The organism is Chromobacterium haemolyticum DSM 19808 (genome assembly GCF_000711885.1).
GTDB classification, from domain to species: Bacteria; Pseudomonadota; Gammaproteobacteria; order Burkholderiales; family Chromobacteriaceae; genus Chromobacterium; species Chromobacterium haemolyticum.
In genome coordinates, this window is record NZ_JONK01000025.1 from 1 (window position 1) to 57,671 (window position 57,671).

At 63.5% G+C, this 57,671-nt stretch carries 47 protein-coding genes (1 of these 47 running past the window's edge); 14 read left to right on the top strand and 33 right to left on the bottom strand.

Annotated features, from left to right (window positions below; translation table 11 throughout):
* Positions 1–190: 190 nt before the first annotated feature.
* The 6 genes from BR71_RS14125 to BR71_RS14150 form a co-directional block, all read right to left on the bottom strand.
* Complete coding sequence (locus tag BR71_RS14125; RefSeq protein WP_244269637.1) at positions 191–2,788, bottom strand: TonB-dependent receptor plug domain-containing protein; 2,598 nt, start codon at positions 2,786–2,788, stop codon at positions 191–193.
* A gap of 547 nt (positions 2,789–3,335) precedes the next feature.
* Positions 3,336–5,927, bottom strand: a complete 2,592-nt coding sequence (locus BR71_RS14130; protein ID WP_052370580.1) for a TonB-dependent receptor plug domain-containing protein — start codon at positions 5,925–5,927, stop codon at positions 3,336–3,338.
* A 401-nt stretch (positions 5,928–6,328) separates the two neighbouring features.
* Positions 6,329–8,596 (bottom strand): glycoside hydrolase, encoded by a 2,268-nt coding sequence (locus tag BR71_RS14135; protein WP_043638639.1) that lies wholly within the window; start codon positions 8,594–8,596, stop codon positions 6,329–6,331.
* 83 nt (positions 8,597–8,679) lie between these two features.
* Positions 8,680–9,456, bottom strand: coding sequence for a DUF2861 family protein (locus BR71_RS14140; RefSeq protein ID WP_052370582.1), 777 nt, complete (start codon positions 9,454–9,456; stop codon positions 8,680–8,682).
* Complete coding sequence (locus BR71_RS14145; RefSeq protein ID WP_043638643.1) at positions 9,456–10,100, bottom strand: response regulator transcription factor; 645 nt, start codon at positions 10,098–10,100, stop codon at positions 9,456–9,458. Before BR71_RS14145 ends, BR71_RS14140 begins: the two co-directional genes overlap by 1 nt.
* Positions 10,097–11,476 (bottom strand): ATP-binding protein, encoded by a 1,380-nt coding sequence (locus BR71_RS14150; RefSeq protein ID WP_043638818.1) that lies wholly within the window; start codon positions 11,474–11,476, stop codon positions 10,097–10,099. The genes BR71_RS14145 and BR71_RS14150 overlap by 4 nt, the downstream gene beginning before the upstream one ends.
* Before the next feature lie 99 nt (positions 11,477–11,575).
* Between BR71_RS14150 and BR71_RS14155 the strand changes: the two genes are divergently transcribed.
* On the top strand, positions 11,576–12,883 hold the full coding sequence (locus BR71_RS14155) for an MFS transporter (RefSeq protein ID WP_043638646.1): 1,308 nt from the start codon (positions 11,576–11,578) through the stop codon (positions 12,881–12,883).
* Positions 12,884–13,390: 507 nt separating this feature from the next.
* On the opposite strand, the gene BR71_RS14160 is transcribed toward BR71_RS14155, so the two are convergent.
* Both BR71_RS14160 and BR71_RS14165 read right to left on the bottom strand, forming a co-directional pair.
* The gene (locus BR71_RS14160; RefSeq protein ID WP_043638649.1) at positions 13,391–14,782 is read right to left on the bottom strand and encodes a dihydrolipoyl dehydrogenase; all 1,392 of its coding nucleotides are present in this window, start codon (positions 14,780–14,782) and stop codon (positions 13,391–13,393) included.
* A gap of 149 nt (positions 14,783–14,931) precedes the next feature.
* On the bottom strand, positions 14,932–15,663 hold the full coding sequence (locus BR71_RS14165; RefSeq protein ID WP_043593907.1) for a glutathione peroxidase: 732 nt from the start codon (positions 15,661–15,663) through the stop codon (positions 14,932–14,934).
* Between the two features lie 183 nt (positions 15,664–15,846).
* Here BR71_RS14165 and trkA point away from each other — a divergent pair, with 183 nt between their 5' ends.
* From trkA to BR71_RS14200, 7 genes are all read left to right on the top strand, one after another.
* Positions 15,847–17,220, top strand: coding sequence for a Trk system potassium transporter TrkA (gene trkA, locus BR71_RS14170; protein WP_039755462.1), 1,374 nt, complete (start codon positions 15,847–15,849; stop codon positions 17,218–17,220).
* 2 nt (positions 17,221–17,222) lie between these two features.
* Positions 17,223–17,615 carry an SMU1112c/YaeR family gloxylase I-like metalloprotein gene (gene gloA2 / locus BR71_RS14175; RefSeq protein WP_208854879.1) on the top strand — a complete coding sequence of 131 codons (393 nt, stop codon included), beginning with the start codon at positions 17,223–17,225 and terminating at the stop codon, positions 17,613–17,615.
* A 3-nt stretch (positions 17,616–17,618) separates the two neighbouring features.
* Positions 17,619–19,073, top strand: a complete 1,455-nt coding sequence (locus tag BR71_RS14180; protein WP_052370584.1) for a TrkH family potassium uptake protein — start codon at positions 17,619–17,621, stop codon at positions 19,071–19,073.
* An 80-nt stretch (positions 19,074–19,153) separates the two neighbouring features.
* A complete protein-coding gene (locus tag BR71_RS14185; protein WP_244269638.1) occupies positions 19,154–21,049 on the top strand; it encodes a lytic transglycosylase domain-containing protein in 1,896 nt (631 codons plus the stop codon).
* A 204-nt stretch (positions 21,050–21,253) separates the two neighbouring features.
* Positions 21,254–22,201 carry a complex I NDUFA9 subunit family protein gene (locus tag BR71_RS14190; RefSeq protein ID WP_043638659.1) on the top strand — a complete coding sequence of 316 codons (948 nt, stop codon included), beginning with the start codon at positions 21,254–21,256 and terminating at the stop codon, positions 22,199–22,201.
* Positions 22,202–22,214: 13 nt separating this feature from the next.
* On the top strand, positions 22,215–23,438 hold the full coding sequence (locus BR71_RS14195) for a multifunctional CCA addition/repair protein (protein ID WP_043638662.1): 1,224 nt from the start codon (positions 22,215–22,217) through the stop codon (positions 23,436–23,438).
* A gap of 1 nt (position 23,439) precedes the next feature.
* Complete coding sequence (locus tag BR71_RS14200) at positions 23,440–24,558, top strand: 2-methylaconitate cis-trans isomerase PrpF family protein (protein WP_043638665.1); 1,119 nt, start codon at positions 23,440–23,442, stop codon at positions 24,556–24,558.
* Between the two features lie 12 nt (positions 24,559–24,570).
* Here BR71_RS14200 and BR71_RS14205 read toward each other — a convergent pair whose 3' ends face one another.
* The 11 genes from BR71_RS14205 to ald form a co-directional block, all read right to left on the bottom strand.
* A complete protein-coding gene (locus BR71_RS14205) occupies positions 24,571–25,392 on the bottom strand; it encodes a rhomboid family intramembrane serine protease (protein ID WP_052370585.1) in 822 nt (273 codons plus the stop codon).
* A gap of 110 nt (positions 25,393–25,502) precedes the next feature.
* Positions 25,503–26,063: a DUF2867 domain-containing protein gene (locus tag BR71_RS14210; protein WP_043638668.1), complete on the bottom strand. Its 561-nt coding sequence runs from the start codon at positions 26,061–26,063 to the stop codon at positions 25,503–25,505.
* Positions 26,064–26,099: 36 nt separating this feature from the next.
* Positions 26,100–26,900, bottom strand: a complete 801-nt coding sequence (locus BR71_RS14215; RefSeq protein WP_043638672.1) for a TrmH family RNA methyltransferase — start codon at positions 26,898–26,900, stop codon at positions 26,100–26,102.
* 5 nt (positions 26,901–26,905) lie between these two features.
* Positions 26,906–28,231 carry an HDOD domain-containing protein gene (locus BR71_RS14220; protein ID WP_043638683.1) on the bottom strand — a complete coding sequence of 442 codons (1,326 nt, stop codon included), beginning with the start codon at positions 28,229–28,231 and terminating at the stop codon, positions 26,906–26,908.
* Positions 28,218–28,961: a class I SAM-dependent methyltransferase gene (locus BR71_RS14225; RefSeq protein ID WP_231138213.1), complete on the bottom strand. Its 744-nt coding sequence runs from the start codon at positions 28,959–28,961 to the stop codon at positions 28,218–28,220. The genes BR71_RS14220 and BR71_RS14225 overlap by 14 nt, the downstream gene beginning before the upstream one ends.
* A 19-nt stretch (positions 28,962–28,980) precedes the next feature.
* Positions 28,981–29,910 carry a flagellar motor protein MotB gene (gene motB, locus BR71_RS14230; RefSeq protein ID WP_043593929.1) on the bottom strand — a complete coding sequence of 310 codons (930 nt, stop codon included), beginning with the start codon at positions 29,908–29,910 and terminating at the stop codon, positions 28,981–28,983.
* A gap of 14 nt (positions 29,911–29,924) precedes the next feature.
* Positions 29,925–30,782, bottom strand: coding sequence for a flagellar motor stator protein MotA (gene motA, locus BR71_RS14235; protein WP_043638687.1), 858 nt, complete (start codon positions 30,780–30,782; stop codon positions 29,925–29,927).
* 293 nt (positions 30,783–31,075) lie between these two features.
* Complete coding sequence (locus BR71_RS14240) at positions 31,076–32,458, bottom strand: aspartate aminotransferase family protein (protein WP_043638691.1); 1,383 nt, start codon at positions 32,456–32,458, stop codon at positions 31,076–31,078.
* A 138-nt stretch (positions 32,459–32,596) separates the two neighbouring features.
* The gene (locus BR71_RS14245; RefSeq protein ID WP_019104434.1) at positions 32,597–33,931 is read right to left on the bottom strand and encodes a glutamine synthetase family protein; all 1,335 of its coding nucleotides are present in this window, start codon (positions 33,929–33,931) and stop codon (positions 32,597–32,599) included.
* Positions 33,932–33,952: 21 nt separating this feature from the next.
* On the bottom strand, positions 33,953–34,747 hold the full coding sequence (locus BR71_RS14250; protein ID WP_052052263.1) for a gamma-glutamyl-gamma-aminobutyrate hydrolase family protein: 795 nt from the start codon (positions 34,745–34,747) through the stop codon (positions 33,953–33,955).
* A 19-nt stretch (positions 34,748–34,766) separates the two neighbouring features.
* The gene (ald, locus tag BR71_RS14255) at positions 34,767–35,891 is read right to left on the bottom strand and encodes an alanine dehydrogenase (RefSeq protein WP_043638694.1); all 1,125 of its coding nucleotides are present in this window, start codon (positions 35,889–35,891) and stop codon (positions 34,767–34,769) included.
* Between the two features lie 212 nt (positions 35,892–36,103).
* Between ald and BR71_RS14260 the strand changes: the two genes are divergently transcribed.
* From BR71_RS14260 to BR71_RS14280, 5 genes are all read left to right on the top strand, one after another.
* Positions 36,104–36,649 carry a cupin domain-containing protein gene (locus BR71_RS14260; RefSeq protein ID WP_039756808.1) on the top strand — a complete coding sequence of 182 codons (546 nt, stop codon included), beginning with the start codon at positions 36,104–36,106 and terminating at the stop codon, positions 36,647–36,649.
* A gap of 188 nt (positions 36,650–36,837) precedes the next feature.
* A complete protein-coding gene (locus tag BR71_RS14265) occupies positions 36,838–38,325 on the top strand; it encodes an aldehyde dehydrogenase (RefSeq protein WP_043638698.1) in 1,488 nt (495 codons plus the stop codon).
* Positions 38,326–38,404: 79 nt separating this feature from the next.
* A complete protein-coding gene (locus BR71_RS14270) occupies positions 38,405–39,190 on the top strand; it encodes a substrate-binding periplasmic protein (protein ID WP_043638701.1) in 786 nt (261 codons plus the stop codon).
* A gap of 70 nt (positions 39,191–39,260) precedes the next feature.
* Positions 39,261–40,049: a substrate-binding periplasmic protein gene (locus tag BR71_RS14275; protein WP_043638703.1), complete on the top strand. Its 789-nt coding sequence runs from the start codon at positions 39,261–39,263 to the stop codon at positions 40,047–40,049.
* A gap of 71 nt (positions 40,050–40,120) precedes the next feature.
* Entirely contained in the window at positions 40,121–40,741 is a 621-nt protein-coding gene (locus BR71_RS14280; protein ID WP_043638706.1) for a histidine phosphatase family protein, read from the top strand.
* Between the two features lie 279 nt (positions 40,742–41,020).
* On the opposite strand, the gene BR71_RS14285 is transcribed toward BR71_RS14280, so the two are convergent.
* Complete coding sequence (locus BR71_RS14285) at positions 41,021–41,629, bottom strand: FMN-dependent NADH-azoreductase (protein ID WP_019104426.1); 609 nt, start codon at positions 41,627–41,629, stop codon at positions 41,021–41,023.
* A gap of 109 nt (positions 41,630–41,738) precedes the next feature.
* On the opposite strand from BR71_RS14285, the gene BR71_RS14290 reads away from it, so the two are divergent.
* Positions 41,739–42,665 carry a LysR substrate-binding domain-containing protein gene (locus tag BR71_RS14290; protein ID WP_043638708.1) on the top strand — a complete coding sequence of 309 codons (927 nt, stop codon included), beginning with the start codon at positions 41,739–41,741 and terminating at the stop codon, positions 42,663–42,665.
* 350 nt (positions 42,666–43,015) lie between these two features.
* Here the strand turns inward: BR71_RS14290 and BR71_RS14295 are convergent, their stop codons facing one another.
* From BR71_RS14295 to BR71_RS14355, 13 genes are all read right to left on the bottom strand, one after another.
* Positions 43,016–43,225 carry a formate dehydrogenase subunit delta gene (locus tag BR71_RS14295; protein WP_244269639.1) on the bottom strand — a complete coding sequence of 70 codons (210 nt, stop codon included), beginning with the start codon at positions 43,223–43,225 and terminating at the stop codon, positions 43,016–43,018.
* Positions 43,226–43,245: 20 nt separating this feature from the next.
* On the bottom strand, positions 43,246–46,119 hold the full coding sequence (fdhF, locus tag BR71_RS14300; protein ID WP_043638716.1) for a formate dehydrogenase subunit alpha: 2,874 nt from the start codon (positions 46,117–46,119) through the stop codon (positions 43,246–43,248).
* Positions 46,116–47,708 carry an NADH-ubiquinone oxidoreductase-F iron-sulfur binding region domain-containing protein gene (locus BR71_RS14305; RefSeq protein ID WP_043638720.1) on the bottom strand — a complete coding sequence of 531 codons (1,593 nt, stop codon included), beginning with the start codon at positions 47,706–47,708 and terminating at the stop codon, positions 46,116–46,118. Before BR71_RS14305 ends, fdhF begins: the two co-directional genes overlap by 4 nt.
* Positions 47,702–48,187: a formate dehydrogenase subunit gamma gene (locus BR71_RS14310; protein WP_043638723.1), complete on the bottom strand. Its 486-nt coding sequence runs from the start codon at positions 48,185–48,187 to the stop codon at positions 47,702–47,704. The genes BR71_RS14305 and BR71_RS14310 overlap by 7 nt, the downstream gene beginning before the upstream one ends.
* Before the next feature lie 39 nt (positions 48,188–48,226).
* Positions 48,227–48,850 carry a hypothetical protein gene (locus BR71_RS14315; protein WP_043638727.1) on the bottom strand — a complete coding sequence of 208 codons (624 nt, stop codon included), beginning with the start codon at positions 48,848–48,850 and terminating at the stop codon, positions 48,227–48,229.
* A 19-nt stretch (positions 48,851–48,869) separates the two neighbouring features.
* Positions 48,870–50,063 (bottom strand): formaldehyde dehydrogenase, glutathione-independent, encoded by a 1,194-nt coding sequence (fdhA, locus tag BR71_RS14320; RefSeq protein ID WP_043638730.1) that lies wholly within the window; start codon positions 50,061–50,063, stop codon positions 48,870–48,872.
* A 265-nt stretch (positions 50,064–50,328) separates the two neighbouring features.
* Entirely contained in the window at positions 50,329–51,267 is a 939-nt protein-coding gene (locus BR71_RS14325; RefSeq protein ID WP_043638733.1) for a choline ABC transporter substrate-binding protein, read from the bottom strand.
* Between the two features lie 211 nt (positions 51,268–51,478).
* A complete protein-coding gene (locus BR71_RS14330; RefSeq protein ID WP_043638736.1) occupies positions 51,479–52,465 on the bottom strand; it encodes a GlxA family transcriptional regulator in 987 nt (328 codons plus the stop codon).
* Between the two features lie 175 nt (positions 52,466–52,640).
* On the bottom strand, positions 52,641–53,504 hold the full coding sequence (locus BR71_RS14335) for an ABC transporter permease (protein WP_043638739.1): 864 nt from the start codon (positions 53,502–53,504) through the stop codon (positions 52,641–52,643).
* Between the two features lie 79 nt (positions 53,505–53,583).
* A complete protein-coding gene (locus BR71_RS14340; protein WP_043638749.1) occupies positions 53,584–54,630 on the bottom strand; it encodes a quaternary amine ABC transporter ATP-binding protein in 1,047 nt (348 codons plus the stop codon).
* 476 nt (positions 54,631–55,106) lie between these two features.
* Positions 55,107–56,222: an FAD-binding oxidoreductase gene (locus BR71_RS14345; protein ID WP_043638830.1), complete on the bottom strand. Its 1,116-nt coding sequence runs from the start codon at positions 56,220–56,222 to the stop codon at positions 55,107–55,109.
* Complete coding sequence (locus BR71_RS14350) at positions 56,215–57,501, bottom strand: aromatic ring-hydroxylating oxygenase subunit alpha (protein WP_043638757.1); 1,287 nt, start codon at positions 57,499–57,501, stop codon at positions 56,215–56,217. Before BR71_RS14350 ends, BR71_RS14345 begins: the two co-directional genes overlap by 8 nt.
* Before the next feature lie 27 nt (positions 57,502–57,528).
* On the bottom strand, positions 57,529–57,671 hold the final stretch of the coding sequence (locus BR71_RS14355) for a hypothetical protein (protein ID WP_052370589.1). 631 nt of this gene lie beyond the right edge of the window; only the last 143 of its 774 coding nucleotides appear in the window; its start codon lies off the right edge, out of view — the gene reads right to left on this strand; it ends in the stop codon at positions 57,529–57,531.

Genomic DNA, 57,671 nt, shown 5'->3' on the forward strand with positions numbered 1-57,671 from the left:
ACAGTGCATGGAAGACGACCACGCCGACCAAGCCCGCGATGCGGCGCTTGGGCGGGGGACCGCCGATTCCTCTGGCTGTGATGCTCGTCATGTTTATATCCACTGTCTTCTGATTCGCCCGGCGGCGGCGCGCCGCCGGGCCCGAGAACGGAGCGGAAACCAGTTCCGCTCCATCCAGTTTCCCGCCGCCTTAGAGCTTGTAATTAGCCCGGAGGAAGAAGGAACGTCCCATCGGATCGGTAAAGCGCGGATCGTAGTTTTGCTGCGTGGTGCGCGTCATCTGATTGGAGTACGGCGGCTCTTGATCGAACAGGTTCTTGATGCCGGCGGTCACCGTCAGTTGCTTGTTCCAAGCGTAGGTGCCGGACAGATTCCAGGTGGAATACGGTCTGACCTGATGGAACGGCTGCCCCTGCTTCAGATAGGGATTGGAATCGGTGTAGCCGGACTTGTAGTTCTGCGCCAACATCGTACTCCACGGACCATAGGACCAGCCCAGCGTCAGGTTATGCTGCCAGCGGAAGGTAGGGGCACCATCCAGGAAAGTACCCAGATTGCTGTAATACGGGCCGTTCTTCTCGGTCTGATAGGAGTACTTGGACAGATAGGTGCCATCCAACGTTGCCGTGAAGGTACCCACCGAAGTTTTGGGCAAGACCCAGTTCAGCTTGATGTCGACACCCGCGGCGCTCAGATTGCCCAGGTTGTCGTAGTCGTCGATGATATAGGACAGATTGCCGCTGCCATCCCGTACAAAACGATTCGCGTACTTGGCCGGGTCGGCGAAGATGGCGGTTTCGTCCAGGAAGCTGATCTGGCCCTTGATCATGGTCCACCAGAAGTCGGCGCTGGCAGTGAAGTCCTTGACCGGCTCGATCACCATGCCGAAGGACAAGGAGGACGACTTTTCCGGTTCCAACTTCTTGTTGCCGGCGATGCGTTTATTGCGCTGCATCTTGGTGCAAGCGGAACCATCTGCGCCCGGTGCCGGGTTGACGCCGTCCGGACAAGCGCCGTAATCAACATAGCTGCTGCTGGTCAGCTGCAACTGGTTGGGACGGTAGATGTTGTACAGCGACGGCGCGCGGAAGCCGGTGCTGGCGGAGCCGCGGAACATGACTTGCGAGCTGGGCTGGAACTTGAACGCGACCTTCGGATTGATCGAGCTGTCGGTATCGCTGTAATGGTCGTAGCGCGCAGCCAGTTGCACGTCCAGGTTCTTCAATACCGGAATGTCCGCTTCGCCGTAGAAAGCGTAGGCGGAACGGCTGCCGCTGGAGTCTTCGGTCTTGTCCTGGCCAGTGCTCAAGGCATCACGAGTTACCGCTTTGTTGTAGATCGTGCTCAAGGACTCGCGGCGCACTTCCGCGCCCAAAGCGATAGCCATCATCCCCGCCGGAAGCTGCAACACTTCGCGGCTGGCCTTGATGTCCGCCATGTCGATGGTGGACTTGGCTTCCTTGGTTTGACCTGTCATGCCCACCGAACGCCAGGCCGCCAGATTGTTGCCGGACAGATCGAACGGATCCAACGCGCCGCTGTTGACCGCGGACTGCATCTTGCTCTTGCTGACATAGCCGGAAGTCAGGTTTTCCTTGATCAGGTTTTCCGAACGCCCGATGCCGGCGCGGTAATCCCAACCGGCGATCAGGCCTTCCATATTCAACATCAAGCGCTGCGTCACCGAGTTGGCCTCGGTCTCGCGATTGCCCAGCGGGATGGTGCGCACATAGAGCTTGTCGAGCTTGGTCGGGTCCACCGCGTTGACGCGGGTGATGTCGCCAGCCGTGGGCAGCGGCGCGTTCTGCGCAGTGGTGATGGTCTCGGTGCGGGTGTATTGCAACGACAGCTCGTGATTATCGCCTATGCGCTTGGTGGCCTTGACCAGGCCGGAAATCTGCTCCACCTGCGGGATGATGCTGGGGTACAGAGAATAGTACTCCAAGCATCGGTTACCAAGCTTAGAGTCACTAACGTATTGGGAAAACGGCGGACGGCAATTTGGCGCGGACGGAGCCACCCACTTGCCGGTGACGCCATCGATATAGTTGCCCGGCCATGCACTAGAGCTGGTACCAGTGAATTTGTTGACTTGGTGGGCGTAGTCGCGCTGCCCCGCCATCACCATGTCCTGCTTCATGTAGTCAATGGCGCCATAGACGTTGAAACCGTCCTGGCCCAGATCGCCAATACCGTAGGAAGCATTGATGCGCTTTTCATCACCGCCGCCATGCTGCGGATTGGCCAAGCTGCCGCCGATGCTGAAACCCTTCAGGCTTTTCTTGGTGATGAAGTTCATCACGCCGCCGATGGCGTCGGTGCCGTAAATGGCGGAGGCGCCGTCCAGCAATACTTCCACGCGCTCAATGGCGGACAGCGGGATGGCGTTCAGGTCGGCGGACGTGCCGTCGATCGCCTGGTTGGCCATGCGGCGGCCATCCAGCAGTACCAGCGTGTATTGATTGCCCAGGCCGCGCAGGCTGGCGAAGGAACCGCCGCCGGAGGAGGAGCCGACCGAGGAGCTGGCACCTTGCGACGACTGGTTGGCTGCGATGCTGTTGACCACCTGTTCCACGGTGGTCAGGCCTTGCTTGGCCAGATCTTCGGTTTTGAGAATGGTGACGGGCAGCGCCTTTTCCTGCTTGATGCTGCGCTTGATATTGGAACCGGTGACCTCTACCCGATCCAGCTGACCGGAGTTCGCCTCAGCGGCGAATGCGAACGGCGCATGGCTCGCCATGCCGGCCATGGCCAGGGCAAGCACTAGCTGCTTCTTTTGACTTCTCAACTTGATTTCTCCTTAACTGCACACGGAAACCAGCAGCGCTTCTGGCGAACGTTTGCTGGATACTGCAGGTCGTCGACAATCGAACGTCATGACCATGTTTCGAGTGTGTTAAGGATTGTTGCTTCTCGTCAATATTTGTTGAGGGACGATCCACGGTGTCCGGCGGTTTGTTCCAGCGCCCCGTTTGGCGGAGAAATGCGTAAAAATCATGTTAGCGCTTGAAAATCAATAGACTATCCCCCTGATTTTTGCCAGCAGCTTTTACAATCACCTGCTAATTCCATGTCATTTTTTATAGTGAACACCCCTTGCCATTGTTGCTTTTTTGCATTTTTACGACAATTTTGTACAAGAATTTCAGATTAGGCTAATTTTGCAAAAACTTATGCATTCGTTTTTTTAATGGCTGGTATGAAAAATTCTCCCCCTCATAATCAAATCCTCCCTGCCTGCCTCCAGCTCAAATAAGAAAAACAACTCCAAAAGCATAAAGCCCCGCCACACCAGACGGTGCGACGGGGCTTGATCAAACGACTCTTGGCGAGGATTAGAGTTTGTAGTTGGCTTTCAGGAAATAAGCGCGCCCCACCGGATCCGCCACCACTGGATCAAAGCCATACTGGAAGGTTTTGGTCTGGTTGCTGTAAGGCGGCTCCTGATCGAACAGGTTGCGGATGCCGGCGGTAATGGTGAGCTTCTTGTCCCATACATAGCTGCCGGACAGATTCCAGTTGGAGTACGGACGCACGTTATGACCTTCATCATTGGGATTCAGGTCGGTATAGCCGGACGAATAATTCTGCACCAGCACTCCGCTCCACGGTCCCCGCGCCCAGTTGAACGCCAGGCTATGCTTCCAGCGCAAGGTCGGCTGCAGAATATCCTTGTACCAACCGCCCAGCGAGCTCAAATAGGGTCCCTTCGGCTCCAACTGCTGCTGGTACTTGGAAGTGTAGGTGCCATCCAGGTTGACGCTGAAATTGCCCAAAGCATTCTTGGGCAAGCGGAAGGCCAGGCTGATGTCCACGCCGGCCGCGCTCAAGGTACCCAGGTTCTGAGTGGTGGTGATCACATGGTTGAGCGAGCCGTCCGCGTTGCGCACGAACTTGTCGGCGTACTTGCCCGGATCGGCGAAAATCACGCCGGGGTCCAGCGAGTTGATGGTGTCTTTCACCGTAGTCCACCAGAAATCCGCGCTGGCGGTGATTTCCTTGATCGGCTCAATCACGATGCCGAAGGTCAGCGAACTGGCCTTCTCTGGCGACAAATTGTTGTTGCCGCCCTGCAAGGCTTCGAACTGGGTGTTGCAATCGTCCACCTTGTTGCCGCCGTTGGCCGGCGTGCCGCCCGGGCAACGCAAGGGGTCGTTGAACTTGTTGGCGGTGTAGGTCTTGCTGTTGGGCGTGAACACATCGTACAGCGTCGGCGCGCGGAAGCCCTTGCTGGCGGAGGAACGGAACAAGACCTGCGGGATAGGCTGGTACTTGACGGCGACCTTCGGGTTGAAGGAGCTGCCGAAGTCGGTATAGCGGTCGTAGCGCGCAGCCAACTGGGCGTCGAAGTTTTTGAAAATCGGAATATCCGCTTCCACATAGGCCGCGGTCACGCCGCGGCTGCCGCTGGTGGACTTGGAATCGGCGATGCCGGACCCCAGCGCGAACTGGGCGATGTCCTGGATCTGGCTGTCCAGTTTCTCGCGCCGGGTTTCCACGCCGAAAGCCGTCGCCATCATGCCGGCCGGCAGCTGCAACACCTCCTTGCTGACCTTGAAGTCCGCCATCACCGTCTGGTATTTGGCGATCCAGCCGTCGCCCTTCAGTTCAGTGCTCTGCCAAGCGCCGGGCGCAGAATCTCCAAAGGGATTGATGGTGCCGTCCTGGAAAGCGGCGGCGATCTTGTCGCCGTGCACATAGCCGGACTTGTAATTGATGGTGGTCTTGTTTTCGGAGTAAGCCACCCCGCCGCGGTAATCCCAGCCCGCCAGCAAGCCTTCGGCGTTGAAAGCCAGCCGCTGCGTGGTGGATAGACTCTCGGTCACGCGCGGCCCCAGCGGCACCGAGCGCGAGTTGATCACCACGGCGCTGCCGTCGGTGGGCGTGCCGTCCGGCAAGTGGGTGGGATAATACTTGTCGCCCGCCTTCAGGGTGGCGATCTTGCTTAGCGGCGCCGGCGAGATATGCGTGGTGCTGACGTTGCGCGCGCCCATGTACTGCAGCGACAGCGTGTGATCCCCAATCTGCTTGGTGCCCTTGACGAAGGCGGTCAGTTGTTCCACCTCCGGCGTCAGATCCATGTAGAGGTTGGCGTTTTCGCCACAGGAGTTGGCGTCTATCGGCTTGGCGTACGGTGGTTTGCAATTGGGCGCAGCCGGGTTGTAGGCGTTGCCCTTGTAAGTGAAGTTGGATGGGAAGACTCGGCCGCTCAGGTTGTCCGCGGTCAGGTATTTGTTGGCGAAGGAACGGTTCAGCGTGGTGATGGCGTCCAGCTTCTGATAGCTCAAGGAGCCGTAAACGTTGTAGCCGTCCTTGTTCAAGTCGCCGATGCCGGCGGTGATGCTGGCGCTGCCGGTATTGCCGCCCTTGTGATCGGTGGACACCAGTTCGCCACCCACCGTCACGCCTTGGTAACTCTTCTTGGTAATGAAGTTGATCACGCCGCCGATGGCGTCGGTGCCGTAGATGGCGGAGGCGCCGTCGCGCAGTACCTCGATGCGCTCAATCGCCGACAAGGGAATGGCGTTCAAATCCGTGGCGTAACCGCCAATCGCCTGGCTGGCGACACGACGGCCATCCAGCAGCACCAGCGTGTACTGCGACCCCAGACCGCGCAGGCTGGCGTAAGAAGCGCCGCCCGACACGGACTGCACCGACGAGGCGCCCACCATGCTGGACTGGTTGCTGGCCAGCGAATTCACCACCTGCTCCACCGTGGTGAAACCCTGCTTGCTCATTTCCTCAGTGCGCACCACCGTCACCGGCAGCGCCTTTTCTTGCTTGATGCTGCGCTTGATGTTGGAACCGGTGACTTCCACCCGATCCAGGGTGCCGCTGCTGGACTCCGCCGCCCAGGCGCTGCCGGCTTGGCCGCCCAGGCCTGCCAGGGCCAAGGCAAGCACCAACTTCTTCTTGCTAGTTCTCATGATTTCTCCAGTCATGTGCCTAACCTGCTTAGCGCGCTTCTCTAGACACGCTTTCAGCAGATCATCCAGCCACAGACTATTTGTCATATGGCCTGACACGATGCTTGAAGCATTTATTACAGACGGTCAATCAGCATCACGATTCGTCACATATGACCTTCCCGCCCATGGAGGCCTCCAAAGCGGAAAACACCATGCCCCAACCTTACGTAAAGACCGCCGGCAAAGGGTTTCATGCCATGAGCAAGCATGAGCCCTCGTTGTGAAAAGCGCAGCGGCGCGTTGCCTTTTTGCCAATAGGCTGCGCCGCGCAACACTTTCATGACATGTGTAAAAATCAGAAAGACGATTAAATCAATGCGTTTAACTCATATCTGTAGAGGACTGCGCCAAACACCGGCTCATGGCGCAAGACCCGGCTTGCAGTCCTCTAAAGAAACCGTGCGCTCCGGCTGTCCGGCCAACTGCGCTCGCATCGCCTGGCCGGCCAACTCGCGCCCTTCAAGCAAGCGCGGCTCCGCGCTGAAATTGACTGTCAGCCGGCTGCCGTCGGCGAAACGGGTCTGTTGAGCTAGGCGATCCGGCGTCAACCAGGCAAAGCCGGTCATGGCCTGAGTCGCCAGTTGTCGGTGCAAGGGCCGAAACACCTGATCCGCGCAACGCATCAGCGGCAGCCGCCTCGTCAGGCTTTCCGCGCTCACATGCCAGAGCGGCGGCGTGTTGTACAACCATTGCGCCAATAGATTGTCGGCATAGGCGTTGCTGAACTTCAGGTTGTCGTACAGCCAGTGATTGGTGGTGACGATGGAGTCGTGGAACACCGCCTGATAGAGCGGCAGCCGGTAGCGCGGCTGGTAGTAAATGTTCAGATAGGGTTGCTTTAAGGGTACCGAGCGGAAAAACACCTCGGGCTGGTCCGCCGGAAACCAGCGGCCCAGGAAGTACGGCGACTTGGGGTTTTTCTGCAAATCGGGATCGCCCCACCCCAGCACCGGCACCTGCATGCCGTGCGCGAAGGCGATTCCTCGCGAGGTGGCCGCGTTGCCGTTCTCAGACCCCACCGGCACGCCGAAACGATCCCTCACCCAGGCCATGCTGCGTTCGTTGCCGGCCGCCACGCCGGCCTGGCTCATGCGCCGGCCCGGCGTGTAATCGTCAAACACCATGCCGGTGGCGTAGGCATCCAGAAACCAGCTGTTGAAGCCCAAAGCCCTATGCAGCGCCTGGCTGCGCTGACGCAACACAGGCCGCACGCATTCCGGATTGGTGTAATAACCGGACTGCTGGAAACCGCTCTTGCGCCGGCCGCTGGCCAAGGTGATGCCGCAATCTCGATACGCGGCGGCGCCCTGCTGCGCCGTCAGCCAGTCCTCGCGCTTCCCTGGCGGCAAGGCGGTTTGGTAGGAGTCGTAGGACGCCATCAGATAGCCAGCGCGCACGCCCTCCGCCATCGCTTGCGGCTGCCACAAGCCCCCTTCCCAATTGTCCACCCCCAGCCATAGCCGCTCCAGTCCGGCCGCGCTCAAAGCCCGGAGCGTGCGGCGCGATAAGCCGCCGCCCCAATCGTCCGGCTGAGCCAAGGCCGCGCCGAACACTGCTCTCACCTCGCGACGCAAGCGGCGGTAAGGCGCGGCCAGCTTGCTCCACTCCGGCGCGGCGCTCAGCCAATCGGCCCGCGCCTCCGCCGCGGCCGCCTGATTGAAAGCCGTCAACAAGACCCGACGCTGGTAAGCATCCGGCTGAGCCGGAGCCGCCCGCAGCGCCGCGGCGGCTTCCGCGTCGAAGCGCCCTCTCAAGCGCCGCGCCAGCGCGCTGTCGCCGCGCAACAGGCTCACCCAGCGTCCCCAGTCGCGCACATCGGCCGCACCCAGCAAATCGTTGCCCCATAGATAGACATGACTGGCGCCCACCAGCTTGGCGGTTTCCGGCTGCGCACGCATCTTGTCCGCCAGGCTTTCGAAACGCCCCGCCTCGATCAACCATTGCCGATAACGTTTGGCTCCGGCCAAGGGGTCCCCGTCCGCCAAGTGCAACAGCAGGGTCATCGGTTCTTGTCGGTTCAAGACGTTGAAATCATGACTCAGCGCCAGCCCCAGACCGGCGCCGTCCCGGCTGACCTTCAAACGATTGTTGAAGGGATTCAGCAGCAGCCAATGCAAACTGCTTGCACCGTAATCCATGCCCCACAGAGGCAGGCTGAGATTTTCCGAGGTGTTGAGCCCGTCACAGGCGAAGCGCGGTAGAAAATCCAGCCACAGCGGATCGCCGGCCGGCGCATAGCTGCCCTCCGCCAAGGGCAGCAGCAAGCCGCGCCCCATCGCCGCCGCCGGCTGCCGCAACAGCGGCATGGTTTCCGCTGCTCCGGTCCCGGCTTGCACCGTCAACGTCAGGTCCGGACCGTCCAGGCGCGCGCTCAAGCGATAACGATCGTGCTCCCAGGACCATGCCGCCCCGGCCGCGTCCGCGCTCAGGTTCGCCACTTCCCGCGCGGGGCCGCCCGTCGACACCTCCAGCGGCGGTTGTCCGGCCGGCGTCGCGGTCACCGCCAGGGTGGCCGGGTCCAGCGCCACCCGCCACTGGGCGTTTTCCAAGCGGATCTGCGCCCAGGCGCTCAAGGGCAGGCTCATTGCCGCCAGCGCAAAAACAAGGGAACGGGGGGATATCGACATCGCGGGCACTCTCCATATTCGAATCAAGATGAAGAGATTAGAAAGGCAAAGGCCGTCGCGATTGTCAGGCGAATGTCAGGATTTCAACGCGGCCCGACCTGGCGGTGCGCCACCCTCAGAACCAATTGACCGCGCGCCTCGACGCGAACCAAGGCCACGCTCTGCCATAGCTCGCCCGGGCTGGACGGCCAGCGCAGCGCCTCGCCCAATTCCCGCCGCCGCCACCAGACAAAACCGTAATCGCTGCGCCTCAGCAGCGATTGCTCCAGCCAGGGCTGCGCGCAAGCCGCGCGCGGCGGCGGCAAGCGCGATACCGCCAGCGGGCTGCGCGACAGCCAGTCCAGATTGGCCACCTCCGGCAACGCCAGCTCGGCCTGCCATTGCCGGCCGGCGGCGCTAAGCTGCAACCGGTAGGCCCCCGCCGCCAGAGGCCGGCTCAAATCCGCGCTTTCCAAGCGGAAATTTTGGCCTTCCTCCCGCTCCAGCAAGCCGCCGCGCAACAGGTCATGCCCGTGCGCGTCCAATAAGCGCGCGTCCTCCAGCGCGCCGTGCCCGCTCAGCACGACCCGGTACGCGCGCGAGAGCGGCATGTCGCGCTGCGCCAGCTCCAGCGTCAAACGCGGCAGCCAGGCCGGCAGCGTCAACGGCGCGTCCTTGCCGCAATGCTCGGCGCTCAGCGCCGCCAAAGCCTGGGTCCAAGCCCGCCGCTGCGCCTGGCTGCGCAGAGCCGGCCAGCTTTCGGACAGCGCGCGCCAGGCGGCGTCATCGTCCGCCCCCAGCAAGGCTCGGTTCAAAACCGCCAGCGGATCGGCGCAGGCCGGCGCGGCCAGCGCCAGCCACAAGCACAATGCGCGCCGCATCAGAGCTTCTCCAGCCGGTAGCCGACGCCGCGCACGGTTTCGATGCCAAGGCCGGGCAGTTTCTGCCTCAGTTGCAGAATATGCGTGTCCACGGTGCGAGTGGATGGGAAATGCTCATAACCCCAGACCTGGTTCAGCAATTCGTCGCGGCTCATCACCCGCCCGGCCATGCGCGCCAACAACGCCAGCAGTTCGAACTCGGTGCGCGTCAAGGCCACTTCCCTTCCCCGCCAGTTCGCCGACTGCCGGGCGGGCTGCAAACTCAAGGCTCCCAGGCTCAGGCTGCCGTCTCCCAAAGGCCGCAGCTGAGCGCGAATCCGCGCCAGCAATTCCGCATGGGCGAAGGGCTTGCTCAGATAGTCCCGCGCCCCCGCCTCCAGCCCGGCCACCCGGTCGCCCACCTCCACCCGCGCCGTCAGCACGATCACCGGCAAGGCTTTCTGCGCCAGCCAGCCGGGCAAATGCCGCAGGCTATCGCCGTCGGGCAAGCTGCGGTCTAGAATGACCAGATCGGCGCGCAGCCACTGCGCGGCGGCCTCTTCCGCCCGCCGCAGCCACAGGCAGCGATAACCGGCATCCTCCAAAAAACGGCTCAGGCCATCGCCCAGCGTTGCGTCGTCTTCAATCAGCAGCAAAGTATTCATAAAGGGGAGTCCTGTTGCGGCGCTCGTTTGGCAGGCAGTTGCAAGCTAAACCGGGTGGGCGGCCCAGACAGGCGCAAGCGTCCGCCCAGCCGCGCCAGCACCCGCCTGACAATGGCCAGGCCCAAGCCCATGCCCTCGCCGCCGCTGCCCCGCCGCGTCAGCCGACGCAGCCGATAATCCGACAAACGGCCGCCGTCGCACACCGTCAGCGTCAGGCTGCGGCCGTCCCAATTCGCCAGCAATCGCCACGGCGGCCGGCCATGCCGACGCGCGTTGACCAGCAAATTGTCCAAGCACAGGCCCAACCAATAAGCAGGCAGCAGCAGCGTCGCGTCCTCGTTCAGGCAAAAAGCGGCCTGATGCCGCTCCGCGATCGCATCCAGCCATTCCGCCAGCCGCACCGCTTGCCGTCGTTCGTCCAACCTGTCGGCGGACAAATAATGACGGCTGGCTTCGGCCAACTGGCGCAGGCGGCTAACGCCGCCGGCCAAATGTCCAAAATGATCTTGAGCGGAATCCGGCAAGCGATCGAAGTCCCGTCGCAGCCCCTCCACCACGCCGGCCAGGCCGGCGATAGGCGTGCGCAGCTCATGGGTCAGCATCTGCAGGGCGAAACGCCGCTCCCGCTCCAGACGCCGCCGCTGCCAAGCCAGCCAGCCGCCGCCGGCCAGCGCCAGCCCGGCCAGCCCCGCCCATAGAGCCCGCCAAGACCAGGCCGACGCCGGCGCGGGGTTCAAACACAAGCCGTCCAAACGCTCCACGCAGGCGCCCGCGTCCGCAGACACCCTCACCCCAACCGCTTCCGCTCGCTCCCGCCAGGCCGCGGCCGGGTAAACCCGCCAGTAGCCGTCGCGCAGCCGCCACAACGCGCCGTCCTGCCACAACCAGTGCGCGCCGGCCAGCAAAGCGTCCAGATTGTCGTCGGACAAGGCGCCCAACAGTCCCAGCTCGTCGTCGCGCTCGCGCACATGCAGCCAGTCCGTCGCCTCCGCCTTAGGCCGCCCTTGCCGCCAATGCGCGGCGCTGCTGCCGCCCAGGGGGTGGACCGGATGCCGGCGCAGCCAATCATCCGGCAAACGCCCGTCCGCACAGCGTCTGCGTTCAAAATCACGCCATAGCGCCGGCACGGACGACACCTCGCCCTCGCAACCGCGCTCGTGCGCCGCCAATTGCCGCAAGGCGCGCAGACCGTAGCGGGACCAGGCCGGCTGCAAGGAGGCCGGATCAATCAAGCCCTCGTCCAGCGACTGAATCCGAGCCAGCGCCAAAGACCGCGCCGGTGCGGATTCCGCCAAGACGGCGTCCAGCCTCGACGACAGCTCCCCGGCCCAGGCCGCATGACAGATCAGCAAGCAACAACACAGACGTAGCATCATGCGCCGCATTATACGGAAAACCCTCCACCGCTCGGCTGACAGCCCGTCGCGAATCCGCTAGCATGCGTTTCCGGCTCATGACACAAGATCGGCATCCACGTGAAAGCAGGCTTTTCCTTCTTCGCCACCCGGCGCTTCTTTCCGCTGTTCGGCACCCAGTTCCTGGGCGCGTTCAACGATAACCTGCTGAAAACCGCCATCGTGGTGCTGATCAGCTTTCACGGCCTCAGCCTGGCCGGCCTGCCGCCGGAACAGCTGGTCAACTTGGCCGCCGGCGTGTTCATCCTGCCCTTCTTCCTGTTTTCCGCCACCGCCGGCAAGTTGTCCGAACGCTACGACAAAGCCGTCATCGCCCGCTGGATCAAGCTGGCCGAAATCGCCATCATGCTGTTGGCCGGCGCCGGCTTCTTCCTTCACTCCGCCGGCCTGTTGCTCGGCGCGCTGTTCCTGATGGGCGCTCACTCCGCGTTTTTCGGTCCGCTCAAGTATTCTGTACTGCCGCAATATCTGAAGGAACACGAATTGGTGGGCGGCAACGGTCTGATCGAAATGGGCACCTTTCTCGCCATCCTGATCGGCCAGATCGGCGGCAGCATGCTCACCACCGGCGGCCCCTACCTGATCACCGCCACCTTGCTGGCCACCGCCCTGCTCGGTTACGGCGCCAGCCGCGCAATGCCGCCGGCCCAGCCCGGCGCGCCAAAGCTTAAGCTGTCCTTCAATTTCCTCAAGGATTCCGTGCTGCTGATGCGCGACGCTTGGCGCATCCGCGACGTGCGCTGCGCCATCCTCGGCATTTCCTGGTTCTGGTTGATGGGCGCGGTTTACACCACCCAGTTGCCCACCTTCACCCGCCTGCACCTGGGCGGGGACGCCGGCGTCTACACCCTGCTGCTGGCGCTGTTCTCCATCGGCATCGGCCTGGGCTCGGTGGTCTGCGCCAAGTTGTCGCAAGGCAAGCTGCAACTGGGCATGGTGCTGGTGGGCAGCGCCGGCATGACGCTGTTCGGCGGCGATCTGGCGCTGTCGGCCATGCAGCACTATCGCGGCGAGCTGATCGGCCTGAGCGAGTTCCTGGCTCGCGCCGGCAGCTGGCGCAATATGATCGACGTGGCGCTGCTGGGCTTTTTCGGCGGTTTCTTCACCGTGCCGCTGTACACTTGGCTGCAAACCGCCAGCCCTGACGATTTCCGCTCCCAGGCCGTGGCCGCCAATAATATCGCCAACGGCTTCTACATGGTGGCCGCCGCCATCGGCAGCGCGCTGGCGCTGAAGCTGTACGACAGCATCGCCATCCTGCTGCTGGCCACCGCCGCGCTCAACATCCTGGCCACGCTGCATCTGCTGAGTGCCGCCCCGGTGATTTGGCGACAGCGGCTGGACTGGCTTCGGGCGCTGCGCGGCTGATTAGAGAAAACCACGCGCCTCCGTCCCCTCTCGCTCAGCCTCGTTGATCCCATGAAAAAAACCGCCCCGATGCCTCGGGGCGGTTTCACAATACGCTAGGCTTTCATTGCGGCGCACAGTAAGTCGGCTCCGCGGGACAATAAGAGCGAGGAAGACAACGCCCATCCCAGTACCATCAACGCGATTCCCGCCACGCACAGCGCCATACGTTCATGGTTCATGCATTTCTCCAAATAATTCACCGGCGATCTTGCCTGGCTCATGGAGATGCATCACAGCCGCTGATAATCCGCTGCCTTTTACCAAACAGCAAGACAAGGCGAAAACGAGCGAAAAAGCGGTTTGAGATGGTTTTCAACGCCCTTGCCTAAAATCTCGCTGAAGCACAGTGGACATTGAACAGGGTCTTAACGGCGGCGCCATAAAAAAGCCCGCCATGGCGGGGACCATAAGCGGGCGTGCGGTGCCGGATGCGGACCGAAACCGGGGCATCCAGCGCGGCAAGCTTTAAGCAAGCACCTTGGCCGCGGCGTCGCGCAGCGCGGTGCGCAGGCCTTCCTCTATCACGGGGTGGTAGAACGGCATCTCCAGCATCTGGGCAATCGTCAGGCCTTGCTGATGGCTCCAGGCCAGCAAATGGGCCAGGTTCTCGGCGCGCGGGCCTATCATTTCCGCCCCCATGAAGCGGCCGCTGGCGCGATCGGCGTAAACATGCAGCAAGCCTTGGTTGACGCCCATGACCCGACTGCGGCCCTGATCTTCGAAACTGACTTCGCCCACCACGAATTCGCCCTCCGGCAAATCGGCGAAGCGGCTGCCCACCATCATCATTTGCGGGTCGGAAAACACCACGGCGATGCTGGAGCGGCGCAGGCCGGGCCGTACCGCCGGATACAGCGCGGCATTGTCGCCGGCGGTCTTGCCTTCGTCCGCGGCCTCGTGCAACAGCGGCAGGATGTTATTGGCGTCGCCTGCGATGAAAACCGGCGAGTTCCCGCACTGCAGGGTCCGCGGATCGAACTTGGGCACGCCGCCCGCATCCAGCTCCAGACCGGCGTTCTCCAGCGCCAGGCCGCGCACATTGGGCGCGCGGCCGGTGGCGGCCAGCACGTAATCGAAACGCTCGCAAACCTCCTCGCCGTCCAGATTGACGTAGCGGATTTGCGCCTTGCCGTCGGCCAAGCCCATTTCCAGTATCTTGGCGTCCGGGTCCAGATAAAACTCCCGGCCCAGCGTCTGGCTGGCGTAGTCGCGCACCGCCGGATCGGACAGCGGCCCAACGCCGCCTCCGCGACCGAACACACGCACCTTGACGCCCAGCCGGGACAGCGCCTGGCCCAGTTCCAGACCAATGACGCCGGGACCAAACACCGCCACGCTTTCCGGCAGCGTTTCCCAGTCGAACACATCGTCGTTGATGATCAATTTGTCGCCGAAGACCTGAAACGGCGGCGGGATCAACGGCGAAGAACCGGTGGCGATCACCACGCGGCGCGCTTGCACCAACGTGTGTTCGTCTACCTGCAAAGTGGTGTTGTCGATAAAGCGGGCGTAACCGCGCAGCCGGTCTTGCGGCGGAATGCCTTCCACGCCATTGAGCACGAAGCCGACGAAACGATCGCGCTCCCGCTTGACTCGGTCCATCACCTCGCGGCCATTGATGCGCACTTCGCCATCGATATGCACGCCGAAGGGCGCGCTGTGGCGCGGCTGGTGCGCGGCCTCGGCGGCGGCGATCAGCAGCTTGGACGGCATGCAGCCGACGCGGGCGCAGGTGGTGCCGTAAGGGCCGCCTTCAATGACCACGGCGCTGGCGCCGCGAGCCTTGGCGGCGCGGTAGGCTGCGAGGCCGGCGGTGCCGGCGCCGATCACGGCGACATCGATGTTCAAGGTATGCATCTCATTCCTTTCGGTATCGGGATACGGCACGGCACGCTGGGCATGCCGTCTCGTATCCCGGTAAAAAAAGGGCCGGACGGAGCATCCGGCCCGCAACAACTCCGGTGGCGTCAGGGCCCGAGCCACCGGGGGACGAACACGGTTGAGGCTTACTTGGAGAAGTACTTTTCCACTTCGTCGGCGGAGCCGATCAGCTGGCCGTTGATGAACACCTGCGGCGCGGTCATCTTGCCGGCCACGGCGCCCAGCACCTTGCCGCGCACCTTGTTGTCCAGCGGCACTTCAACGAAGTCGTAGCCGTTTTCGCTCAGCACCGCCTTGGCGCGCGCGCAGTGCGGGCAGCCCGTCTTGGAGAACACCACCACTTGGTCCGGCTTCTTGGCGCTGGGGTTGATGTAATCCAGCAGGGTATCGGCGTCGGACACCTTGAACGGATCGCCCGGCTCTTGCGGCTCGATGAACATCTTGTCCACCACGCCGTCCTTCACCAGCATGGAGTAGCGCCAGCTGCGCTTGCCGAAGCCCAGGTCCTGCTTGTCCACCAGCATGCCCATGCCCTCGGTGAAATCGCCGTTGCCGTCCGGAATCATCACCAGGTTCTGAGCTTCCTGGTCCTTGGCCCATTCATTCATCACGAAGGTGTCGTTGACCGATACGCACAGGATGGCATCCACCCCGTTGGCGAAGAAGGCCGGCGCCAGCTCGTTGAAGCGCGGCAGGTGGGTAGAAGAACATGTGGGGGTGAACGCGCCCGGCAGCGAGAACACCGCTACGGTTTTACCGTCGAACAGCTCGGCGGTGCTGACATCTTTCCACTCGTTGTTGTCACGAACACGGAAAGTGACATTCGGTACGCGTTGGCCTTCACGGTTTTGCAACATGGCGAGACTCCTTGTTTGGATTGACTGACAGGTTTAATAAATCGATGGGTGCATTCTGATAGCTGACGGCAAATTCGTCTAATTGATTGTGCCAAGGCTGCTGATTTGCTTTTTTAATCGACAAGCAAGCGGCCTCACTAACCGTTAAAATTGCATAAACAAACCAACAATCAGGCCAACGCGGTGAAGATTCTGATTCTCGGCGGCGGACAGGTCGGCGCCAATGTGGCGGAGAACCTGCTTTCGGAAAACAACGACATCACGGTGGTGGATCAAAATGCCGCGCGGCTCAAGCAGCTGCAGGACAGGCTGGACATCCGCACCGTGGCCGGCAACGCCGCTCACCCGCAGGTGCTGGCCGAGGCCGGCGCGGCGGACAGCGACATGGTGCTGGCGCTGACCCGCGACGATGAAACCAATCTGGTGGCCTGCAAAATGGCCGAAGCCTGTTTCAACATCCCCACCCGCATCGCCCGCATCCGCTCCAGCGACTACTTGGCGTCCGAGCACGGCGACCCGCTCGCCCATTTCGGCATCGAGTCCGCCATCTGTCCGGAACAGATCGTCACCGACCACATCTATCAGCTGTTCGCCTACCCCGGCGCGCTGCAAGTGCTGGACTTCGCCGACGGCAAGCTGCAGCTGGTGGTGTCGCGCGCCCACTCCGGCGGACGGCTGCTGGGCATGCCGCTGCGCAATATCCGCGAACACATGCCGGACGCGGATTGCCGCGTCTGCGCCGTCCACCGCCGGGACAAGCTTCTGGTGCCGGACGGCGACACCGTGCTGGAGGAAGGCGACGAGGTGTTCTTCGTCGCAGCGCGCGAACACGTGCAGGCGATGCTCAAGGAGCTGCGCTTCAGCGAGCGGCCCTTGCGACGCATCATGATCGCCGGCGGCGGCAACATCGGCTACCGGCTCGCCAAACTGCTGGAAAACGATTTCAGCGTCAAAGTGATAGAGGCGCGGCCGGAACGCGCTCAGTGGCTGGCGGAACGGCTGGAGCACGCGCTGGTGCTGCGCGGAGAAGCCACCGACGAAGAGCTGCTGGACGCCGAGAACGTGGACGAGATGGACGTGTTCTGCGCGCTGACCAACGACGACGAAGACAACATCATGTCCACGCTGCTGGCCAAGCGCATGGGCGCGCGACGGGTGGTGGCGCTGGTCAACCGCACTAGCTATGTGGACCTGCTGGAAGGCCATCGCATCGACATTGTGATTTCTCCCCACCTGTCCACCATCGGCTCCATCCTGGCCCATATCCGCCAGGGCGACGTGGAGGCGGTGCATCCGCTGCGCCGCGGCGCGTCCGAGGCGATGGAGGTCATCATCCACGGCGACGCGCAACAATCAAGGCTGACCGGCCGCCGCATCGATCAAATCGACATGCCCCACGGCAGCCACATCGTGGCGGCCATCCGCGGCGAACAGGTGCTGATGGCGCATCACGATCTGACGGTGGAAAACGGCGACCATCTGATCATCTTCCTATCGCGCCGCCGGGTGATCCGCCAGGTGGAAAAACTCATTCAGGTCAAACTGGGCTTTCTGTGACCATGCATCTCACCGGCTTACACCATGTGGCGATCATCGCCTCAGACTACGCCCGCTCGCGCGACTTCTACCACCGCATACTGGGCCTGCCAGTGCTGGCCGAGCACTGGCGAGCGGAGCGCCAGTCCTGGAAGCTGGACCTGGCGATACCGGGCGGCGGCCAGCTGGAGCTTTTCAGCTTTCCGTCTCCGCCGCCTCGCCCCACTCGGCCGGAAGCCTGCGGCCTGCGCCACCTGGCCTTCGCCTGCTCCGACATCGCCTCCTGTCGCCAAAACCTGCTGGCCGAAGGCGTGCCGGTGGAGAATATCCGCGTGGACGAATACACCGGCGCTCGCTTTTTCTTCTGCGCCGATCCGGACGGCTTGCCGCTCGAGTTCTATCAGCCGCGGGACTGAGACATGCGCAAGATACTCGCCATCCTCTACGTGCTGTCCAAGCTGATCATGCTGTTTTCCTGCACCTTCCTCGCGCCGGCGCTGGTCTCCATCCTGTACCGCGACGGCGCGCTGGACACCTTCGTCACCGCCGCCGTGGCCGGGCTGGCCATCGGCCTGACGCTGTGGTCCGCCACCCGGCGTTACCAGCGCGAACTGAAGCCTCGCGACGGCTTCATTCTGGTGACAACGCTGTGGGTGGGCTTCGCCATTACCGCCTCCTTTCCCTTCATGCTGGCGCGTCCGGACATGCCGTTCAGCCATGCGCTCTTCGAAGCGATGTCCGGCCTCACCACCACCGGCTCCACGGTAATCAGCGGCCTGGACACCCTGCCGGCATCGCTCAACTTCTGGCGCCATTTCCTCAATTGGATGGGCGGCATGGGCATCATCGTGCTGGCGGTGGCGATACTGCCCATTCTCGGCATCGGCGGCATGCAGCTGTACAAGGCGGAAACGCCGGGGCCGATGAAAGACAGCAAGCTGGCGCCGCGCATCACCGAAACCGCCAAGAACCTGTGGCTGGTCTACAGCGGCTGGACGCTGGCGGTGGCGTTGGCGCTGAAAGCCGCCGGCCTGAGCTGGCTGGACGCGGTGTGCCACGCCTTCGCCGCGCTGTCGCTGGGCGGCTTTTCCACCCGCGACAGCAGCGTCGGCGCCTTCGACTCGCTGCCGGTGGAACTGATCCTGAGCTTCGGCATGATAGTCGGCGCGATGAACTTCGCCACCCACTTCCTGGCGCTGCGCCAGCGCTCGCTACGCGCCTACCTGCGCGACCCGGAAGCCAAGGCCATGCTGTGGCTGCTGCTGGGCAGCATCCTGGCGATGAGCGTCTACCTGTGGGCCCACCATGTCTACGACTTCCCCACCGCGTTGCGCCACGTCAGCTTCAACCTGATCTCCATCGCCACCGACAGCGGCTTCGCCAGCGTGGACTACGCGCGCTGGCCCATCTTCGTGCCTTTGTGGATGCTGTTCCTATCCAGCATCACCGCCTGCTCCGGCTCCACCGGCGGCGGCATCAAGATGGTGCGCACCCTGATGCTGAGCAAGCAGAGCATCAACGAAATGACGCGGCTGCTGCACCCGGCGGCGGTGCGGCCGGTGAAAATCGGCGGCAAAGTGGTGCCGCAAGACGTCATGCTGTCGGTAATGGGCTTCATATTTGTCTACTGCATGTGCATAGTGATATTAAGCTTCGCGCTGATCGCCAGCGGCCTGGATTTTCTCAGCGCCTTCACCGCGGTGATCGCCTCGATCAACAACGCCGGGCCAGGGCTCGGCGTGGTCGGCCCGGCGTCGAACTATGCGTCGCTGTCCGACTTTCAAATATGGATTTGCAGCCTGGCCATGCTGTTGGGCCGGCTGGAAGTGTTTACCCTGCTGATCCTGTTCACGCCGGCCTTCTGGCGCAAATAGGACGCGAAGAATTTACCCGCCGCGCGCGGGTCTGAACCAAAGCGGCGCTCAGCGCCGGATAATAAAGACGAAACCGGATCATGAACCCTATGACATTCACCGCCCCAAGCCGCATGCTCGCCCTCAGCCTGGCGCTGACGGCCGCCCTGCCCGCCTTTGCGGGCGCCGACGACGAACTGATCGCCGCCCGCGACGCCTTTCGCGGCAACAAGCTGGGGCAGCTGGCCAGCCTGGCGGGCGGCATGCCGTCCAACTACCCGCTGAAGGACTATCCGGCCTACTGGCTGGCGCTCAAGGCGCTGGACAGCGACGACGACGGCCCGGCCCAAAACTTTCTGGCCCGCGTGGACGAAGGCCTGATGCCCGAGCGCGTGCGCAACGAATGGCTGAAAAAGCTGGCGGCTCGCGAAAGCTGGAGCCGCTTCGCCGCGGAATGGAAAAAACTGCCGCCGGAAGGCCGTGATGAAGAATCCAGCTGTTACGGCCAGCTCAACGAACTCAATCAGGGCAAGGCGCCCACCGACCTGGACCGTTTCCTGGAAAGCCGGCCGCTGCCGGAGGGCTGCAACCGCCTGATCGCCGAGGCGGCGCGGCGCGGCGTCCTGAAACGGGACTGGCTGTGGCAACGCGCTCGCCTGCTGCTGGCCGGCAACTACCTGAGCCAGACCCGCCAGCTGGCCTCCAATACCGGCCTGCCGCTGGACAATGCCGCGCTCAGCAAACCCGCCACCGCCGACCTGTCCACCCCCGGCGGTCAGGAAGCGGCCGTCTACGACATCGTAATCAAGGGCAAGGCCAATATCAGCAACGGCCTGGGCAAGCTGCTCGAACACGAAAAAACCTTAAGCAAGGAGCGCGCCGGCTTCGCCTGGGGCCAGCTGGCGCTGCTGTCGGCACGCAAACAGCAGGCGGCTCAGGCGCTGCAATGGTTCGACAAAGCCGACGCCGATCAACTGACCGCCGAACAATGGGAATGGTGGGCGCGCTCCGCCCTGCGTCTGGAGCAATGGACCCAGCTGGAGAAAATCATCCGATCCATGCCGGCCAACGTCGGCGCCAAGCCGGCCTGGCGCTACTGGCGCGGCCGCTCGCTGCAACAGCTAGGCCGGCAGAACGAAGCCACGCCGCTGTTCAGCCAGGCCAGCGTAGGCCACAACTACTACGCGCTGCTTTCGCTGGAAGAGCTAGGCAACAGCCTGTCCACCCCGGCCAGCAAGAGCGGCCCCGGCAAGGACGACATCAAGCAGATGAGCGAGGAACCGGCGGTCAAGCGCGCGCTGGCGCTGCTGGAGCTGGCCGAACGCCACGTCAAGCCTGAATTCCGCGCCGACGCGCAGCGCGAATGGCGCTGGGCGATGCGCAACCGCAGCGACATCGAACTGCTGGCCGCCGCCGAAGTGGGCCGCCGCGCCAGCTTCTACGATATGGCCATCTACAGCGCCGAGCGCACCAAGGAAGAACACGATTATTCGCTGCGCTATCTGACGCCCTACCGCGATGTCACCCAGCGCTACGCCAAGCAGTTGGATATCGACGACGCCTGGGTCTACGGACTGATCCGCCAGGAAAGCCGCTTCATCACCATGGCGCGCTCCGGCGTCGGCGCATCCGGCCTGATGCAACTGATGCCGGCCACCGCCAAATGGGTGGCCAAAAAAATCGGCCTGGGCCAGTACGCGGTCAACGACATCGAAACCAATGTGCAACTGGGCACCTGGTATTTGCGCTATGTGCTGGACAGCCTGTCCAGCAACGAAGTGATGGCCACCGCCGCCTACAACGCCGGCCCCGGCCGCGCGCGCGCCTGGCAAGCGGACCGTACGCTGGACGGCACCATCTACGCGGAAACCATCCCCTTCACCGAGACCCGCGACTACGTGCAGAAGGTGATGGCCAACGCCGCTTACTACTCCAGCACCTTCGGCCACGCCAACATCTCCTTGAAGAACCGCATGGGCGTGGTGCCGGCGCGCTGAAAACCTGCGCCGCCCCAAGGGCGGCGCCCTCTCCCACAAGCACCATAAAGAGCCTGTTCAAAGGCTAGCGAGCTAGAACGAGACAAGGCGAAACCATTGAGAAAGCGAAATCTACATGCGCTATATGAGCATTTCGAAATCGTTTTTTAACGCCGTATCGCCGACGCGCAGCAGGCTTTGAACAGGCACGAAGAAAGGGAACCCATGACGTATCAACGCATCTGCATCATCGGCGGCAGCGGCTTCATCGGCAGCTACATCGCGGAACGCCTGACCGAACAAGGCTGCCAACTGACTATCGCCACCCGCCGGCGCGAACGCGCCAAGGCCTCGCTGCAGGTACTGCCCGGCGCTCAGCTGGTGGAGGCGGACATTCACCGCCCGGAAGCGCTGAAATCATTGATTTCCGGCCACGACGCGGTGATCAATATGGTGGGCATCCTGCACGGCAACGCCGCGCAGTTCGACAAAGCCCATGTGCAATTGACCGAAAAAGTCATCGCGGCCTGCCAAAGCCTGGGCGTGCGCCGGCTGATCCATATCAGCGCGCTGGGCGCCGATGAACGCGGCCCCAGCCTGTATCAGCAAAGCAAGGGCCGCGCCGAGGCCCGCGTGCGCGAGAGCGGCCTGGAGTGGACCATACTGCGGCCGTCGGTGGTGTTCGGCCATGGCGACAGCTTCCTCAATATGTTCGCCAGCTTGCTGCGCAAAGCACCCTTTCTGCCGCTGGCCGGCGCGCATACGCGCTTCGCGCCGATCTGGGCCGGCGACGTGGCCCATGCGGTGGAGGCCAGCCTGTCGCGCCGCGCCGCCATCGGCCAGAGCCTGGACTTGGCCGGCCCCGGCGTCTACACGCTGGCGGAACTGGTGAGCCTGGTGGGCCGCCACATCGGCAAGCCGCGGCCGGTGATCGCGCTGCCGCAAAGCCTGGCCATGCTGCAGGCCGCGTTAATGGAATGCCTGCCCGGACCTACGCTGATCAGCCGCGACAATGTGCGCTCGCTAAGCGTGGACAACATCAGCGATCAACCCTTCCCCTCCGCGTTGCTGGGCTTCAGCCCCACCGCGCTGGAAGCCTTGGCGCCGGGCTTGCTGGGCAGCGATGAATTCAATCTGACAATGTCCGCCTACCGCCGCCAGATTGCGCGCTGAACGGAAAGAATCAATGCAATGCTATATCGTCGGCGGCGCCGTGCGCGACCGCCTGCTGAAACTACCGGTGAAAGACCGTGACTGGGTGGTGGTGGGCGCCAGTCCGCAAGAAATGCTGGCGCTGGGCTACAAACCGGTGGGCAAGGACTTCCCGGTGTTTCTGCACCCGGACACCCACGAAGAATACGCATTGGCCCGCACCGAACGCAAAACCGGCAAGGGCTACCACGGCTTCGCCGTCTACGCCGCGCCGGACGTGACGCTGGAGCAGGACCTGGCGCGGCGCGACCTGACCATCAACGCCATCGCCGAGGCCCCGGACGGCAGCCTGATCGACCCCTACCACGGCCGGCGCGACCTCGAAGCCGGCGTTTTGCGCCACGTCAGCCCCGCCTTCGCCGAAGACCCGGTGCGTATTTTACGGCTGGCGCGTTTCGCCGCCCGTTTCGGCTTCACCGTGGCCGACGACACCATGGCGCTGATGCGGAAAATGGTGGCGGACGGCGAAGCCGACGCGCTGGTGGCGGAGCGGGTATGGCAGGAATTAGCCAAGGGTTTGATGGAGGAGCGGCCATCGCGCATGTTTCTGGCCCTGCGCGCCTGCGGCGCCCTTGCCCGCGTGCTGCCGGAAGTGGACGCGCTCTTTGGCGTGCCGCAACGCGCCGACCATCATCCGGAGATAGACACCGGCGACCACGTGATGCGGGTGCTCGACTGCGCCGCCGCCGAAGGACTGCCCCTAACAGCGCGCTTCGCCGCGCTGACCCACGACCTGGGCAAGGCGCTGACGCCGGCGGAGGTGCTGCCGCGCCACATCGGCCATGAAGCCGCCGGCGAAGCGCCGCTGCTGGCCTTATGCCAGCGCTTGCGCGTGCCGGCGGACTGCCGCGACCTGGCGCGCATCACGCTATTGAGCCATACCAAAGTACACTGTGCTTTCGAATTAAAGCCAAGCACAATACTACGATTGTTCAAGCAAACCGACGCCTTGCGGCGGCCGGAGCGCTTCTTGCTGATGCTGGACGCCTGCCGCGCGGACGCGTGCGGACGCTTGGGTTTTCACGACCGGCCCTATCCGCAGGCGGACTATCTGTCCGCGCTGCTGGACGCGGCGCTGGCGGTGGATGCCGGCGGCATCGCCCGTCAGTGGGAAGACAAGCGCACCCTTCCGGAAGCGATAGACCGCGCCCGGACCCGCGCCATCGCCGTCCGCAAGGAGCAACTGGAGACGCACTGACATGGCCTCGATCTATCGCCTGCCGTCCACGCTGATGCGCGGCGGCACCAGCAAGGGTCTGTTCATCCGCGCCGACGTGCTGCCCGAGGATACCTCAACCTGGGAACGCATGTTGTTGCGCGCCATTGGCAGCCCGGACCCGCACGGCAAGCAGATAGACGGCCTGGGCACCGGGCGGGCCAGCACCAGCAAAGTGATGATCCTCAGCCCGTCGCGGCGCGAAGACTGCGACGTCGATTGCCTGTTCGGCCATGTGTCGATAGAACACGCCTTGATAGACTGGTCCGGCAACTGCGGCAACCTCAGCGCCGCGGTGCCGCTGTTCGCGGTGATGGAAAAACTGGTGGAGCCGCGCGACGGCGTGGCCTCCATCGGCATCTGGCAGGCCAATGTCGGCAAGCGCATCATCGCGGAACTGGAAATCATGCACGGCCAGCCCGTCTGGCAGGGCGACTACCACATCGACGGCGTCGCCTTTCCCGGCGCGCCGATCCGACTGCGTTTCCTGGACCCTGCCGGCGGCAGTTCCGGCGAACTCTACCCCACCGGCAAGCTGGTGGACGAACTGGCGCTGCCGGACGGCAGCCGAGTGGAAGCCACCCTGGTGGATGCCGGAAACCCCACAGTGTTCGTTCGGGCCCGGGATTTCGGCCTTAAGGGCGATGAGGAAATGGCTGCCCTGCAGGAAACCGCGCGCCACCGGCTGGAATGGGCGCGGGAAATCGCCGCCGTGGTCATGGGCTTGGCCCCCGACATCTTCGCCGCCCGGCGCGAACGGCCGGGCTCGCCGCGAATCAGCCTGCTGTCGGAAAGCCGGGACGAGGATTGCCAGATCAACGCCCGCATCCTGACCTCCGGCCGCTCGCTGCACCACGCCTTCACCGGCACCGGCGCCATCGCGCTGGCTTGCGCCTGCGCCACCGAGGGCACGCTGCCTCAGCAATTGGCCGGCGCGCCGGTGCGCGGCATGCCGCTGACCTTCAGCCACGCCAGCGGCAAGCAAACCGTGGAAGCGGTGCTGGGCCACTCCGCCGAATACGGCTGGACCATCAGCGAGGTGGTGATGACCCGCACCGCCAGGCCGCTGATGCGCGGCGAAGTTTACATTCCGATGGATTAGCGGCTTGCAGCGTCAAGGCTGCGCGGGCTCGGCGGCCTGCTGTTGACGCAACTGCGCCGCCAGCTCGCTCAAATCTTCGGAACCCAACGCTTGGCTCGCCTGATGCGCGCCAAGCGCCGCCGCCCCGGCCAGCGCGATGAACATCAACAACCGTTGCAGCGGACGCCGCTTCAATCGGTCCAACCAGCCCAGCACGCCCAGCGGCAGGCCGGCCAACAAGCCACCGATATGGCAGGCCTGGTCCACGCCGGACACCATGAAACCCATGCCCAGATTCAGCAGCACCACTTGCGCCAAGGCCTTGCCCTGCGAACCGCCCATGTCGGCGTCGCTGAGGCCGGCCACGCACAAGGCGCCGGCTAGGCCCATCAGGGCGCCGGACGCGCCCACGCTGGCCACCAGGCGGATGCTGCTCTGCATCAGCAGATTGGTCACCGGATGCGTGCCGTACCACCAAGCGCTGACCAGGCCCGCCGCCAAGCCGGCGGAAAGATAAATCGCGAGGAAACCAACACCGCCAAAGCGCTTTTGCGCCAAGGGGCCAATCAGCAGCAACATATACATATTGAGCAACAAATGCATGGCCCCGCCATGCACGAACATGCTGCTCAACAGCCGCCAGCTATCGCCGCTCAAGGTGAACGGCGCCAAATTGGCGCCCCAGCTCACCAAGTGCTCGGGGTCGGGCTCGGTCCAGGAGACGCCAGAAGCGCCCATCCAGATGTATACCATCAGATTGGCGAGGACTAGGGCGATAGTGGCCCATTGTTGCTGCACAAGAGAGGACAGCCCGCCAAGGCGGGATGCGGAAGAGTCAAGCGCGGATTCATTCATATGTACTGGTTTCCCGTCTTTCAATTTGCCGTTTAAATATCACCGACGCATGATAAAGCAAACCAGCCAAAATAAAAACCAATCGCTACTCAATATTCATACGCGAAGACTCAAGCCATTGCCTCGCCGCGCAACAACTCCCGCTCCACCTGCCGCAGCATGCGCCGACGGATCAGGCCGCTGACCGGCCGGATCAAATACCAGTAGGGAGCAAACCGCAAACGGGTGGCCGCGTCGGGGCAATGCACGCGGGTTTGAGTCGATAGGCGAACACCCTCTGCGACGGTTTCGCAATGGAAACTCAACAACAGCCGGGCAACGCCCGGCTCGTTCAACGCCATGAAATCCTCAAGGCCGCCGATCTCGCGCAGACCGAAGTCCGCGCGCCAGAACGCCCCCGCCAGACCCAGCGTCAATTCCCTATCGCCGTCGCGCGCCAGCGGCGTGAAACTGTGCATGCCGAACGGCGGCCGGTTGCCTGGCAAGGCGCCGCTCAGGCGGCCGGGCAGCTCGCGCAGCGCCATGAAGCGCCGTGCCCAGGGATCGTCCGCCGGCGCAATGCGCTGCACCGCGTCCAACACCGAACCCGACACCGCCAGCAAAATCCGGGAGTGGGTTTCAACATACTGATAGCTCGGCAGAATCCGCTCCGCCAACGCAAAACGCTCCATCCGTCCTTCTCCGTTTCCGGCGGCGAGCGGCGAGTCTCAACCGGCCGCCACTTCCAGCTGCCGCACCCGCTCGAATAAGCACACCGTCGCCGCCATCGCCACATTCAGCGATTCCGCATGGCCCGGCATCGGAATCCTCACCCGCGCATCAGCCAGGGCCAGCGCCTCGGCGCTGACGCCGGCGCCCTCGTTGCCAAACACGAAAGCCACCGGCCCGCGCAAATCCTGCGCGTACAGCGAGGTGGAGCCCTCCAGATGAGTCACTAGCTTGCGGCCGTCGTAGCTCGCCAGCTCCGTGCACAAATCGGCTTGTTCATGGATGTTCAACACGAAGTGCGCGCCCATGCCGGCGCGAAGCACCTTGGGCGAATACACATCGACGCAGCCCTTGGAGAGCGCCACATCGCGGACCCCCGCCGCGGCCGCGCAGCGCAAGATGGTGCCCAGATTGCCCGGATCCTGTATATCCTCCAGCATCACCCGGGACGCGCCCGCCGGGCTGGGGCGCGGCTGCGGCCGTGGGCACAAGGCCAGCAACTCCCCGGCGGTAGCCAGTGCCGTGGCCTTGGCGAGCACTGTTTCCGGCACCGTGATCACGACAGTCGGCGCGCTCAAACGCCGCAATAAGGCTTGCACCTCCGGATGCGCTGCCGCCGCCTCGTTGAGATACACCCGCTCGGGCACGATGCCGGCGTCCAGACAGGACTCGGTCAGATGAATGCCCTCCAGCAACATCGCTTGTTGCTTGCGGCGTTCGCGCGGGCTCTGCGCCAAGCGCGCCAATTGCTTGATTTCGTCGTTATGGGCGGAGGTGATGGTTTTGCTGATGTACGACATGTGTCCTATTGCGGCAGCAGGGTCAGGCGCGCCACTAAATCCTTGAATCGGTGATAACTGTCCTCGTCGATCGCCTGGCCGCTATGGCCGTTGTCGACATAGAACACGCCGGACAGCGCGTGCCCGACAAACAGGGTGATCAGGGCGAATTCATTGTCCCCGACATGCTCGAAAAACAGATCCTCGTAGCGCCGCTCCAACTGCTGGCGCACCGAGGCCGGCGCGTGAAAACTTTGCGGCTTGCTGGTCAACACCGCGAAGAAGGAACCCGGCTCCAGCCCCAAGGACAGCTTGCGCAACGGGTGGCTATCGCCCAAGCCCAACTGATAACGCAGTTTCAACGCATGCGCGTCCTGATCATAGCGGTAATACAGTACCCGCTCGAACTTGAGGTCGTTGGCCAGGTGGCGGATGGATTCGCGTATCGCCTTCTCCATCTGCTCGACGTCGCTCAAAGCGGCGGTTTTCTGCAAACTCGGGCGCTTATACTCGCCTTCCAGCATCAACAGGCTGCGCACCGGGTACGTATAACCCACCGCCCTGGGGTGGCGCGCCACCGACAAAGCCGCGTGCACCACCGCCTGATGCGCCAGATACGGCGCGCAGCCTATCAACTTGGCCGCGGCCTCCACCCCCACCTGCCAGGTGCTGCGCCAAGTGCCCTGCTCCAAAGAGTTGGCGGTGGCCATCGCCAGGCGCAGCAACTGGCGGCGCTTGGTCGGGCTGCCCGGCCCCAGCAAGGCGTTCAGGCCGGTCGGCAAAGGCATCAGCTTGATGAATTGCTCCAGCACCTGAGCGTAATCGCAATCGAAGGCGTTGGACATTTCCTGCAGCAGCGGGCGGTCCGGCAACTGATTGCGCTGCATCATGAACAAGCAGGCGGGCAGATTGTACAGCAAGGCGGCCACGAAACAGTCCTCCACCTTGTGATCGCCCTGCAAAGAGAGCCACTCCTTGATCAGCAAGGCCGCCACCCGGGAGCGGCCCAGCCAATCCTCCACGGCCTCCAACACCTCCACGTCCAGCTTGTCCGGCACCGCTTCCAGCGCCGCGACGCGGCCAAAGCGGTTGGTGACCGCCTCCAGCCCCATCAGCAGCAGCGTCTGCTCCACCGAGGGGATGCTCTCATTGCGTTGCAAGGCGCGCGAACCGCCCACCACTCGGACCAAGTCCAACAGCAGGAAGGGATCGGACAAACAGAGATTGGCAAGGTCGGTGAAATTGATCAGATCGCTGTGGCGAGCGCAGATGTCCTTCAGCTCGCCCAGCGTATTGGGCAGAATCGGCCAGCGCCGTTCGGCGATGGACTTGATCCAGTTAGCAAGCTCCATGAGGGTGGCGCCAGATCAGTAGTTCGGTTTGCAAAGCGCCTCCCAGCGGGATGCGTTCATCGGGTTCGACATCGGGAACGGCGAAAGTATTGCTGACCAGCAGGCTGCCGGGCCGTCCCTCAGCCACAAACTTGCGCCAGACGCGCGCCATCGGCTCCGGGGACAGAAACACATAGACCGCATCGTACTCTCCCCACGGCTCCCGCCAAAAACTGCGGCAGGAGAACTCCAACCGCCGCGGCCGCCGGGCCAACCACCAGCGCGCGCGGGCCAACAGCCAACTGCCCCAGGCGCTTTCCAGCGCCCTCACCCGGAGATCCGGCCGCAACCGGCACAGCCAGACCGCCAGCCTGCCGTCGCCGCAGCCGGCTTCCAGCAAGGCGGCCCGCCCCGGCAGGAGCTCGGCCAGGCGCTCCGCCGCCTGGGCCGAGGAGCGATACAAGGGCACACGCTCCAGCACGGCGTTGCGGCCCAGCGCGAAAGTCAGCGCCAACCCCAGCAAATACACCCAGGACGGCAAAGCCGCCTGATGCATCAAGGCCAGCGCGGGCACAAACAAGCCGTGCAGCAAGCGCTGCCAGCCGGGCAAACGCATGAAAATGGCCAAGGCCGCCGCGCACAGGCCTTGCAGGATCGCCCAACCCAGGGGCTGGGCGGCGGGCGCGACGAAAAACATCGCCGCCAACGCAGCCAGCAGTTGCAGGCCAAGATGACGCAAGCGGCTCAACAAGGCAACGCTCGCATCAGGATTATTTGGCCGGCGTTTCCGCCGGCGCGGCGGCTGGCTCGGCCCCGCTTTCCGCGGGCCCGCCGATCACTTCCTGGTTCATCTGCGGCTTGTAGCCGTCGTTGAGGATATTGCTCTCCGCTTCCTTGTTCAGCACCACAATGGCGATGCGCCGGTTTTCCGGGCTGAACACATTGGTTTTGACCAAGGGGTTGGCCGAAGACAGGCCCACCACGCGCAACACCTTGTTGTCCTGCAGGCCGCCGGCCACCAGTTCGCGCCGCGCCGCGTTGGCCCGGTCCGCGGACAGCTCCCAGTTGCTGTAACCGCCCTGGCCGCTGCCAAAGGGCTTGGCGTCGGTATGGCCGGAGATGCTGATCTTGTTCGGCATCATGTTCAGCTCTTTAGCCAGTTGCTGCAGCAACACGCGAGTATGCGGCAGCATGCGCGAGCTGCCGGAGTCGAACATCGAGCGGTTCTGCTCATCGACGATCTGGATCTTCAACCCGTCCGGGGTGATCTCTAGCTTGAGTTGATTCTTGTACTCCTTGAGCAGTTCGCTGTGATCCACCGTGCTCTGGATCTTGTTCTGCAACTGCTCCATCGCCACTTTTTCCTGCTGCTTGCGCATGATCTCGTCCTGCGGCGAGCCCGACTTGTTGACCTGGCCGGTCTGTTTGGTCAAATCGTTGCCGCCGCCCTTGATCACGGAGGTGGCGTCGCCGGCGCCGGCGCCGCCGGACAGCGCCACTTTCAGCGGCGTCTTGAAGTATTCGGCGATGCCGTTCAGCGTGCCCTGCGAGGCCGAACCCAGCAGCCACATCAGCAGGAAGAAGGCCATCATCGCGGTCACGAAGTCGGCGTAGGCAATCTTCCAGGCCCCGCCATGGTGGCCGTGGCCCCCCTTCTTGATGCGTTTGACGATAATGGGCCGTTGCGATTCGTCAGCCATGATCGCGCCCCCGCTTATTTCTTCGCCTGTTTCACATGATCTTCCAGTTCCTTGAAGGACGGACGATCATGCGAAGCCAAGACTTTGCGGCCAAATTCCACCGCCACTTGCGGCGCGTAGCCGTTGAGGCTGGCCAGAATAGTCACCTTGATGGTCTGGTACACCCGGGTGCCGTCTCCCAGTTTGTGCTCCAGAATGGTGGCCAGCGGGCCGACAAAGCCGTAAGCCAGCAAAATACCGAGGAAGGTGCCCACCAACGCGTGGGCGATCAGCATCCCCAGTTCGGACGGCGGCGCGCCCACAGACTCCATGGTGTGCACCACCCCCATGACCGCCGCCACAATACCAAAGGCCGGCAGGCCGTCGGCCAGGCCTTTAACCGCGTTGACGGGCACTTCGCCTTCGTGATGGTGGGTTTCGATCTCCACATCCATCAGGTTCTCGATTTCGAAGGCGTTGAGGTTGCCGCCCACCATCAGGCGCAGATAGTCACAGATGAACTCCACGACATGGTGGTCGTGCAGAACGGTGGTGTATTTGGAAAAGACAGGACTGGCTTCCGGATTCTCGACGTCGGCCTCGATGGACATCAGGCCTTCCTTGCGCACCTTGGTCAGAATCTCGAACAGCAGCGAGAACAACTCCATGTAAAAGGCCTTGCTGTAAGGCGAGCCCTTGAACACGGTGGGGAAAGCCTTCATCGTGGCCTTGAGCGGCGCGCCGCCGTTGGCCACCACGAAAGCGCCGAGCGCGGCGCCCGCGATCATCACCACCTCCAGCGGCTGCATCAACGCGGCGAGGTGCCCCCCCGCAGCGACGAATCCCCCCAGCACGGAGCCAAGAATAATGAGGTACCCGATTCCGACGAACATGCGTCAAGTCCTGTCTTTGTGATTTTTCGGATCGCTGCGATTTCCATTACAGCACGACTTTTATTCTATTCATAATAGAAAAAGCGGATTGAATTGTATCAACCCGCTTTCCCAGCTGCAAAAAACATGGAGGGTGATATTCACTAGCGCTGAAAAATGACGAAACCAAGTCGAGACACCGCCTTTAAACCACTAAGACAAAGTCATTTTCAGGCAAGCACCCGCCAAGCGCCGCAAGAAAAAAGCCGGAGCTTACCGCTCCGGCTTGATGCCAGCGCATGCGCGAACCCGGCTCAGACAAGGCCGCTGTCCTTCAGCTTGCGTTCGAATGTCTCCATGCAACGCGCGGCCACGCCCAGCATTTCATCGATTTCAGCCTTGCTGATCACCAGCGGCGGCGCGGACACGATGTGGTCGCCGCAGGCTCGCATGATCAGGTTGTTGCTGAAGAAAATGTCGCGGCACATCAGGCCGACGTCGCCGAACTCCGGGAACAGCTCGCGCTTGCTCTTGTCCTTGACCAGGGTGAACGCCTGGATCAGGCCGACGCCGCGCACATCGTCCACGTGCTCGAACTGGCTAAAGGTCTCGCGCCAGCGCTTCTGCATATAGGGACCGGTTTCGTTCTTGACGCGGTCGATGATGCCTTCGTCGCGCAGGAGTTCGATATTGACGCGCGCCACCGCGCTGGCCACAGGGTGGCCGGAGTAGGTGAAGCCGTGGTTGAAATCGCCGCCGGCGATCAAACCCTGGGCCACGCGTTCGCCCACGAACACCGCGCCGATGGGCAGATAACCGGAAGACAAGCCCTTGGCGGTGGTGAAAATGTCCGGGCGGAAGCCGAAGTGTTCAAAGCCGAACCATTCGCCGGTGCGGCCAAAGCCGCAGATCACTTCGTCGGCCACCAACAGCACATCGTATTTGCGGCAGATGCGCTCCACTTCCGGCCAGTAAGTGGCCGGCGGAATGATCACGCCGCCGGCGCCCTGGATGGGTTCGCCCACGAAAGCGGCCACTTTTTCCGGACCGATTTCCAGAATCTTCTCTTCCACCCAGCGCGCGGCCACCACGCCGAACTCGTCCGGGCTCAGATCTTTGCCGTATTTGTACCACCACGGCTGCTCAACGTGGGCCATGCCCGGAATCGGCAGGTCGCCCTGCTCGTGCATATACTTCATGCCACCCAGGCTGGAACCGCCGATGGTGGAGCCGTGATAACCGTTCCAGCGGCCAATTAGCGTCTTCTTGTCCTTCTTGCCTTGCACGTCCCAGTAATGGCGCACCATGCGTATCATGGTGTCCACCGCCTCGGAGCCGGAGTTGGTGTAGAACACATGTTCGTAGCCGGCCGGCGTCACTTGCGCCAGCAGGTGGGACAGCTCCACCACGGCCGGGTGGGTGGTCTTGAAGAAGGTGTTGTAGAAGGGCAGTTCGTCCATCTGGCTCTTGGCCACCTCGGACAGTTCCTTGCGGCCGTAGCCGATATTGACGCACCACAGGCCGGCCATGCCGTCGATGATCTTATTGCCCTCGGAATCCCACAGGTAAATCCCCTCGCTGCGAGTCATCACCCGCGCGCCCTGCTGGTTCAACGATTGGGTATCGGTAAACGGATGCAGATGATGCGCGGCATCCAGTTGGCGCCATTGTTCGGTCGTGCGTTGTTGATTCTGCATAGGACTTCCTTCCAGTATTCTCCAACGGGGCGTAGATGTTCTCTGCCGCCCCTCCTTCGCCATTGGCGTATTTTCAGTGCTTATCCTGGCTGTCCGGGCTGATTCTAACGGACAAATCAGCCCAATGTCATAGCTAAATCACACGTGCAGCAGCAGGAACTTGCGCTCCCACGGGCTGATCACGCGGAAGTATTCGGAGAACTCCTTCTCCTTCATCCCCACGTACATGCTGACGAAGCGTTCGCCCAGCACCTCGGCCATTTCCTTGCAGGAAGCCAGTTGCTCCAGGGACTCCTCCGAGGAGTTGGGGAACTGGTAAGGCAGCTCATACGCGTCCGTCTGGCGCGGCTCGCTGGGTTGCAGCTTGTTGATGATGCCCAGGTAACCGCAGGCCAGCGTCGCGGCCATGGCGATATAAGGGTTGACGTCCACGCCGGGCACGCGGTTTTCAATGCGGCGCGCCGCCGGCGAGGAATGCGGCACGCGCAGCCCCACGGTACGGTTGTCGTAACCCCATTCGACGTTGGTCGGCGCCGCGGTATAGCGCGACAAACGGCGGAATGAGTTCACGTACGGCGCAAACAACGGCATGGACTGGGGCACGTATTTCTGCAGGCCGGCGATGTAGTGGAAGAACAGGTCGGACGGGCTGCCGTCTTCATTGGTGAACACATTGCGGCCGGTGTTCTTGTCCACCAGGCTCTGGTGCATGTGCATGGCCGAGCCCGGCTCGTTTTCCATCGGCTTGGCCATGAAAGTGGCGTACATATTGTGGCGGAACGCCGCCTCGCGCACGGTGCGCTTGAACAGGAACACCTGGTCCGCCAGTTCCAGCGGGTTGCCGTGCAGGAAGTTGATTTCCATCTGCGCGGTGCCCACTTCGTGAATCAGGGTGTCCACTTCCAGATTCTGCGCGTGGCAGTAATCGTAGATGTCCTCGAATAACGGGTCGAACTCATTGACCGCATCAATGGAATAAGAACGGCGGCCGAACTCGGCGCGGCCGGTTCGCCCTACCGGCGCGGCCAGCGGGATATCCGGGTCCGGGTTGGGGGACAGCAGGTAGAACTCCATTTCCGGGGCCAGCACCGGCTCCAGACCCATCTCGTCAAACAGGCCGATCACGCGTTTGAGCACATTGCGCGGCGCCACGTCCACCGGGCTGCCGTCGGCGCGCTGACAGTCATAGATCAATTGCGCGGTGGGGTCGACGGCCCAGGGCACGAAGCGCAGGGTGTTCGGGTCCGGGGCCAGCACCATGTCCGGGTCGGTCAGGTCCAGCATGCTGTCGTCGGGGTAGTCCCCGGTCACGGTCTGGATCAGCACGACTTCGGGCAGGCGCATTTCCGGGTCGGACACGAATTTGTCCTTGGGCACGATCTTGCCGCGCGCCACGCCGGTCATGTCGGGGACGATACACTCGACTTCAGTGATTCGGTGCTCTCGCAGCCATTCATTGATCTGATGGGTCATGATGTTCTTCCTCTGTGTGTGTTATTCCGAGTGGTGACACAAGGTCTCGGTTAATTGCGGCCCGCGTTGCCGCTGGTTGCGGCGTTGGCGGCAGGCGTCGCCAAATGCCTTGAAGATGGCCATAGACAGCGGGTTGTCCCAGTACTTCCATTCCGGATGCCATTGCACGGCGAAGGCGAAGCCCTTGGCGTCGCGCACGCGGTAGGCCTCCACCAGGCCGTCGTCGGCCACCGCCTCGCAGATCAAGCGATCGGACAGCCGCTTGATGCCCTGCTGGTGCAGGGAATTGACCATGGCGGAGTCCTGGCCGGTCCATTGCCTCAGCAGGCCGTCATCGGCGAAACGCACCGAGTGGGACAAGGCGTACATCGCGTCCACGTCCGGCGTGTCCGGCTCGCGGTGATCCCGCTTGCCCTCTTCTTCCTGCACGTGCTGGTACAGTTCCCCGCCCATCGCCACGTTGATTTCCTGAAAGCCGCGGCAGATGCCCAGCAGAGGGATGCCTTGCTCCAGCACCTGCTGGATCAACGGCAAGGTGGTGGCGTCGCGCATCGGGTCGTGCATGGTGCCGGGCCGGCTGGGCGCGCCGCCGTAACGGTGCGGTTCGACATTGGACAGCGAGCCTGGCAGCAGCACGCCGTCCACCAGCTCCAGCACGTCCTTCAGCGCGGTCTTGTCGCCCAGCGCCGGCAGCAACACGGGCACGCCGCCGGCGCCGCCGGCCGCCGCGGCGATGTATTTTTCGCCTGCGGCGTGGAACGGCAACGGGCCTACCATCTTGATGTCACAGGGTATGCCGATGATAGCTTGCAACATTTCGGATCCTTGATACGGGTTAGGAAGCCGCCTTGATGGCTTCTATCGGGTCGGTGAACGGGTGACCCAGCGCCTGAGCCACCGCCTGGTAAGTGAGCCGGCCGCGACAGACGTTGAGGCCGTTGCGCAGATGAGCGTTGTCCAGCAAGGCCTGGCGCCAGCCCTTGTTGGCCAGTTCCAGCGTGTACGGCAGCGTGGCGTTGGTCAGCGCCTGAGTGGAGGTGCGCGCCACGCCGCCGGGCATATTGGCTACACAGTAATGGACGATGCCGTCCACCACATAAATGGGGTCTTGGTGCGTGGTGGGCCGGCTGGTTTCAAAGCAACCGCCCTGGTCTATGGCCACATCCACCAGCACCGCGCCGGGCTTCATGATTTTCAGCATCGGCCGCGTCACCAGCTTGGGCGCCGCCGCGCCCGGAATCAGCACCGCGCCGATCACCAGATCGGCCTCGCGCAGGCAGTCTTCGATATTGGCGGAGTTGGACACCAGCGTCTTGATGCGGCCGCCGAACACCATGTCGATTTCTTTCAAGCGCGGCAGCGATTTATCCAGGATGGTGACCTCTGCGCCGGCGCCCATGGCCATGCGCGCGGCATTCAAACCCACCACGCCGCCGCCTATCACCACCACTCGCGCCGGGGCTACGCCCGGCACGCCGCCCAACAGCACGCCGCGGCCGCCCTGGGCTTTTTCCAGCGCGTGAGCGCCAGCCTGTATCGCCATGCGGCCGGCCACTTCCGACATCGGCGCCAGCAGCGGCAGGCCGCCGCGTTCGTCGGTGACGGTTTCGTAAGCAATGGCAATGGCATCCGATTCCAGCAATAATTTGGTCTGTTCCGGATCCGGCGCCAAATGCAGATAGGTGAACAGGATCTGATCCCGGCGCAGCATCCGGCACTCCACCGGCTGCGGCTCTTTCACCTTGACGATCATGTCGCTGCGTTCGAAGGTTTCTTCGGCGCTGGAAGCAATGGAAGCGCCGGCCTGGATATACTGTTCATCGGTGAATCCGATGGCGAGGCCGGCCTGGGTCTGGACCAAAACCTTGTGACCGTTGGCGACTAACTCCCGGACTCCAGACGGGGTTAGGCCAACACGATACTCGTGGTTCTTGATCTCCTTGGGAACACCGATCAGCATGTCGCTCTCCTCACTTAGATTTGTTGCGGAAGTGCCGCGCAAGCGTTTAAGAAAATTCACAACACGCTTGCCCCTTGTTTCTGATTCTGACTATAAACCCCCAACGATGCAAAGATATTCGATTTTGCGTCGCAGCAAGTAGTGCAGAGTCCGTACAAAATAATTATCATAAAGCGTCTAAAATTATTAACATACTGACGGAGCAGGAATCCATGGACGTTGGCGCGAGATTACGCATGGTCAGGGATCGTTTCGGGCTGTCTCAGCGGGAGCTGGCCAAACGAGCCGGAGTCACCAACGGCACCATTTCGCTGATAGAGCAAAATCGGGTCAGCCCTTCGATCAGCTCGCTGAAAAAAGTGCTGGAAGGCCTGCCGATGACGCTGGCGGATTTTTTCACCTTCGATTCCGACCCGGAACAAGCCCGAGTGTTCTACCAAGCCCACGAATTACCCAATCTGGGCAATGAACAGATCCAGCTGCTGCTGGTGGGCACCGCCCACGACAAGCGCGACATCGCCATCCTGCGCGAAGTCTACGAAACCGGCGCAGACACCGGGCCGGACATGTTGACGCACGAAGGCCAAGAGGGCGGCGTCATCATCAAAGGCAGTATAGAAGTGACCGTGAACAACGAGAGCCGCATCCTGGGACCGGGCGACGCGTATTACTTCGACAGCCGGTTGCCGCATCGCTTTCGCAATACCGGGGCTGAAACCTGCGAAGTGGTCAGCGCCAGTTCGCCCCCCACATTCTGAGCATCATTGAGAACAAGAAGCGCCGGCAAGACCGCATCCGGCGACCAGCAGGCCATAAGGCCAGGCCGGGGAGCTTTGCCCGCCGCGCCGGCTCCAAGCCCACGACAGACGACAACGCAGTCAAACCCGCGTCAAGCGATACCGGCGCCGCCAACGAACGGCGCAGGATCAATCAAAGGAGAGAGTAAATGGCTAGAACGCATGCCGAATGGAAGCAATTCGCCGCTCAACTGAAGATCGAAGGGCGCGCCTTCATCGCCGGCGAGTACTGCGCGGCGCAAGACGGCAAAAGCTTTGCCTGCAACAACCCCGCCAACGGCGAGAAGCTGGCCGACGTGGCCTGGTGCGGCGAAGCCGACGTGGAGCGCGCGGTGCGCGCCGCCCGCCAAGCTTTCGACTCCGGTGCCTGGTCCGGCCTGCCGCCGCGCGAGCGCGGCCGCATCCTCAAGCGCTTCGCCGCGCTGATCCACGAGCATGGCGATGAGCTGGCGCTGCTGGAAACCCTGGATGTGGGCAAGCCCATCAGCGACACCCTCAGCGTGGACCTGCCCGGCAGCGCCTACTGCGTGGAATGGTTCGCCGAAGCCATCGACAAGATTGGCGGCGAAGTGGCGCCGGTGGACCCCAAGGTAGTGGGCCTGGTCACCCGCGAAGCCATCGGCGTGGTGGCCGCCATCGTACCGTGGAACTACCCCATCATGATGGCCAGCTGGAAGTTTGGCCCGGCGCTGGCCGCCGGCAACCCGGTGATCATCAAGCCTTCGGAAAAATCCCCGCTCACCGCCATCCGCCTGGCGGCGCTGGCCAAAGAAGCCGGCATCCCCAGCGGCGTGTTCCAGGTGCTGCCCGGCGCAGGCGACGTGGGCAAGCTGCTGGCGCTGCACATGGATGTGGACTGCGTCGCCTTCACCGGCTCCACCGGCGTGGGCAAGCTGATCGCCGGCTACGCCGCGCAATCCAACCTCAAGCGCGTCTGGCTGGAACTGGGCGGCAAATCGCCCAACATCATTCTGCCGGACTGCCCGGACATCGCCCAGGCGGCGCGCGCGGCCGCCGGCGGCATCTTCTACAATATGGGCGAAGTCTGCACCGCCGGTTCCCGCGTGCTGGTCCACCGCGACATCAAGGCGCGCTTCCTGCAGGAACTGGAAGCGGCCGCGGCCCGCTACTATCCGCAAGACCCATTGGACCCGGCCACCAATATGGGAGCCATCGTGGACCGCATCCAGTACGACAAGGTGCTGTCCTACATCGGCAAGGGCGACAGTGAAGGGGCCAAGAAGCTGTTCGGCGGCAAACCGGCCCACACGGATACCGGCCTGTTCATCGAACCGACGGCGTTTGACTGCCCCAGCGCGGACCTGACCATCTGCCGCGAAGAAATCTTCGGCCCGGTGCTGTCCGTCATCACCTTCGACGACGTGGAAGACGCCATCCGCATCGCCAACGATACCGAATACGGCCTGGCGGCCGCGGTGTGGACCTCCAACGTCAGCACCGCGCACCAGGTGGCCCGCCGCCTGCGCGCCGGCACGGTATGGGTGAATTGCTATGATGAAGGCGGGGACATGAACTTCCCCTTCGGCGGCTTCAAGCAATCCGGGAACGGCCGCGACAAGTCGCTGCACGCGCTGGAAAAATACACTGAGCTGAAGAGCACGCTGATCAAGCTGTAAACCGCGTTTACAGCGCCACCGACAGGCTGCCCCTCCGGCAGCCTGTCTTGTTTTCATCTCCCTCGGCAAAGGATGCGACATGATCAAGTGCCTGACCGCCCTCCTCTGCCTTTACGCCGCGGCGGCGGCGGCCGGTTCCGCGGCGCCCGCCTGCCCGGCGGAAGGACTGAAGATAGGGTACTACCCAACAGCCACCGCCTATGAAGGCGGCAAGGGCTACGACGTGGATCTGGTCCACGAACTGGCGCGCCGGCTGGGCTGCAACATCCGCGAAGAGCGCGAATACCCGCGCTTGCGCGTGCTGTTGCTGGTGCAGCACGGCAAGCTCAACCTGGCCACCTCCACCATCCCGCTGCAAAAGCGGCTGCGCTACGCCTGGGTACTGCCCTACACCCGCGACCGCAACATGACCCTGCTCAACCCGGCGGTGCAAGGCAAAACGCCGGAGCAATGGCTGAACGACCCCAAGCTGAAATGGGGCGCCGTCATCGGCTACCGCAACAGCCCGCTGCAGGACTATTTCCTGCAACAGATGGCCAAGCGAGACAAGCTGATCTGCGCCTCCAACGAAGAAGACCTGCTGGACATGCTGCGTAGCGGCGCCATCTCCGCCGCCTTTTCCCAGCCTCAGATTTACGACCATTGGATCAACGGCCAACCGCGCGGACGGCTGCAAGTCAAAGTCATGGACCCCTTCCACGACAGCAGCCTGGAAAACGGCCTGGTCCTGTCCCACCGCAGTTTCAGCGAGGTCCAGATGCGCCGCTGGCAGGCTGAACTGGACAAAATGCGCGCTGACGGCAGCCTGCAACGCATTCTGCGCAAATACCTGAGCGAAGACAGCGTGCGCAGCATGCTGGAATAACCCTCCCCCTCTCGCGGCAAGACTCGACGAATCCGGCTATAGCTAAACGGAACGCGTACGGGAGAACAGCATGAAAGCACACTGGGCGGCGCTGCTTGGCGGCGCGCTGGCCTCGATGGCGGCGCTGGGCGATTCGCCCTGCCCGGCGGATGGCCTGAAAGTGGGTTACTACCTGATTGGCAGCGCCTATGAAAACGGCCACGGTTACGACGTGGACCTAGTGCATGAGCTGGCGCGCCGGCTGGGCTGCAAAATCGTTCAGGAAGACGTTTACCCTCGCATCCGCGTGCTCAAAATGCTGGAACACGGCCAACTCAACCTGGGCACCTCCACCGTCCCCACCCCGGATCGCCGCAAATACGCCTGGATCTACCCCTACTTCTACAGCAAGAACATGATCTTGCTATCCAACCAGATTGGCGCGCGCACGCTGGACCAACTGCTGGCCGAGCCAGCCGTTAAATGGGGCGTGATCCGCGGCTACCGCCACAGCCCGGAACAGGACGCCTTTATCGAACAACTGACCAAGCGCGGCAAGATAGTGATGGCCAACGACGAGCGCGACCTCTACGCCATGTTGTCCCAGCACATCGTCACCGCCGCCTTTGCCCACCCTTTCAGCTACGACAACTGGCTCAACTCCCCGGCCCTGTCCGGCCAGGTTGCGGTGCTGGACCTGTTCCCCAGCTCGGAACGCATCGCCGGCGGCCTGATGCTGGCGCATAGCGCTTTCAGCCAACAACAGGCGGAACAATGGCAGGCCCAGCTACAGCAAATGGCCAAGGATGGCTCCTTGCGCAAGATCTTCAGCAAATACTTGAGCGCGGACAGCGTGGCCCAACTGCAACTGCAGCCCTGACCCTAGGTCCAGCTTGCCGTCTGGCGCAAACGCGCGCGACACTGCGCTATGCTCACCACAGGAGTTATCCGATGAAAACCTTGAGTCGCCTCGCCCTGCTGCTCTTGCTTGCGGCCTCCCCCGTCCATGCCGCCAACGATGACGGCACGGTGCAAACCCTGGTCATGATGCGCCACGGCGAAAAGCCGGAAGGCGGCTACGGCCAGCTAGACTGCAAGGGCTTCAACCGCTCGCTGGCGCTGGCCAAGGTGCTGCCGCAACGCTTTGGCAAACCGGACCAGATCTACGCGCCGTCCACCGCCAGCCAGGCCAGCGACCCGGCCGGCACCTTCAACTACATCCGGCCGCTGGCCACCATCGAACCCACCGCCATCTCCCTGGGCCTGCCGGTCAACACCAACTTCGAAACCGCGGCCATAGACGGCCTGCAGCAGCAATTAATAGACCCGCTGCACCATGGCAAACTGGTCTTCATCGCCTGGGAACACAAGCTTTTGCAAGTCCTCGCCAGCAACATCATGCGCCAGTACGGCGGCAAGAACGGCGCGGATCAGGTGCCCAAGTGGGACAAGAATGACTTCGACGGCCTCTTCATTCTCACCCTCGACTATAGCCACACTCCGCCCAAGGCGAAGTTCCGCCGCGAGCAGCAAGGACTGGATAAATTGTCGTCCACCTGCTGGCTGCCCTGAGAATATTTTTACCATCAACTGAGCATTGTGAGGCGACACAATGCGTACGTCTTGTCTCGCCTTCTGCGAGCCTGTTCAAAGTATCCTGAACACGAGCGAAGCAAAGCGGAAACGGCGGAGGAAACGGCATTTACAAGTGATAAACGAGCATTCCGAATGCCGTGCTCACCGTGTCACATCTCGCAAAGCGCAGTAGATTATGAACAGCTTATGAGAAGCTGCTGACGCAAAAACAGCCGGCCCATCCAGGGCCGGCTGTCTTCGTTTGCGTCTGGAGGATTACAGCGCCAACTTGGCGATGGCGTCCTTTGCCGCGTGAATGGCGGTGGCGCGCTTGTCTTCGCCCATGTTCACCGCTTCTGCGCGGACAAAGGCCACGTCGTTCACGCCCAGGAAGCCCATCACCGTCTTCAGGTAGTCTTCCTGGAAATCCATCAGTTGACCTTGCTCGGTGCTGTAAACGCCGCCGCGCGAGGACACCACGATCACCTTCTTGCCGCCGGCCAGGCCCACCGGGCCGTTTTCGGTGTATTTGAAAGTGCGGCCGGAGGCGGCCACGCGGTCCACCCAGGCTTTCAGCTGCGACGGAATAGAAAAGTTGTACATCGGCGCGCCGATCACCACCACATCCGCGGCCAGGAATTCTTCGATCAACTCATTGCTCAGCGCGGCTTCACTGCGCTGAGTGGCGGTCCAATCCGCCTCGGCGGTGAAGTTGGCGCCGATGATTTCGCCGGACAGATGGGCGATGGGCTGGCTGGCCAGATCGCGGTAGGAGGTTTCCACATTGGCGTGACGCTGGCGCAGGGTGTCGGCGACAACGGCGGTCAGTTGGCGGGAAACCGAGTTGGCGGCGAGGATGCTGGAGTCGAGATGCAACAGTTTCATGGTCGGGTCCTTCGTGTCTTGGTAGAGAAAGTGATTGCATGATAGTTTTCCGCGCCAATCCGCACTAGACTGCAAAAACCGGAAACATTGTTCCATCAGCGAGACAATCATGCAGGACCTGAACGATCTGCTCTACTTCGCCAAAGTGGTTGAGCACGGCGGCTTCATGGCTGCCGGCCGCGTACTGGGCATCCCCAAGTCCCGGCTTTCCCGCCGCGTGGCGGAACTGGAACAGCGGCTGGGAGTGCGGCTGCTGCAAAGGACCACCCGCCGCCTGTCCTTGACCGAAATCGGCCAACAGTACTACCAACACTGTCAGGCGATGCTGGAAGAAGCCGAGGCCGCGGACGAGGCCATCGCCCGCAGCAGCGCAGAGCCGCGGGGCCTGATCAAGGTCAGTTGCCCGGAGCTGCTGTCCAAGACCCTGCTGGCCCCGGCGCTGCCGCGCTTCATGGCTCGCCACCCGCTGCTGCGAGTGCAGCTGGATTCCAGCAACCGGCGCGTGGACCTGATAGAAGAAGGCGTGGACGTCGCCATCCGCGTGCGCAACGTGATAGAAGACAGCGCCAACCTGGTGGTGCGCCGGCTGGCCACCGCCCTGACCTCCCTGGTGGCCAGCCCGGCCTTGCTGGCCGAGCGCCCCGCCCCCAGACATCCGGCCGACATGGCCGGCTGGCCGGCGCTCACCATGAGCCGCCCCGACGGCCGCGGCCAATGGGCCTTGCTGGACCAAGCCGGCCACGCCTACACCGTACAAATAGACAGCCCAAGGCTGATGACCGACGACCTGATCGTCCTGCGCGACGCCGCCATCGCCGGCCTGGGCGTGGCCGCGCTGCCGGAGCTGGTCTGCCACGAGGCGCTGCAGGCCGGTCAACTAGTGCGGCTACTGCCGGACTACGACATCCCCTGGGGTATTCTGCACGCCGCCTTCCCCACCCGACGCGGCCTACTGCCGGCGGTGCGCGCCTTCATCGATTTCCTCGCCACCGAACTGATTCCGCCGGACCACCCGGTTTACCAGCTGGCGCCTTAAGCCTGCTCAAAGTCTCGCGAGCTAATGAGCATTCCGAAGTTGCACTCACCGAGCCACTTTTCACGACACGCAGCAGATCGTGAACAGATTCTTAGAACGTGTTTACGATCTCGCGAGCTAAGGAGAGACAAGGCGAAAACCGCTGAGAAAGCGGAGTGTACACACGGTACATGAGCATTTCGAAGCGGTTTTCAACGCCGTATCGCCGACGCGCAGCAGACTTTGAACAGGTTCTTAGAGCCGCTAACAAAACCGCGCAGCGCACCTGAGCCAAGGCGCGCCGACACAGGCAGTACAAGTCGTACGGCAAGGAGGCGCAACGCAGGATCAGGGGTTTTTGTTAGCGGGTCTTAGCGCGCCTTGCCGGGCATGCTCTCCAGACACGCCAAGGCCCGTGCCGCCAGCGGGGTCAACCCGCTCGCCGCGCCGGCATCGCGCCAATGCCCGAGCAAGCCTTCCCGCATGGCCGGTGTCCAGAAACGCTTCAGATGCTGAGCAATCTCGAACGCTGCGTCGCCGCTCTGGGCATCCTCGAAAAAACGCGCAATCTCATTAAGCATCTTCACCAGCGGTTCCGGCCTCATCCCGCCTCGCTCCCCGCGCGCCGTCCGGCATCCAACAACCTTAGCTGCTCATCGCCAAAGCCCCGGAAATGGCGCTGCCAGTCCGATGGACAGGCAGTCTTACCCACCTCCACCGCAGTCACCTTGTACTCCGGGCAGTTGGTGGCCCAATCCGAATTGTCGGTGGTCACCACATTGGCGCCGGACTCCGGGTGGTGGAAGGTGGTGTACACCACGCCCGGCGCTACCCGCTCCGTCACCTTGGCGCGCAAGGCGGTGTCGCCGGCGCGGCTGCGCACCGCCACCCAGTCGCCGTCGACGATGCCGCGTACTTCGGCGTCGGTCGGATGGATTTCCAGCCTGTCCTCGGCGTGCCAGACCCGATTCTCGGTGCGTCGCGTCTGCGCGCCCACGTTGTACTGGCTGAGAATACGTCCAGTGGTCAGCAGCAGCGGAAAGCGCTTTCCCGCCCGTTCCGAAGTGGCCACGTAACGAGTGACGACGAAGCGTCCCAAGCCGCGTGAGAAGGCATCGACATGCATCACCGGCGTGCCCTCGGGTGCCTCCTCGTTGCACGGCCATTGCAAGCCGCCCAGCCGGTCCAGCTTGGCGTAGCTGACCCCGGCGAAGCTGGGTGTCAGCCGCGCGATCTCATCCATGATCTCGGATGGATGACGGTAGGCCATCGGATAGCCCAAGGCGCCCGCCAACGCCGAGGTCACCTCCCAGTCCGCCATGCCGGCCAGCGGGCGCATCGCCCGACGCACTCGCGAGATGCGCCGCTCGGCATTGGTGAAGGTGCCGTCCTTTTCCAGGAAGGAACTGCCGGGCAGGAAAACGTGGGCGTATTTGGCGGTTTCGTTCAGGAACAGGTCCTGCACCACCACGCACTCCATCGCCAGCAGCGCGGCGGCCACATGCTGGGTATTGGGGTCGCTCTGCACGATGTCCTCGCCCTGGCAGTACAAGCCCTTGAAACCGCCGTCCAGCGCCGCATCCAGCATATTGGGAATCCGCAGCCCCGGCTCTGGCGACAAGACGACACCCCAGTCCGCCTCGAAGCTCGCGCGCACCGCGTCGTCGGACACATGGCGGTAACCGGGAAGCTCGTGCGGAAAAGACCCCATGTCGCAGGCGCCCTGCACATTATTCTGACCGCGCAACGGGTTGACGCCGACGCCGACGCGGCCAAGATTGCCGGTGGCCATGGCCAGGTTGGCGATGGCCATCACCGCGGTGCTGCCCTGGCTGTGTTCGGTAACGCCCAGACCGTAGTAGATGGCGGCGTTGCCGCCGGTCGCGTACAACCGCGCCGCTTCGCGGATCAGATCCGCCGGCACGCCGCAGAGCTCGGCGACACGCTCCGGCGCGTTGTCCGGCTCGACGACAAAATCGCGCCAGCGTCGGAAAGCCTCGGCTTCGCAGCGTTGAGCGATGAAGTCCTGATCCAGCAGCCCCTCGCTCACCACCACGTGAGCCAGCGCGTTGAGCACGGCCACATTGCTGCCGGGCCGCAGCGCCAGGTGCAGCGCCGGCCCCGCGTGCGGCGTATCGGCCAGGTCGATGCGGCGCGGGTCGATGACGATCAGCCGCGCGCCCTCGCGCAGCCGCCTCCGCAGCAAGGAGCCGAAAACCGGATGAGCATCGCTGGGATTGGCGCCTATCACCAGAATCACGTCGGCGCTCAGCACCGAGTCGAAATCCTGAGTCCCGGCAGACTCGCCCAGCGTCTGCTTCAGACCGTAGCCGGTGGGCGAGTGGCAGACCCGAGCGCAAGTGTCGATATTGTTGTTGCCGAAGGCCGCGCGCACCAGCTTCTGCACCAGATAGGTTTCCTCATTGGTGCAGCGGCTGGAGCTGATGCCGCCGATGGCGTCTCGGCCGTAGCGCAATTGCAGGCGGCGGAACTCGCTGGCCACATGTCCCAGCGCTTGCTCCCAGCTCACCTCCCGCCAAGGTTCGTGGATGCCGGCGCGGAGCATGGGTTTGACGATGCGGTCCGGATGGGTGGCGTAGCCCCAAGCAAAGCGGCCCTTGACGCAGGAATGGCCATGATTGGCGCGGCCGTCCCGGTCCGGCGTCATTCTCACCACCCGCTCGCCCTTGAGTTCGGCGCGGAAGCCGCAACCCACGCCGCAATAGGCGCAGGTGGTCGCCACGCTGCGCTCCGGCTGCCCCAGCTCCACCACGCTTTTCTCCACCAGCGTGGCGGTGGGGCAGGCTTGCACGCAGGCGCCGCAGGACACGCATTCCGAGCCGAGGAAGTCCTCGCCGCCTGCGGCGCGGACGCGGGAATCAAACCCCCGGCCGACGATGCTCAGCGCGAAAGTCCCCTGGGTTTCCTCGCAAGCGCGCACACAGCGGTTGCAGACGATGCACTTGGCCGGGTCGTAATCGAAATAAGGGTTGGACTCATCCTTGGCCTCAGCCAGATGATTAGCGCCGGTCAAGCCGTAACGCACCTCGCTCAGGCCCACCTGGCCGGCAACGGTCTGCAATTCGCAAGCGCCGTTGGACGCGCAAGTCAGGCAATCCAGCGGGTGGTCGGACACATACAGTTCCATCACCCCGCGCCGCAGCCTGGCCAGCGTCTCGCTCTGCGTGCGCACCGCCATGCCTGCGCTCACCGGCGTGGTACAGGCGGCCGGGTAGCCGCGATGCCCATCGATCTCCACCATGCACATACGACAGGAGCCAAACGGCTCCAGGCTGTCCGTGGCGCACAGCCGGGGCAGGCGCACGCCCTGCAGCGCGGCCGCGCACAACACCGAGGTGCCGGCCGGCACGGTGATCTCGACGCCGTCTATGCTCAGACTCACCGGCGCACCGGTACGCATTGGCGTGCCCAGGTCCACCGTGGGGGCAAGCTTGGGGTCAAACTGGCAGCTCATGGCGCATCCTCCTCGACGATGGCCGGATCCAGGCCGAAATCCGCGGGGAAACCCCGCGCCGCGCTCAGTACCGGCGAGGGGGTCAAACCGCCCAGCGCGCACAGCGAACCGTGCCGCATGGTCTCGCACAAATCCCGTAGCAGAGTCCAATGCCGGCCCCGCTCCGTCGAGTCGCCGGCCGCCAGCAGCCGGTCTATCACCTCGACGCCGCGGGTGGAGCCGATGCGACAGGGCGTGCACTTGCCGCAGGATTCGGCGGCGCAGAACTGCATGGCGAAACGCGCCATGCGCGCCATATCGGTGCTGTCGTCGCACACCACTACCCCGCCGTGGCCCAACATGGCGCCGACGGCGGCGAAAGCTTCGTAGTCCAAGGCGGTATCGAACTGCTCGGGCGTCAGCCAGGCGCCCAGCGGCCCGCCCACTTGCGCCGCCTTCACCGGCCGGCCGCTCGCGCAGCCGCCGCCGTAGTCCTCGATCAGCTCGCGCAAGCTCAGGCCAAAAGCGCGCTCCACCAGGCCGCCGCGCCGCACATTGCCGGCTAGCTGAAACGCCATGGTGCCGCGCGATCGGCCAACCCCGAAATCCCGGTAATACGGCGCGCCGCGGGCCAGGATGGTGGGCACCGACGCCAGCGTCAGCACGTTGTGCACCAAGGTGGGACGCCCGAACAGGCCGCTGATCGCGGGCAACGGCGGCTTGGCCCTGACCTCGCCGCGTCGGCCCTCCAGCGATTCCAGCATGGACGTCTCCTCACCGCAGATATACGCGCCCGCGCCCAAACGGAGCTCCAGCTCCAACTCGCGGCCGGAGCCCTGCAGATCTGGCCCCAGATAACCCCGCTGGCGGGCAATCTCCAACGCCCGCCTCAGTGTCTCCGCCGCAGCGGCGTATTCCGAGCGGACATAGATATAGCCGCGATTCGCACCCACCGCCAGCGCTGCGATGCTCATGCCCTCGATCAACAGGAAGGGGTCGCCCTCCATCAGCATGCGGTCGGCGAAGCTGCCGGAATCGCCCTCGTCTGCATTGCACACCACGTACTTGCAATCCGCGGCCGCCTCACGCACGGTGCGCCATTTGATACCGGCGGGAAAGGCCGCGCCGCCCCGGCCGCGCAGGCCGGACTCCAGCACACACTCCAGCACACACTCCAGCACACACTCCAGCGCGCCCTCCCCGCCCAGCTCCAGCGCATGGGCCAGGCCGCGATAGCCGCCGTGGGCCAGGTAATCGTCCAGCGACAGAGGGCGGGTCAGCCCCGCACGCGCAAACAACAGCCGCTGCTGGCCGGCAAGGTAGGGCAGCCGTTCCAGCAGGCCCAATGCCAGCGGATGCTTGCCGTCCGCAGTCAGCACGGCGTCGAGCACACTGTCCGCCAGCTCCGCCGGCAATGGTCCAAAACCAGAGCGGCCTTGCGGCGTATCCATTTCCAACAAGGGCTCCAGCCAGTACAGCCCGCGCGAGCTATTGCGCCGGATCTCCACTTCCAGCCCGCGTCGCGCCGCCGCAGCGGCCAACGCCCGCGCGGTCTGGTCAGTACCCAGCGCCCGCGCAACGGAATCACAGGATAGATGGAAGGTCAGCATGCACCGCCCTCCTCCAAACAGCCGGCCAGCAAGACATCCAGCGCGGCGGCGTCGACGCGCGCGTGCAATTCGCCATCCAGCAGCAGGGCCGGCGCGCAGGCGCAGGCGCCCAGGCAGTACACCGGCCGCAGCTCCAGGCCGCCGTCGGCGCTGCGGCCCGCGTCGTCCAGGCCGGTGCGGGCGCGCAGCCTTTGCGCCAGCGCCTCCGACCCCATGCTCTGACAGGCTTCCGCTCGGCATAGCCGCAGTTGGTGGCGCGCCGGCGGCTCGCTGCGGAAATCGTGGTAGAAGCTGAGCACACCACGCACCTCCGCCTGGCTCAGGCGAAAAGCGCGGGCGATGGCCGGTGTCGCGGCATCCGGCACATAGCCCAGTTCACCCTGCAAGGCGTGCAGCAAGGGCAGCAAACCGCCCGGCTGCGTTTGGTAATCCGATACCAGCGCGGCGATGCGCGACTGTTGTTCCGCGGTCAAGGACATGGCAACTCCAAGCAAGTGCGAACGGGTCTTCTGCGTCGCTTATCTGATCTGCTCGGCCAAACGCAGCAGCCAAGCTGAATTATAGGTTTGCCGCGCATCTGGGCCGGCCTCGTCCCATACTTTGAGGCTGTAAAGCTTTTGTCGACTGGCCCAGCTCAACTCGGACACTCGCCTACCGGAGCGTGTGTTCCGGAGCTGGAAGCGGCCCGGATGGCCCCGCACTGTCGCGTTCATTTCTTCCTGCAGCACCAACACGCCGCCGCGGTCGGCGACAAAGGCCCATTCGCTCAACACCAGCAATACGCCGTCGGGCCGGGTGAACACCCAGTCGAAGCTGCTCCATGGCCCGCTCCGACCCGGCCCCTGCGGGATGATGCCTTCGAGACGATAAGCGCTCAGCTCGCTGGCGCTGATATCGCTGAGCCTGGATTTAGCCTGCGCCCGAACCGCCTCGGGACTCAAGAGGCCGCTCCGGTAGATGTCGGCGTCCAGCGCGGCTTCGTCGGCAGGCGGAGAAACCCCGCTCGTCAACGACGTTTCGGGCAGCCCGGGGCCCAGGTTGGCTCCAGGCGCCACAATGCGCTGCCCGGGCGCAATGCCGCCGGGCAGCGGACTGGTCGCGGACAGATCCCAGGCCTGCGCATCCAGGGCCAGGCCGCCCATCCCCAGCCAACAAAGCAGCCTAGCGCAACTGCCCATGCGGATCGATAACGAATTTCTTCGGCGCGCCGCCATCGAATTCGGCATAGCCCTTGGGAGCGTTGTCCAGACTGATGATCTCCACCCCCACCACTTCGGCGATATTGATGCGCTCCCACAAAATCGCCTGCATCAGCGCGCGGTTGTACTTCATCACCGGGGTCTGTCCCGTGAAGAAGCTGTGCGACTTGGCCCAGCCCAGGCCAAAGCGCACCGACAAGCTGCCCTGCCTGGCCGCCTCGTCCACGGCGCCGGGGTCGTCGGTCACGTAGAGCCCGGGAATGCCGATGCGACCGGCCTCGCGCGTCACCTCCATCAAGGCGTTGAGCACGGTGGCCGGGGCCTCCTGGCGCGAACCGGCGTGGCCGTGCCCGCGCGCCTCGAAACCGACGGCGTCGATCGCGCAATCCACTTCCGGCACACCCAGGATGGCGGCGATCTGCTCGCCCAGCGTCGCATCCTGCGATAGATCCGCGGTTTCAAAGCCGACGGCGCGAGCATGGGCCAGCCGCGCCGGATTGACGTCGCCGACGATGACCACCGCCGCACCCAGCAGGCGCGCGGAAGCCGCCGCCGCCAAGCCCACCGGGCCCGCTCCGGCCACGTAGACCGTGCTGCCCGGCCCCACGCCGGCCGATACCGCGCCGTGATAGCCGGTGGGCAGAATGTCGGACAGGCAGGTCAGGTCGCGGATCTTGGCCAGCGCCTGGTCCCGGTCCGGAAATTTCAGCAGGTTGAAGTCGGCGTAAGGCACCATCACGTATTCGGCCTGGCCGCCCACCCAGCCGCCCATGTCGACGTAGCCGTAAGCGCCGCCGGCCCGCGCCGGGTTCACCGACAGGCACACGCCGGTATGCTGCTCCTTGCAACAGCGGCAGCGTCCGCAAGCCACGTTGAACGGTACCGACACGAGATCGCCGATGCGCAGCGTTTCCACATCGCCGCCTGTCTCTATCACCTCGCCGGTGATTTCATGTCCCAGCACCAAACCGGCAGGCGCCGTGGTGCGGCCGCGCACCATATGCTGGTCCGAACCGCATATATTGGTGCTCAGCACCTTGAGAATGACGCCATGGCCGAGCTTGCGCCCGGCCGGGGACGCCAGTTCCGGAAAAGGTATGGACTTCACTTCCACCTGTCCCGGCGCCAGGTACACCACTCCGCGATTGCCTGTCATCATCGTCTCCTCGCAGCCACGCCGGCGGGTTATCCGGCGGCATCTGCTCCCGATGCTAGGAAAGAAAGCGGCGCCGGCCTTGAGTCAAAGCGACCCCTTTGCGATCAAACGCGCCATATCGGCTCAGAACCTGTTCAAAGCCGGTTGCGCTTCATCGATATGGCGTTGAGAACGGCTTCGGCTTTGCTCATTTGCCACTTCTAATCCCCGCTTCCTCAGCCGTTCTCGCCTTGTCTCGCTCTTGCTCAAAACTCTGAACAGGCGGTCAGCGCGCCAGCGCCTGGCTTACGATAGGCAGCCCCGGCCGGCCGTCGAAGGTATTCACCCCTGCCAGCCAGCTCGTGAGCACGGCCGGGTTTTTTTTCAAATATTCCCGCGCCGCGGTCTCCGGCCTGACCTTGTTCATGATCGGCCCCATCACCTGGTTTTCCATATCGGTGCTGAAGCGCAGATTGCGCAACAAGCGGCCGACATTGGCGCAACGCGCCTCGTAATCCGGCGGCAGCGCGGTGAAGACCTTGGCCGCGCCGAAATTGGGACCAAACACCGCGTCGCCGCCGGACAAATAGCGCAGCTTGTGCTGGACGTTCATCGGGTGCGGCTCCCAGGCCAGGAACACCATCCATTTCTTCCGCCGCTCCGCGCGCTCCAGTTCGGCCAGCATGCCGGCCTCACTGGATTCCACAAGCTTGAAGCCGCCCAACCCGTACTGTTGCTTGCGGATCATGCCGTCGATCAGGCGGTTGCCGTCGTTGCCGGCTTCGATGCCGTAGATCTTGCCGTCCAGTTGCGCCTTGAAGCGGGCGATGTCCTTGAAATCGCGCAAGCCGGCGGCGGCCACGTAGTCCGGCACCGCCAGCGTATATTTAGCGCCGCTCAGATTGGGCTCGGCCAGCACTTTGATCTGGCCTGCTTTCAGATAGGGCTCGATCAGCGGCGTCATCGACGGGCTCCAATACCCCAGGAACACGTCGATCTGCCGGGTCTTGAGCCCGGAGAAGGCGACGGGCACCGAGGCCATGGTCACGCTGGGGCGGTAGCCCAAAGCCTCCAATACCACGCTGGCCATGCCGGTGGTGGCCGCGATGTCCGTCCAGCCCACATCGGCGAAACGCACATTGCGGCAAGCGGCAGGCTCCAGAGCCGCCGCGCTGCCCGCGACGGCCAGCAGCAGCGCCGCGGACATTGCTTTGAATCGATTCATCCCTTCCTCCCGGGCAGCGATGATGGCGAGAGTCCGCCCGGCGGCCGCTGCCGCGCCGCCAACAGGTTCACTAATCCCGTTCAAAGTCTCGCAAGCCGGAGCAAGACCGGGCCTTGCGGCTGAAGAAGCAGACTGCTCATGTTGTGCCTGAATAGTCTGAAGCAGCACTCGCCGTACCACGTCTCACGCAGTGGCGCAGACCTTGAGATTTTCAGGCGATGGCCCCGGCCGCCACCAGGTATTGCTGCCGCTCGCGGCTGGGCGGATAGCCGAACAGCCCGCGGTAGGACTTGGAAAAATGCGAGGAAGACAGGAAGCCGCAAGCCACGGTGACTTCCATCACGGTCATATTGGTTTGCAACAGCAGCTCTCTCGCCCGCCGCAGGCGGAGGTCCAGATAATATTGCGCCGGCGTGGTGCTCAGATAACGCTTGAACAGCCGCTCTAGATGGCGCAGCGACACGCCCAGCTCCGCCGCCAGATGTTCCAGAGAGCGGGGGTTCTCGATATTGCTCTCCATTGACAAGGCGGCGTCCAACAAGGCCTCGTGTCCGGTACCGATGCGCGCCAGCAGCGGGATGTGCTGGCGGTCGCCATCGTCGCGCAGCCGGTCCACGATGAATTGCACCGAGACATCGGCCGCCAGACTCTTGCCGCCCTTGTGGCGAATCAGATGACACATGAAGTCCAGCGGCGCGGTGCCGCCGCTACAGGTGAAGCGGTCCCGGTCCAGCACAAACAGGTCCGAGGTGAATTGGGTGCGAGGGAATTCCTCACTAATGGACAGCAGGTTTTCCCAATGGATGGCACAGCGGTAGCCGTTCAGCACCCCGGCCCGGGCCAGCGCGAAGGTGCCGGTGCAGATCGATCCCAGCGGCACGCCCTGGGCCGCGAAACGGCGGATCAGCGCCTGCACCTTGTCGGTGGCTGCTTCGCGCACCTGACAGCCGCCACAAACGATCAGCATATCGTACTGCTGCGGATGGCCCGGCGCGGAGATCGGCGACAGACTCAGGCCGTTGCTGGCGCTGACCGGCTCGCCGTCCGCGGACAGCAAGCTCCAGCGATACAGCTTCTTGCGCGACAGGTAATTGGCCATGCGCAGCGGCTCCACCGCGTTGGAGAACGCGATCATTGAGAACTGATCCAGCAGCAAAAAGGCGATATGCGACAACGAGGCGATCTGTTGCGGTCCCATCACGACCTCCAGTGTGTGCGTTGCGAGGATTGTTGTTCTGCTCCAAAACGGTTCGCAGCCGACCTTGAAAATCGCCGCGCATGCGTGTGTGCTTGTTTGTCCGTTGTTTACGCCCTGTCCGCTCCCAGAACCTGTTCAAAGTCTCGCGAGCAAGAGCGAGATCGTGAACCGGCTCTCAGCCGTCGGCCGCGGCGCCCCCTTCCGGCGCGCGGCCGAAACTTTCTGTGATCCGGTCCAGGATGATGGCCAGCAGCACCACCGCCAGCCCGCTCTCGAAACCGAGGCCGACGTCCAGCCTCTGGATGCTTGCCAGAACATCGTTGCCCAGGCCGCCGGCCCCCACCATGGAGGCGATAATCACCATGGACAGCGCCATCATGATGGTCTGATTGACCCCGGCCATGATGGACGGCAGCGCGATGGGCAACTGGACCTTGAACAGCAATTGCCACGAGGTGCAGCCAAAGGCGTTGCCAGCCTCCACCTGCTCCCGATTCACCTGGCGGATGCCCAGGTTGGTCAAGCGCACCGCCGGCGGCACCGCGAACACCACGGTGGCCAGGATGCCCGGCACCCGCCCCAGTCCGAAGAACATTGCCGCGGGAATCAGATAAACGAAAGCCGGCATGGTCTGCATGAAGTCCAGCGCCGGCCGTACCAGAGCGTTGGCCAGCCGCCAGCGGGCGCAACAGATGCCCAGCGGCACGCCCAACATTAGGCTGACGCAGGTGGCGGACAGGGTCAGAGCCAGCGTGGCGACGGTCTGGCTCCAGAAGCCGGTGGCCCAGATCAGGCCCAGCGCCGCGCAGACGAAGACGGCAAACTTCCAGCCCAGACGCCACAGGCCGATGCCAGCGAATAAGCCGGCTAGCGTCCATGGCGGCACGCCCTGCAATAACGCTTCCACCAGAGTAGCGAACCAGTCGATGCCGCCGCCGACGGCGTCGAAGGCGCCGGCATTGTTTTCCAACAGAAAATGGATGATCTGATTGACCCAGCTGCCTATCGGCAGCGGAGCCTGGGGGCTGGTGTCGGACATGCGGCGTGTTCCTCGTCTCGCCGGGCGCGCCAGGGACGGCGAGAGCCACGCCCCCGCGCCGGCGACGCCCGTTGGGGGTTCAGTGGTGGGAGGCCGCGCTTGGGCGGTGCTGGGACAACTTGCTGAGCACGCTGCTGGTGGTGATTACGCCCAGGCAGCGGCCGTCGTCGTCCCGCACCTGCAGCGGTTCGGCCTGTGCTTGAAGCCGCAACAGCACATCGGACAGGCTACAGGACGGCTCCACGTGCGACGCGGCAGCCAGGCGCGGCGGCGGCGCGGCTTCTATCAGGTCCTTGGCCTGCAGATAGCGCGAGGTGTCCACGCTTTTGAAGAAGTTGCGCACATAGTCGTCGGCCGGACATTCAATGATTTCGCGCGGGCTGCCCACCTGCACCAGCCGCCCGCCCTCCATGATGGCGATACGGCTACCGATGCGCAGCGCCTCTTCCAGATCATGGGAGACGAAGACGATGGTGCGGCGCTGCTCGCGCTGCAATTGCAGCAGCAAGTCCTGCAACTCCGCGCGCTTGAGCGGGTCCAGCGCTGAAAAGGCCTCGTCCATCAGGATCAGCGAAGGATTGACCGCCAGCGCGCGCACCAGGCCCACCCGCTGCTGCATGCCGCCGGAGAGTTGATGCGGATACTTGCCGGCAAAGTCGGCCAACCCCACTTGCTCCAGCACTTCCCGCGCCCGCGCCTCGCGGGCCTTGCGCCCGAGACCAGCCACTTCCAGGCCAAAGGCGGCGTTGTCCAGCACCGTGCGGTGCGGCATCAGCGCAAAGCTCTGGAACACCATGCTCATGTCGCGGCGGCGCAAGGCCACCAATTGCTTGGGCGACAGCCGGGTCAGGTCCTGGCCGTCCAGCCGGATCTGGCCGGCGCTCGGCTCCAGCAAGCGGTTGATCAGGCGAATCAGCGTGGATTTTCCGGAGCCGGACAAGCCCATCAACACGAAGATTTCACCTGCGCGCACCGAGAACGATACGTCGTTAACGCCCACCACCGCCCCGGTGCGCCGAAACACTTCGTCCTTGTTCTCGCCGGCCCGCAGTAAGGACATCACTTCCGCCGGCTTGCCGCCGAACACCTTGTAGAGGTGGCTGACCTCGACCTTGATCGTTTGCATCCCGGCTCCCTTCGGCGCGACCGCCGACAATTCGAACAATGTTTAACGCAAATCAAGGTTCAAGATAGAAAGGAAGGGCCTCGCCAAGTAACGGTATTCCGACATCAAGCCGCTCAAATCCGACATCCGCGCGCAAAACCGGCTGGCATAGGCCTGGCCGCCGGCTCCAGTGCCGGCTTTCGTCTCCAGCCCGGCTGGCCGGTGTCGTAAAAAAACCGCAATCCGCCGTTAGAACCTGCTCAAAGCTTGCCGCGCTTCGCGGGATACGGCGTTGAAAACAAAAACGCCCGCCCCGGCCGGGCAGGCGTGGAGGACAGGGAGGCGACGGACGCGCGCTCAGACCTGTCAAAGGCTGCCGCGCTTCAATGGCGCCCTGTTGAAAACACACTCAAAACGCGCAATATCGCTTGTGCACCCCGCTTTTTAGCTTGCTCTCGCCTTGTTTCGCCGCGGCTCGCGAGACTTTGGGCAGACGCTCAGCGATCCACCACCAGATCGGTCAGCGGCAAGCTGCAGCAAGGCAGGAAATAACCCTGCTCCACTTCGCGCGGCCGGATGCCTCCCTGATGCCTCATGTCCACCCGGCCTTCCAGCAGGCGGCTCTTGCAACTGCCGCACACGCCGCGGGTGCAGGACGCAGGCAGACGCATGCCCTTGGCCAACGCGGCCGCCAGCACGGTCTGTCCCGGCGCCACCGACAAATCGTCACCCGTTTTGGCGAAGCGCACATTGAAACCGCGGCTCTCGACGCTGGGCTGCGGCGTCCACCCTCCTTCTTCCGGCGGCGCGGCGCTGAGCTCGGCGAAATTGAAGCTTTCCTCGTGATAACGGCTCATGTCGAAACCGCACAGTTTCAGCAGCTCCCGCACCCCGGCCATATAGGGCGCGGGACCGCAGCAGAACACCTGGCGCGCGAGCAAGTCCGGCGCCATGCGCTCAATCAGCGTCCGATCCAACCGGCCAATCAGGCCGGCCCAATCCGGTTCGCCCGCCCGGTGTTCGCAAATCACCGCCTGGCTGAAGGTGGGATGGATGCTGGCCAGCAGGCTCAGTTCCTTGCGAAACACGATGTCGCGCGGAGAGCGCGCGCTGTGTACAAACAGGATGTCGGCGCCGGAGGCCAGGTCGGTCAACGCCCGGGTCATCGACATCAGCGGGGTGATGCCGCTGCCTGCGGACAGAAAGAGATAGGGCGAACCAGGGTGGCGCGCATAGCTGAACTCGCCGGCTGGCCCCAATACCCGTAGCGCCATTTCCGGCCGCAGATGCTCATGCAGCCAAGAGGAAGCGACGCCGCCGGGAATGCGTTTGACGGTGATGGACACCCGGTCCGGCCGGGTGGGCGTGGACGACAGCGTGTAACAGCGGTTGACCGCAACTCCGTTGATGTCCAGTTCCAGCGTGATGAACTGGCCGGGCAAGTAATGGAAACGGCGCGGCGGTTCGGCGCGGAACACGAAGGTTTTCACATCGTGAGTTTCCTCTCGCGCCTGAACGCAGACGAGCAGGCCGTCCTCGCCGGCGCGCCACAGCGGCAGGTCGGCGGTTTGCGGAAGGGTGTCCAATAGGCTGACCGGCGGCGCACTATTCATGGTCCCGCCGTTCCCGCTCCAGGCCATCGCCCAGACGCTGCGTGTACCATTGAGTGAATTTCTCCACCAAGGACTCGGTATACGGCGAATAAGGACCGGGCCGATAGGCGGAGCCGTTGATGCCGCACTGCGACTCCTCCACCAGCCGACGGTCCTGCTGATTGGTGGCCTTCCATACCCTGGTAAGGTTGTCCACTTCATAGTCCACGCCTTCCACCGCGTCCTTGTGCACCAGCCAGGTGGTACGCACCAGCGTGCTGTCCACCGACAGCGGCAAGGCGGTGAAGGTGACGATATGGTCGGCCATGAAATGGTGCCAGGAGTTGGGCTGGGTCCAGAACGACAGACCGCCGGACGCCGGATCGCTCAGATCGCCCAGCAGCTTGCGACAGGCCGCGCCGGTGTCCACGGTCTGAGACTGGCCCTTGCGGTCCAGCGGCATGCGCATCGCGCGGAAGCCGGACACCTCGGACAGGCGCTCGATCTCGACCGAGGGCAAGCCGCCGGCCTCCCAGCGCGCGTGGTGCTCGGCGACGACGCGCTGGTAGTCGGCCAACCCGGAGGCTTGCTCGGCCCGGGGCGCGAAGCCGTAGCTGTAGGCGTACAGCGAGACGGTCAGCTCCGGATGGTTGGCGGTGCAGTGATAGCACTCGCGGTTGTTCTCCATGGTCAGCTTCCAGTTGCCGGCCTCGACGATGTCCACCTGGGCCGCCACCTTGCACTCGTCGATGCGGTGCGGCGCGATATAGGGTGCCATCCGCTCCATCATCTCGTCGATATCCTCCGGCGGCTGCTCGGCAAGGCAAACGAACAGCAGCCCTTCCAGGTTTTTCAACGCCACCGGCTTGAGGCTGTGATGCGTCGGGTCGAAGCCGTCCTCCATATGGTCAGCGAAGATCAACCGGCCAGACAGATCGTAAGTCCATTGATGGTAGGGGCAGACCAGATTGCCCACCGAGCCCTGACGCTCGGCGCACAGCCGCGAGCCGCGGTGGCGGCAGACATTGTGAAAGGCGCGAATGGCCATATCGTCGTCGCGCAGGATCAGGATGGGGTCGCGCCCCAACTCCACGGTCAGGTAGTCGCCCGGCTCGGGTATTTCCGCGCTGACGCCGACATAGATCCAGTGACGGCGGAAAATGTATTCAAGATCGGCCTCGAACACCTGCGGCGAGCGATAGAACGGCGCCTCCAGACTGTAACCGGGACGGCGGCGGGCCAGCAGTTCGCGCAGCGGGGCCGTGGTCGCAGCCGGGAAGGGAATGACGCTATGGGACATGTCTCGCTCCTCTCAATGGCAGACGGCTCAGAAATCGACGAGCCGATGTTGGCGCAGGTAATCCAGCACCGCTTGCGCTTTCTCGACGGAATCTCCCTGTTTTACGACGCGCCCTCCAGCCGCCGCGTCGTCGCCGGCAATCGCCCCCATCAGGCGCTCCAGGCCGCTGC

What these genes read in the sequence shown, in the direction of transcription:
- BR71_RS14130 (WP_052370580.1), bottom strand. Translation starts at nt 5,927, where the DNA reads ATGAGAACTAGCAAGAAGAAGTTGGTGCTTGCCTTGGCCCTGGCAGGC.
- BR71_RS14135 (WP_043638639.1), bottom strand. Translation starts at nt 8,596, where the DNA reads ATGTCGATATCCCCCCGTTCCCTTGTTTTTGCGCTGGCGGCAATGAGC.
- BR71_RS14140 (WP_052370582.1), bottom strand. Translation starts at nt 9,456, where the DNA reads ATGCGGCGCGCATTGTGCTTGTGGCTGGCGCTGGCCGCGCCGGCCTGC.
- BR71_RS14145 (WP_043638643.1), bottom strand. Translation starts at nt 10,100, where the DNA reads ATGAATACTTTGCTGCTGATTGAAGACGACGCAACGCTGGGCGATGGC.
- BR71_RS14150 (WP_043638818.1), bottom strand. Translation starts at nt 11,476, where the DNA reads ATGATGCTACGTCTGTGTTGTTGCTTGCTGATCTGTCATGCGGCCTGG.
- BR71_RS14160 (WP_043638649.1), bottom strand. Translation starts at nt 14,782, where the DNA reads ATGCATACCTTGAACATCGATGTCGCCGTGATCGGCGCCGGCACCGCC.
- BR71_RS14165 (WP_043593907.1), bottom strand. Translation starts at nt 15,663, where the DNA reads ATGTTGCAAAACCGTGAAGGCCAACGCGTACCGAATGTCACTTTCCGT.
- gloA2 (WP_208854879.1), top strand. Translation starts at nt 17,223, where the DNA reads ATGCATCTCACCGGCTTACACCATGTGGCGATCATCGCCTCAGACTAC.
- BR71_RS14180 (WP_052370584.1), top strand. Translation starts at nt 17,619, where the DNA reads ATGCGCAAGATACTCGCCATCCTCTACGTGCTGTCCAAGCTGATCATG.
- BR71_RS14185 (WP_244269638.1), top strand. Translation starts at nt 19,154, where the DNA reads ATGAACCCTATGACATTCACCGCCCCAAGCCGCATGCTCGCCCTCAGC.
- BR71_RS14190 (WP_043638659.1), top strand. Translation starts at nt 21,254, where the DNA reads ATGACGTATCAACGCATCTGCATCATCGGCGGCAGCGGCTTCATCGGC.
- BR71_RS14195 (WP_043638662.1), top strand. Translation starts at nt 22,215, where the DNA reads ATGCAATGCTATATCGTCGGCGGCGCCGTGCGCGACCGCCTGCTGAAA.
- BR71_RS14200 (WP_043638665.1), top strand. Translation starts at nt 23,440, where the DNA reads ATGGCCTCGATCTATCGCCTGCCGTCCACGCTGATGCGCGGCGGCACC.
- BR71_RS14205 (WP_052370585.1), bottom strand. Translation starts at nt 25,392, where the DNA reads ATGAATGAATCCGCGCTTGACTCTTCCGCATCCCGCCTTGGCGGGCTG.
- BR71_RS14210 (WP_043638668.1), bottom strand. Translation starts at nt 26,063, where the DNA reads ATGGAGCGTTTTGCGTTGGCGGAGCGGATTCTGCCGAGCTATCAGTAT.
- BR71_RS14215 (WP_043638672.1), bottom strand. Translation starts at nt 26,900, where the DNA reads ATGTCGTACATCAGCAAAACCATCACCTCCGCCCATAACGACGAAATC.
- BR71_RS14220 (WP_043638683.1), bottom strand. Translation starts at nt 28,231, where the DNA reads ATGGAGCTTGCTAACTGGATCAAGTCCATCGCCGAACGGCGCTGGCCG.
- motB (WP_043593929.1), bottom strand. Translation starts at nt 29,910, where the DNA reads ATGGCTGACGAATCGCAACGGCCCATTATCGTCAAACGCATCAAGAAG.
- motA (WP_043638687.1), bottom strand. Translation starts at nt 30,782, where the DNA reads ATGTTCGTCGGAATCGGGTACCTCATTATTCTTGGCTCCGTGCTGGGG.
- BR71_RS14240 (WP_043638691.1), bottom strand. Translation starts at nt 32,458, where the DNA reads ATGCAGAATCAACAACGCACGACCGAACAATGGCGCCAACTGGATGCC.
- BR71_RS14245 (WP_019104434.1), bottom strand. Translation starts at nt 33,931, where the DNA reads ATGACCCATCAGATCAATGAATGGCTGCGAGAGCACCGAATCACTGAA.
- BR71_RS14250 (WP_052052263.1), bottom strand. Translation starts at nt 34,747, where the DNA reads ATGTTGCAAGCTATCATCGGCATACCCTGTGACATCAAGATGGTAGGC.
- ald (WP_043638694.1), bottom strand. Translation starts at nt 35,891, where the DNA reads ATGCTGATCGGTGTTCCCAAGGAGATCAAGAACCACGAGTATCGTGTT.
- BR71_RS14260 (WP_039756808.1), top strand. Translation starts at nt 36,104, where the DNA reads ATGGACGTTGGCGCGAGATTACGCATGGTCAGGGATCGTTTCGGGCTG.
- BR71_RS14265 (WP_043638698.1), top strand. Translation starts at nt 36,838, where the DNA reads ATGGCTAGAACGCATGCCGAATGGAAGCAATTCGCCGCTCAACTGAAG.
- BR71_RS14270 (WP_043638701.1), top strand. Translation starts at nt 38,405, where the DNA reads ATGATCAAGTGCCTGACCGCCCTCCTCTGCCTTTACGCCGCGGCGGCG.
- BR71_RS14275 (WP_043638703.1), top strand. Translation starts at nt 39,261, where the DNA reads ATGAAAGCACACTGGGCGGCGCTGCTTGGCGGCGCGCTGGCCTCGATG.
- BR71_RS14280 (WP_043638706.1), top strand. Translation starts at nt 40,121, where the DNA reads ATGAAAACCTTGAGTCGCCTCGCCCTGCTGCTCTTGCTTGCGGCCTCC.
- BR71_RS14285 (WP_019104426.1), bottom strand. Translation starts at nt 41,629, where the DNA reads ATGAAACTGTTGCATCTCGACTCCAGCATCCTCGCCGCCAACTCGGTT.
- BR71_RS14290 (WP_043638708.1), top strand. Translation starts at nt 41,739, where the DNA reads ATGCAGGACCTGAACGATCTGCTCTACTTCGCCAAAGTGGTTGAGCAC.
- BR71_RS14295 (WP_244269639.1), bottom strand. Translation starts at nt 43,225, where the DNA reads ATGCTTAATGAGATTGCGCGTTTTTTCGAGGATGCCCAGAGCGGCGAC.
- fdhF (WP_043638716.1), bottom strand. Translation starts at nt 46,119, where the DNA reads ATGAGCTGCCAGTTTGACCCCAAGCTTGCCCCCACGGTGGACCTGGGC.
- BR71_RS14305 (WP_043638720.1), bottom strand. Translation starts at nt 47,708, where the DNA reads ATGCTGACCTTCCATCTATCCTGTGATTCCGTTGCGCGGGCGCTGGGT.
- BR71_RS14310 (WP_043638723.1), bottom strand. Translation starts at nt 48,187, where the DNA reads ATGTCCTTGACCGCGGAACAACAGTCGCGCATCGCCGCGCTGGTATCG.
- BR71_RS14315 (WP_043638727.1), bottom strand. Translation starts at nt 48,850, where the DNA reads ATGGGCGGCCTGGCCCTGGATGCGCAGGCCTGGGATCTGTCCGCGACC.
- fdhA (WP_043638730.1), bottom strand. Translation starts at nt 50,063, where the DNA reads ATGACAGGCAATCGCGGAGTGGTGTACCTGGCGCCGGGACAGGTGGAA.
- BR71_RS14325 (WP_043638733.1), bottom strand. Translation starts at nt 51,267, where the DNA reads ATGAATCGATTCAAAGCAATGTCCGCGGCGCTGCTGCTGGCCGTCGCG.
- BR71_RS14330 (WP_043638736.1), bottom strand. Translation starts at nt 52,465, where the DNA reads ATGGGACCGCAACAGATCGCCTCGTTGTCGCATATCGCCTTTTTGCTG.
- BR71_RS14335 (WP_043638739.1), bottom strand. Translation starts at nt 53,504, where the DNA reads ATGTCCGACACCAGCCCCCAGGCTCCGCTGCCGATAGGCAGCTGGGTC.
- BR71_RS14340 (WP_043638749.1), bottom strand. Translation starts at nt 54,630, where the DNA reads ATGCAAACGATCAAGGTCGAGGTCAGCCACCTCTACAAGGTGTTCGGC.
- BR71_RS14345 (WP_043638830.1), bottom strand. Translation starts at nt 56,222, where the DNA reads ATGAATAGTGCGCCGCCGGTCAGCCTATTGGACACCCTTCCGCAAACC.
- BR71_RS14350 (WP_043638757.1), bottom strand. Translation starts at nt 57,501, where the DNA reads ATGTCCCATAGCGTCATTCCCTTCCCGGCTGCGACCACGGCCCCGCTG.